The organism is Pseudomonas sp. TUM25319, assembly GCF_056388475.1.
This window is the reverse complement of sequence record NZ_CM150751.1, coordinates 2,247,954-2,304,273: the sequence shown is the minus strand read 5'-3', so window position 1 is coordinate 2,304,273 and position 56,320 is coordinate 2,247,954. Positions and strand designations below refer to the sequence as shown.

Below are 56,320 nucleotides of genomic sequence, written 5' to 3'. Positions count from 1 at the left end.
TTCCGCTGCCGGAATCCTTGACCAGGTAGCGCTCGGCGGGATCCATGCTGTCCTCCATCGTCATCAGCGCACGGGACCACTGACGCGCGCGCAGGCCCCAGATGTTCACCTGCCAATCCGGATTCATGGTCTTGAACAACAGCATGTTGTAGAGGTTGTCCTCGGGCAGATCGGCACCACTCCAGTAATAATGCGCCACCGCCGGAATGCCCTGGCCGCCGTTTCCGTCGCGCAGGCTGACCGGGTTGTTCGCCACCATGCCGTAGAGGTTCAGCCCGTCCACCTCGCCGAGCGGGTCGGGGTTCAGCCAACGCCCCAGCCAGGGCGCGTAGTAGCGCAGGCCAAAATAGTAGAGCCCGCAGGCATCCCGCTCCTTGCCGCTGAAGCGCCGGCTTTTGTAGCTCGCACTCAACTCGCTGTTGCCCGCCCACAGGGCAGTGCCGCCAAAGGGATAACAGGTTTCCTGGGTGAGCACGCCAGCCTGCTCGTCCACCTCCAGCGCCACCGATCCCAGGTGATCGGCAAACTGATAGCGGATCTGCCCCTCTGGGATGCCTTCGGGGCGCCCTGCCGCCCAATGCAACACCCTGGCGCCCTCGCCAGCGACAATGACCTGACGCTGCTCACCGGTGGCACTGTTGCTGTGCAACTCCAGTCCCGGCAGATAGCGCACTTCGCTCCGACGCGAGCGGCTGGCGCCCTCTGCGCTGGCCAGCTTGCGCACGCGGTTGCCTGCCGCATCGTAGGCATGCCACTCGTCATCGTCGGCACCGCTCTCGCGCCGGATCAGCACCACGCGCTGCAACTGGTTGCGCGGGTTCCACTGCAATGCGGCCACCCCCGGCAGCGCAATGAGATTGCCGCACCCATCGTAGGCCGCATTGATTTCCTGCTCGTCCGGCAGGCTCCCGTCCGGCCGCGAAGGCAATGCCCGATTGCTCGACGCGGCGATCGCCATGCGCAGGCCGGCAGCGCCACTGTGCTGGCGCTGCACCAGGTTGCGCGAAGCGTCGTAGCTGAATCGCTGCTGGTAATTGATGAGTCGCGAAGGGTCCGGGGGCAGATCCAGCAGTGGCGGCAGGCCCGGGCCGTGTTCTGGCCGGTCGACTTCGACGCCCCGGGCTTCGATCAGTTGGTAGAGCGAGTCGTAGACCATCTGCCGCAAGCCGGCCATGCGCTGGTTCCTGGACCAGGAGACCGCCAGGGTGCGGTCTTCGATCTCGAGCACATTGCCCGACGGGTCGTAGCGGTAGTTCAGGTCCTGCAAGGGCCCGCGCCCCGGCAACCGGCAAAGCAGCCGGGTCAGCCTGCCGTCCTGCGGACAGAACGTGCGCTCGGTCAGCACACCATTGCCTGCCCGTTCGCTGATGACCCGGTTCATCGCGTCATATCGAACGGCATCACGCAGCCACTGCGGTTCGTCGTCCGAGGGGCGTTGCAGGGCGAGTGCCCGTGGCGAGCCGGCAAGATCGAGGGCCGTGCACTGGCGATTGCCCCTTGCATCCACACGCAGGAGCACCTCGCCCGTTGCCGCGAACCGGACCTCGCTGACATAGCCCTCTCCCGGCTCCAGCAGCGCCTCGCGCAAGTCCTCGGCCTCGGGCCAGTCAGGCGTCTGCATCGAACTCGCGAAGCGCCGGGCTTGCCGAATCGGCTGCCCGTTCAGGGCATAGCCCTGAGTGAAGACGCTACCGCCGGGATCATCATGGCGCCGCAACCGCCCGCACAGGTTATCGGCGGCACAGGCGGCATCCATGCCGACATATTCCAGGCGCTCGACAGTCTGCGCGGGTTCGTCACCCGCTTGCTCGCAGACACTGACAGGGCGCTGCAACGGGTCATGGGTCGTCCAGCGCCGGTTGCCGCGGCTGTCCCACTGCCCACAGCAGCGCCCCGCCACCGACAGCAGTTGCAGGCGCCAGCCGGCATCATTGCTCTCGCTCAGAAGGGGTTGTCCCGACAGTGAAAAGCCAGTGCTGCGACCCGGTGCTGCGCCAGCGGCCCAGGCCCGCGGATCCCACGCACAGGTATCGCGCCCCAAGGCATCGAGCCCGTGACGGGTGACTCGCCGCTGCGCCGTCTGACCTGGCTCGCTTCGACAATAGGCGACCGAGCGCAGCGTCAATCCCCGAGGATCCACCACGGCGAGGGTTGGCGTGTGAGCATCCAGTGAAGCGGGGCCAGCCATAGCCATCTCCTGACAATACGCCGAGGACGAGCGTGCAGCGCTGCAACTTGCTGCGCAACTGACAAAAATGTCAGGTGCCGGCAATACTCGATCACAGATTGCGCACCACTCATTGCCAATGCCTTCATCAGTTGAAGCAATAGTTCGCGATACAGACTTCTCCTACAAACCAATAGACGACCGCAAACAGCAGCAGGAAAAACTTCCGAACACTATGTTTAAGTTTGCCCACAGAGCAACAGACTCAGGACTACAAAATTTAATAAACACGCCAGCGAAGAAATGCTGCACAGAAAGAATCATGCATTCCGGGACCATCAACACCGGCGTGGCATTCGCTTGAAAATCAGGTGCCTGCGCGGCCCCTGCCAGGCGCCGCCCCTCCCTCGAAACACCTTCTCGACGAGTGAAAGACAAGTCCCGAAAAACGTCGTTCAACTTCACTGCATGAAACGACAGTGAAAATTATTATCACTTAACACCAAACTTACGGCATCCAACAGTAACGCTGAAAACCCTATTCGGGCTTTTCATCTTTTCCAGACATGACATTTACATTTCTTTCTCTTTTCACTTGTTAATTTCCCGCGCCTCGCCAGAACCCGTCATGAAAAAGTTTCTGTTTCGGGTAATGGGCACTTCAAAAGGGAATCAACGATGCACACACCCCGATCGGCGCCGCTGCGCTATCTGCTCCTGCTCACCGCCACCTGGCTGGGGATATTCGTCCTCACCCGCGCCACCCTGCTGTTCACCCATCTGGACGAAGCCGGCCATGCCTACTTCCCGGTGTTCGCCGTCGGCCTGCTCAATGACCTGGTCTTTCTGATCTACGCCGCGCTGCCACTGAGCCTGTTCCTGCTGCTGTGCCCGCAACGCCTGTGGCAATCGCGCTTCAACCGCTGGTTTCTGCAAGGGGTGCTGGCGCTAAGCATCTACGCCATGCTCTTCACCGCCGTGGCCGAGTGGTTGTTCTGGGACGAATTCGGTGTGCGCTTCAACTTCATCGCCGTGGATTACCTGGTCTACTCCGACGAGGTGCTGAACAACATCCTCGAGTCCTATCCCATCGGCCTGCTGCTGAGCATGCTCGGCGTCGTGACGCTGGTGCTCTGCGTGCTGCTGCGCAAAGCCTTCCTGAGTGCCCTGCAGGCACCCTGGCCGACCTTCCGCCAGCGTGCCGCGCAAACGGCTGCAGTCGCCGTACTGGCCCTGCTGTGCGTCCAGTTCGCCGACCAGAACAGCCTGCGTAGCGAGGGCGGCAACACCTACCAGCGTGAATTGGCCAGCAACGGGCCTTACCAGTTCTTCGCCGCGTTCAGGAACAACGAGCTGGACTACCAGCAGTTCTACGGCACCCTGCCTGAAGCGGTGACCGCCGAACAGATCCATGCCGAACTGAGCGAGCCCGGTGTCACCTTCATCGGCAAGGAGCCGCTGGATATCCGCCGCACGGTGAGCAACCCCGGAACGCCGCGCACGCCGAACATCATCCTGGTGACCATCGAAAGCCTCAGCGGCAAATACCTGGGCAGCAACGGCGATGCGCGCAACCTGACGCCGAACCTCGATGCGCTGCGCCAGCAGAGTCTGTACTTCAACAATTTCTACGCCACCGGCACCCGCACCGATCGCGGGCTGGAGGCCATCACCCTGTCGATACCGCCAACCCCGGGCCGCTCGATCGTCAAGCGCATCGGTCGCGAAGGCGGCTTCGCCAGCCTCGGCCAGCAACTGGCCGACGTCGGCTACGACAGCGTGTTCGTCTACGGCGGTCGCGGCTATTTCGACAACATGAACGCCTTCTTCAGCGGCAATGGCTACCGCATCGTCGACCAGAGCAGCGTCGACGAACGCGACATCAGCTTCAAGAACGCCTGGGGCATGTCCGACGAAGACCTGTACCGCCAGGCCGTGAAGCTGGCCGACGCCGACCACGCCAACCAGGTGCCGTTCTTCCTGCAGCTGATGACCACCTCCAACCACCGGCCCTACACCTACCCCGACGGCCGGATCGATATCCCGTCAGGCAATGGCCGTGACGGCGCGGTGAAATACACCGACCATGCCATCGGCCAGTTCCTTGCCGAAGCGCGGAAAAAGCCCTGGTTCGACAACACCCTGTTCATCTTCGTCGCCGACCACACCGCCGGCAGCGCGGGCAAGGAAGACCTGCCGGTGCAGAACTACCAGATCCCGCTGTTCATCTACGCGCCCAAGCTGATCGAACCCCGCGAAGAGAGCAAGCTGGCCAGCCAGATCGACCTGGCCCCGACCCTGCTCGGCCTGCTCAACCTGAGCTACACCTCGACCTTCTTCGGTCGCAACCTGCTGCTGGACGATACACTGCCGCCCCGGGTTTTGATCGGCAACTACCAGCATCTGGGGCTGTTCGATGGCCAGGACCTGGCAATTCTCAGCCCGCGGGGCAGCCTGCGGGTGCACCAGCAGGCGCTGGGAGAGAGCCGGGAACTGCCGGGCGACAGCGACAACCCGCTGGTCAAGCGCGCCATCGCCTACTACGAAAGCGCCAGCTACGGCTTCAAGCAGCGCTTGCTCGACTGGGTACCGGAGAACCATGCGCCGGCCCGTGAGCAGACCGTCGCGGCACCTTGAGCCAAACCACGGCGACCACGTCGAGTGGTCGCCGCTTCAAGCCCGTACCGCGCGCCACACCTTGCCCACACCGCCGACCAGCGCCAGCACCACGGCACCGGCAACGACGCCGACCACGCCACTGAGCAAGGTCGAGGTCAGCGCCCCGCCGCGCCCTTCGCTGAACGCCAGGATCGCCTGATTGAGCGGCTCGACCCCATGCACCAGAATGCCGCCGCCAACCAGGAACATCGCTGCCGTGCCCACCACTGACAGCGTCTTCATCAACCATGGCGCCGAATGCAGGATGCCCTGGCCGATTTTCCGGCCCAGGCCCTTGCGGGTCTCGGTCAGCCACAGGCCCAGATCGTCGAGTTTGACGATGCCCGCCACCAGGCCGTAGACACCGATGGTCATCACCAGCGCAATGCCCGACAGCACGATGATCTGCTGGGTCAGCGGCGCATCGGCAACGGTGCCGAGGGTGATGGCGATGATCTCTGCGGAGAGGATGAAATCGGTGCGGACCGCGCCTTTGATCTTGTCCTTCTCGAAGGCCACCAGGTCTACCGCCGGGTTGGCCGCCGCCTCGCTCAGCGCCGCATGTGCGGCATTCTTGTCCTCGGCCCCGTGGAGAAACTTGTGGGCCAGCTTCTCGAAGCCCTCGAAGCACAGGTAGGCACCGCCAATCATCAGCAGCGGCGTGACCGCCCAGGGAATGAAAGCGCTGATCAGCAGTGCCGCCGGCACCAGGATCAGCTTGTTGACGAACGAGCCCTTGGCCACCGCCCAGACCACCGGCAGTTCCCGCTCCGCACGAACCCCCGTGACCTGCTGCGCATTGAGCGCCAGGTCGTCACCCAGTACACCGGCGGTTTTCTTCGCCGCCACCTTGGTCATCACGGAAACGTCATCGAGTACTGCGGCGATATCGTCGATCAGTAAAAGAAGGCTGCTTCCTGCCATTTGCGTGTATCTCGTGTAAAGGATGGTTACAGAAGGATAGACGGTTGCCTCTGCCGCGCACATCCCGATCCCTTGCCGGACGCTGCCTTGAGCGCCGCGCGAGGCCGGTGCTACCATGCGCCACCGCCTGCCCGGGCCTGCCGCCGGACGGGCCGAGACCAAGGAACAGCGCCAACCATGAGCAGCATTCGCGAGCGCAACAAAGAACTGATCCTGCGCGCGGCCAGTGAAGAATTCGCCGACAAGGGTTTTGCCGCCACCAAGACCAGCGACATCGCGGCCAAGGCCGGCCTGCCCAAGCCCAACGTCTATTACTATTTCAAGTCCAAGGAAAACCTCTACCGCGAGGTGCTCGAGAGCATCATCGAGCCAATCATGCAGGCCTCGACCCCGTTCAATGCCGAGGGTGATCCTGAAGAGGTGCTGAGCGCCTATATCCGCTCGAAAGTGCGTATCTCCCGCGATCTACCGTTTGCGTCGAAGGTATTCGCCAGCGAGATCATGCACGGTGCGCCGCACCTGAGTCCGCGCCAGGTGGAGCAACTGAACGTCCAGGCGCGCCACAACATCGCCTGCATCCAGCGCTGGATCGACAACCGGCAGATCGCCCCGGTCGACCCGCACCACCTGATGTTCAGCATCTGGGCCGCGACCCAGACCTACGCCGACTTCGACTGGCAGATCTCGGTGGTCACCGGCAAGGCCAGGCTGGATGACAGCGACTACGAGGCGGCGACGCAGACCATCATCCGCCTGGTTCTGAAAGGATGTGCGCCGGACAATTGATGTCCGGCTCAATGGCCTCATCGCCGGCAACGCCGGCTCCCACAAGGACTGCGTACACCGCCATACCTTGTGGCTAGCTTTGCCGGCGATGAGGCCAGCAATCACGACACCGCTGTCAGATCAGGCCGCAACCCCCGCATCCGCCCGCAACCCCGCCTCTTCGATCGCACTGATCGCACACTGCTCGTCGATATCCGACGTATCGCCACTGATGCCGATCGCCCCCAGCACCACGCCCGCCTCATCACGAATCAGCACGCCGCCTGGCGCCGGCACCACCGGGCTCTGACCCAGGCCGTTCAACGCCGCGAAGAACGCCGGCCGCTGCTGCGCATCCAGCGCCAGCAAGCGCGAGCCCTTGCCCAGGGCGATCGCGCCCCACGCCTTGCCCATCGCCACCTGAGGACGTAGCAGGCTGGCGCCGTCCTCACGCTGCAGGGTCAGCAGATGGCCACCGGCGTCCAGCACCACCACGGTCAGGGGGGCAGCGGAGATCTTGCGCCCCGCCGCCAGGGCGCCATTCACCAGGCTGACGGCGACTTTCAAGCTCAATGCGTTCATGAAACGGTCCTCTTTTTGTTAGAAGCCCAGGTGGGCAGGTGAAAAACTGATAGACCAAATAGAACACAATGGCGAATATTTTTGTATACAATAATTTGACCGGCGCGACCTTATGCCGCGCCAAGCCCGTTTCTACGGCATTTCTACGAAAGCACCGATCGCCGATGAAAATGGATTGACCAGAGTCGCATCCCGTGAATACACTCTGGCAAAAAGCAGTTTGTATACAATTACAACATCAAAGAGGCACAAAGCCATGAGCAAAATGAGAGCAATCGATGCAGCCGTTCTGGTGATGCGCCGCGAAGGTGTGGAAACCGCGTTTGGCATTCCGGGTGCAGCGATCAACCCGCTGTACTCGGCCCTGAAGAAAGTCGGCGGTATCGATCACGTCCTCGCTCGCCACGTTGAAGGCGCCTCGCACATGGCCGAGGGCTACACCCGCACCAAGGCCGGCAATATCGGCGTGTGCATCGGCACCTCCGGCCCTGCCGGCACCGACATGGTCACCGGCCTGTACAGTGCCTCCGCCGACTCCATCCCGATCCTCTGCATCACTGGCCAGGCCCCTCGCGCCCGCCTGCACAAGGAAGACTTCCAGGCCGTCGACATCACCAGCATCGTCAAGCCGGTGACCAAGTGGGCGACCACCGTTCTGGAACCGGGCCAGGTGCCTTACGCCTTCCAGAAAGCCTTCTATGAAATGCGCACCGGCCGTCCGGGCCCCGTGCTGATCGACCTGCCGTTCGACGTGCAGATGGCCGAGATCGAATTCGACATCGACGCCTACGAACCACTGCCGGTGACCAAGCCCGCTGCCACCCGCGTGCAGGCTGAAAAAGCCCTGGCCCTGCTCAATGACGCCGAGCGTCCGCTGCTGGTGGCCGGTGGCGGCATCATCAACGCCGATGCCAGCGACAAACTGGTCGAGTTCGCCGAACTGACCGGCGTACCGGTCATCCCGACCCTGATGGGCTGGGGCACCATCCCTGACGACCACGAACAGATGGTCGGCATGGTCGGCCTGCAGACCTCGCACCGCTACGGCAACGCCACCCTGCTGAAATCCGACCTGGTGTTCGGTATCGGCAACCGCTGGGCCAACCGTCACACCGGTTCGGTCGATGTCTACACCGAAGGCCGCAAGTTCGTTCACGTCGACATCGAGCCGACCCAGATCGGCCGCGTATTCACCCCTGACCTGGGCATCGTTTCCGACGCCGGCGCCGCCCTGGATGTGTTCCTGGAAGTGGCCCGCGAGTGGAAAGCCGCCGGCAAGCTGAAATGCCGCGGCGAGTGGCTCAAAGACTGCCAGGCGCGCAAATCGAGCCTGCAGCGCAAGACCAACTTCGACAACGTGCCGGTCAAGCCGCAGCGCGTTTACCAGGAAATGAACGAGGTGTTCGGCAAGGACACCACCTACGTGAGCACCATCGGTCTGTCGCAGATCGCCGGCGCGCAGTTCCTGCACGTATACAAGCCACGCCACTGGATCAACTGCGGCCAGGCCGGCCCGCTGGGCTGGACCATTCCGGCAGCACTGGGCGTGGTCAAGGCCGACCCGAGCCGCAAGGTCGTGGCCCTGTCGGGCGACTATGACTTCCAGTTCATGATCGAAGAGCTGGCGGTGGGCGCGCAGTTCAACCTGCCGTACGTCCACGTACTGGTGAACAACGCCTACCTCGGCCTGATCCGCCAGGCGCAGCGTGGCTTCGAGATGGATTACTGTGTTCAACTGGCGTTCGAGAACATCAACAACACCGAGCTGAACGGCTACGGCGTCGATCACGTTGCCGTGGTCGAGGGCCTGGGTTGCAAGGCCCTGCGCGTGTTCAAGCCGGAAGAGATCGCCCCTGCCCTGCTCAAGGCGCAGAAACTGGCCGAAGAACATCGCGTGCCGGTGGTGGTCGAGGTGATTCTCGAGCGCGTCACCAACATTTCCATGGGCACCGAAATCAACGCGGTCAACGAATTCGAAGACCTGGCACTGGTCGGCAACGACGCGCCAACCGCGATTTCGCTGCTCGACTGATCGTCTGTGCGGCCCCGCCCTTCGCGGTGCGGGGCCCAACCCAGCAAGGAGACCACCATGCCACGCTTTGCCGCCAACCTGTCCATGCTGTTCACCGAACAGGACTTCCTGGCCCGTTTCAAGGCCGCCGCCGACGCAGGCTTCAGCGGGGTCGAATACCTGTTCCCGTACGACTTCGAGGCTGCCCAGATCAAGCAGCAGCTCGACGCCCACGGCCTGACCCAGGTGCTGTTCAACCTGCCGGCCGGCGACTGGGCCAAGGGTGATCGTGGCATCACCTGCGACCCGGCCCGGGTCGAAGAATTCCGCGCCGGTGTCGACAAGGCCATCGCCTACGCCAAGGTCCTGGGCAACACCCAGGTCAACGCCCTGGCCGGCATCCGCCCGCAAGGCCCGGACTGCGCCACCGTGCGCAAGACCTTCGTCGAGAACCTGCGTTTCGCTGCCGAGAAGCTGAAGGCCGAGGGCATCAAGCTGGTCATGGAAATGATCAACACCCGCGACATCCCCGGCTTCTACCTGAACACCACCCAACAGGCCCTGGAAATCCAGGCCGAAGTGGGCAGCGACAACCTGTTCCTGCAGTACGACATCTACCACATGCAGATCATGGAAGGTGACCTGGCCCGTACCGTGGAAACCCACCTGGCCAAGATCAACCACATCCAGCTGGCCGACAACCCGGGCCGTCACGAGCCGGGCACTGGCGAGATCAACTACCGCTTCCTGTTCGAGCACCTGGACCGTATCGGCTACCAGGGCTGGGTCGGCGCGGAGTACAAGCCCAAGACCACCACCGAGGAAGGTCTGGGCTGGCTGAAAACCCATAACGCTATCTAAAAAGCACCGCCCTCCCTGTGGGAGCTGGCTTGCCAGCGATGAGGCCCGACCGGGCAACCTCATTGCTGCTGGCGGCCCTATCGCTGGCAAGCCAGCTCCCACGGGTACTGCGTTGCTCCTGACAAAAAAAGAGGCAAATTCTCATGGCTAAAATCGGTTTCATCGGCACCGGCATCATGGGCAAACCAATGGCCCAGAACCTGCAGAAAGCAGGTCACAGCCTGTTCGTCTCCACCCACCACGATGCCGCTCCGGCCGACCTGATCGCCGCGGGTGCCGTGGCCCTGGCCAATCCGAAGGAAGTGGCCCAGGAAGCCGAATTCATCATCGTCATGGTGCCTGACACCCCGCAGGTCGAAAGCGTGCTGTTCGGTGAAAACGGCGTCGCCGAAGGCGTCGGCCCGAACAAGGTGGTGATCGACATGAGCTCGATTTCCCCAACCGCCACCAAAGCCTTCGCCGAGAAGATCAAGGCCACCGGCGCTGCCTACCTCGACGCCCCGGTCTCCGGCGGCGAAGTCGGTGCCAAGGCCGCGACCCTGAGCATCATGGTCGGTGGTTGCCCGAACGCCTTCGAGCGCACCCTGCCGCTGTTCCAGGCCATGGGCAAGAACATCACCCGCGTCGGCGGCAACGGTGACGGCCAGACCGCCAAGGTCGCCAACCAGATCATCGTCGCCCTGAACATCCAGGCTGTCGCCGAAGCCCTGCTGTTCGCCGCCAAGAACGGCGCCGATCCGGCCAAGGTGCGCGAAGCGCTGATGGGCGGCTTCGCCTCGTCGAAGATCCTCGAAGTGCACGGCGAGCGCATGATCAAGGGCACCTTCGATCCAGGCTTCCGCATCAGCCTGCACCAGAAGGACCTGAACCTGGCCCTGCAAGGCGCCAAGGAACTGAACATCAACCTGCCCAACACCTCCAACGCCCAGCAAGTGTTCAGCACCTGCGCCGCGATTGGCGGTTCCAACTGGGACCATTCGGCGCTGATCAAAGGCCTGGAACACATGGCCAACTTCTCGATCCGCGACGAAAACTGAGCTTCAAGCTGCAAGCTTTAAGCTGCAAGACAAAGCAGTCCCGCTTTTTCTTGCGGCTTGTAGCTTAAAGCTTGCGGCTGTGAAGAGCGCCCCTGGGTCGGCCTGCACGGAGGCAGTCCCAGGGGCGTTTTCGATTCTGAAGAACAATAAGATTTGGGAGCCTGAGATGTCGGTCGATCCGCAACAATTCCTCCGCGACCTGTTCGCCACGGCCATCGACGCCGCACACCCGCGTCAGGTCCTTGAAGCCCACCTGCCCAGCGACCGCAGCGGTCGCGTCATCGTCATCGGCGCCGGCAAGGCCGCTGCGGCCATGGCCGAAGTGGTCGAGCGCGCCTGGCAAGGCGAAGTCCGCGGCCTGGTGGTGACCCGCTACGGTCACGGCGCCAGCTGCTCGAAGATCGAAGTGGTCGAAGCCGCCCACCCCGTCCCCGACGCCGCCGGCCTGGCGGTGGCCAAGCGCGTGCTGGAAATGGTCAGCGACCTCACCGAAGAGGACCGGGTGATCTTCCTGCTGTCCGGCGGTGGCTCTGCGCTGCTGGCCCTGCCTGCTGAGGGCCTGACCCTGGCGGACAAGCAACAGATCAACAAGGCACTGCTGAAATCCGGCGCCACCATCGGCGAGATGAACTGTGTGCGCAAGCACCTCTCGGCGATCAAGGGCGGCCGCCTGGCCAAGGCCTGCTGGCCGGCCACCGTCTACACCTATGCGATCTCCGATGTGCCGGGCGACCTCGCCACGGTCATCGCCTCCGGCCCCACCGTGGCCGACCCGAGCACCTCGGCCGAAGCGCTGGCGATCCTCAAGCGCTACAACATCGACGCGCCACAAGCGGTGATCGACTGGCTGAACAACCCTGCCTCGGAAACCGTCAAGGCCGACGACCCGGCCCTGGCCCGCAGCCACTTCCAGTTGATCGCCCGACCGCAGCAGTCCCTCGAAGCGGCAGCGGTGAAAGCCCGCCAGGCCGGTTTCAGCCCGCTGATCCTCGGCGACCTGGAAGGCGAATCGCGGGAAGTGGCCAAGGTACATGCCGGCATCGCCCGCCAGGTGGTGCTGCATGGCCAGCCGCTGCCGGCGCCCTGCGTGATCCTGTCCGGTGGCGAGACCACCGTGACCGTACGCGGCAACGGCCGTGGCGGACGCAACGCCGAGTTCCTACTGAGCCTCACCGAAAGCCTCAAGGGCCTGCCCGGCGTCTACGCCCTGGCCGGTGACACCGACGGCATCGACGGTTCCGAAGACAACGCCGGCGCCATCATGACCCCGGACAGCTACGCCCGCGCCCAGGCGCTGGGACTGTCGGCTTCGGACGAACTGGACAACAACAACGGCTACGGCTACTTCGCCGCGCTGGACTCGCTGATCGTCACCGAGCCGACCCGCACCAACGTCAACGACTTCCGCGCCATCCTCATTCTTGAGACCGCTCAACATGACGCCTGATAAAAAAGCCAAGATCCTCGCCACCCTCGGTCCCGCCACCCAAGGCATCGACGACATCCGCCAACTGGTCGAAGCCGGGGTCAACATCTTCCGCCTCAACTTCAGCCACGGCGAGCATGCCGACCACGCCATGCGCTACCAGTGGATCCGTGAAGTCGAGCAACAACTGAACTACCCGCTGGGCATCCTCATGGACCTGCAGGGGCCGAAGCTGCGGGTCGGCCGCCTGGCCGAAGGCAAGGTGCAACTGCAACGCGGCCAGGCGCTGCGCCTGGACCTGGACACGACGCCCGGCAACGCCGAGCGGGTCAACCTGCCGCACCCGGAAATCATCGCCGCACTGGAGCCGGGCATGGACCTGCTGGTGGACGACGGCCGCCTGCGCCTGCGAGTGACTGCCAAGCACGCCGACGCCATCGACACCACGGTGCTCAACGGCGGCGAGCTGTCCGACCGCAAGGGCGTCAACGTCCCGCAGGCGGTGCTGGACCTCAGCCCGCTGACCGCCAAGGACCGCCGCGACCTGGCGTTCGGCCTGGAGCTGGGTGTGGACTGGGTGGCGCTGTCGTTCGTCCAGCGTCCCGAGGACATCATCGAAGCGCGCCAGCTGATCGGTGACCGCGCCTTCCTGATGGCCAAGATCGAGAAGCCTTCGGCCGTCACCCAACTGCGCGAGATCGCCGAACTGAGCGACGCGATCATGGTGGCCCGTGGCGACCTGGGCGTGGAAGTGCCGGCCGAAAGCGTGCCGCAGATCCAGAAAAACATCATCGCCACCTGCCGCCAGCTGGGCCGGCCGGTTGTCGTCGCCACACAAATGCTGGAGTCCATGCGATTCTCCCCGGCACCGACCCGTGCCGAAGTGACCGACGTGGCCAACGCCGTGGGCGAAGGCGCCGACGCGGTGATGCTGTCGGCGGAAACCGCCTCCGGTGACTACCCGCTCGAAGCGGTGCAGATGATGAGCAAGATCATCCGCCAGGTCGAAGGCGGCCCGGACTACCAGGCCCAGCTCGACGTGGGCCGGCCGCAGGCCGAGGCCACGGTGTCGGACGCCATCAGCTGCGCCATCCGTCGTATCAGCGGCATCCTGCCGGTGGCCGTGCTGGTGAACTACAGCGAATCGGGCAACTCGACCCTGCGCACCTCCCGCGAGCGGCCACGGGCACCGATCCTCAACCTGACCCCGAACCTGGTGACGGCCCGTCGCCTGAGCGTGGTCTGGGGCGTGCATTCGGTGGTCAACGACCGTCTGCGCCAGGTCGACGAGGTGTGCTCCACTGCACTGGAAATCGCCCAGGCCCAGGGCATGGCCAACCGTGGCGACACCCTGCTGATCACCGCCGGTGTGCCTTTCGGCCAGCCGGGATCGACTAACTCGCTGCGTATCGAAACCCTGCTTTGACGTTTTCGCGGGGCAAGCCCGCGGTCATCGATTCATCCGCGTGAATCCGTGACCAGAAGCTTGCTCCGCGATCCAGGGCCATAAAAAAGAAACACCCTAACCCGTGGGAAAACATTCGCCCAAAGAGGCGCCCCACTTCACTCAGACCTACTGCCATGTACACCAAAAATCTAGTCAACCCGTGCCCCGACTGGGCAACCGCGCTACTCAACGGTTTCAGTCAGGTGCTGCTGCAGCGCAACCCGCTGTGCGGCCTGTGCTGCCTGCTGGCCATCCTTCTCACCGCCCCGCACCTGATCGGTGGCGCGCTGCTGGGCGCGCTCTCCGGGCTGTTGGTCGCGCAACGTCGCGGCTACGACCGCACCGACCGCCAGGCCGGGCTCTACAGCTACAACGGCGTGCTGATCGGCCTGCTGTTCAGTTACCTGCTGCCGTGGTCGCCACTGCTCCTGCCGCTGATCATCGCCGCCGCCGGGCTGAGCAGCATGCTGGTGCACCAGTGGCTCAAGCGGGGTGGCTCGGTGCTGTTGCCGGCCTACACCCTGCCGTTCGTCCTGGCCGGCTGGGCCCTGCTGCTGATCGCCGACCCGGCGGCCCAGGCCAATGGCCCGGTGCAGGCCAGCCCGCTGGATGCGCTGGCCCGTGGCCTGGGCCAGATCTTCCTGCTCGACCAGCCGCTGGCCGGCTTGCTGATTGCCCTCGGGTTGCTGTTGGCGGACCGCTATGCGGCGGCCTGGGCCTTCGTGGGTGCGGCGGTCGGCGCCAGCGTGGCGCTGATCGGCGGCGAAGCGACGGCGGCCTACATGGGCCTGTACGGCTTCAATGCCGCCCTCGCCGCCCTCGCCTTCAGCGGCACCCGCGCGCAACCATGGAAACCGCTGCTGGCGATCGTCCTGGCGATCGCGGTGCAGCCGCTGTTCAACCTGCTGCCGGTTCCGGGGCTGACGGCGCCGTTCATCGTCGCGTGCTGGATGGTGCGGCTGGGTGTGCAGGGCCGCTCTATCCAAGGCTGACGCATAACCCTGTGGGAGCGGCGATCTGGCGATCCCACAGGGTCCGCTGTCGGCTTTGCCGACTTGCACAACCGCCGGATCTGACCCTAGGCTTCCCAGCACTACCCGCCTGGAACCACACTCCCCATGGAAAACCCGCAGAGCCTGCGCGAAAGGCTCTATGTCATCGTCTTTCAAACCGATACCGTCGCCGGACGGCGTTTCGATAAAGTCCTGCTGCTGATCATCCTCGCCAGCCTGGTCACCGTGATCCTCGACAGCATCGACGAGGTGCACCAGAGCTACGCCGGCCTGCTCGCCGGAATAGAGTGGGGCTTCACCGCGATCTTCCTCGTCGAATACCTGCTGCGCCTGTACTGCTCGCCCAAGCCGCTGCGCTACGCCTTCAGTTTCTACGGCCTGGTGGACCTGCTGGCGATCGTGCCGGGGATCATCGCCCTGTACTACAGCGATGCCCAGTACCTGTTGATCATCCGGGTCATCCGCATGCTGCGGATCTTCCGCGTGCTCAAACTCAGCCCTTACCTCAAGCAGGCCCACTATCTGCTCGACGCCCTGCGCGGCAGCAAGCAGAAGATCATCGTCTTCCTGGTCAGCGTCTCGACCCTGGTGACGGTGTTCGGCACCCTGATGTACGTGGTCGAGGGCCCGGAACACGGTTTCACCAGCATCCCCAAGGGCATCTACTGGGCCATCGTCACCCTGACCACCGTGGGCTTCGGCGATATCGTGCCGAAGACCCCGCTGGGCCAGGTGATTTCCTCGCTGGTGATGATCACCGGCTACTCGATCATCGCCGTGCCCACGGGTATCTTTACCGCGGAACTGGCCAACGCCATGCGCGGCGAGCAACTGCGCCACGACTGCCCGGTCTGCCGCAAGCCTCACCACGAGTACGGTGCGGCCTTTTGCTCCCGCTGTGGCAATGCGTTGTTCAAGAAACTGGAATAAGTACAGAGCCTTTTAATCTTTTTGCGCCTAAGGCCCATTGGCTATAGTCGCTGGCACAATGCCTCCAACCAACTCCAACAAGGAATGCACAGTGAAAAAACTCTTTGGTGCCTCGCTGCTGGCCGCAAGCCTCGCCGTGGGCAGTTTCGCCCAGGCGGCCCCGGCTCCGCTGCTGAACGTCTCCTATGACGTGATGCGCGACTTCTACAAGGACTACAACGCCGCCTTCCAGAAGCACTGGGAAGCCGAGCACAAAGAGAAGATCACCGTGCAGATGTCGTTTGGCGGTTCGAGCAAGCAGGCGCGCTCGGTGATCGATGGCCTGCCGGCCGATGTGATCACCATGAACATGGCCACCGACATCAATGCCCTGGCCGACAACGGTGAGTTGGTGCCGAAAGACTGGGTCACCCGCCTGCCGAACAACAGCGCTCCCTTCACCTCGGCCACCGTGTTCATCGTCCGCAAGGGCAACCCGAAAGCCCTGAAAGACTGGCCTGACCTGCTCAAGGATGGCGTCCAGGTGATCGTGCCCAACCCCAAGACCTCGGGTAACGGCCGCTACACCTACCTTTCGGCCTGGGGCTACGTGCTGAAGACCGGCGGCGATGAAGCCAAGGCCAAGGACTTCGTCGGCAAGCTGTTCAAGCAGGCACCGGTGCTGGATACCGGTGGCCGCGCCGCCACCACCACCTTCATGACCAACCAGATCGGCGACGTGCTGGTGACCTTCGAGAACGAAGCCGAAATGATCGCCCGCGAGTTCGGTCGCGACCAGTTCGAAGTCATCTACCCGAGCGTGTCCGCCGAGGCCGAGCCGCCGGTGAGCGTGGTGGACAAGGTCGTCGACAAGAAAGGCAGCCGCGCCACCGCCGAGGAATACCTCAAGTACCTGTGGTCGCCAGAGGCCCAGGAAATCGCTGCGGCCAACTACCTGCGCCCGCGTGACGAAAAAGTCCTGGCCAAGTACACCGACCGCTTCCCGAAAGTCGACTTCCTCTCGGTCGAGAAGACCTTCGGTGACTGGCGCACCGTGCAGAAGACCCACTTCAACGACGGTGGCATCTTCGACCAGATCTATACCGGCAAGTAAGCATTAACCGGGGCCTGTCTCAGGGGCCCCATCGCCGGCAACGCCGGCTCTCATCAAACAAATCCCAACCCATTGATTTTTAATCATAAAAATCAAGCCGCGACCAGCTGCAATCCCAATTTCCGGGCTTTGCGTTGCAAAGCCCGGAGCTGGCGATCCTGGCTTCTGGCTTCGAATTCAGCCAGCCCTTGCTCCACATAGGCCTTCTTTTTGGTCAGCATCAAGTAGATCAGTCGTGCGAGCTGATGCGCCGTTGCCTTGATCGCACAGCTCGTATCCATGCGCGTCAGCCTTGCTCTGTGCGAAGCGCCGATAAACCCTTTGTCGTTTCGTGCGTTTGAAGCGGCTTGCTTCAAGGCTTGCCCCGCATGGTTGTGAATCTTGGGTCCAGCGCCGGATAAGGATTTTCCGCCCGATATGCGCGTAGGCGGAGCAAGGCCGAGCCAGGAACAAAAGTGCTGTGACGACGGGAAGCGGGAAAGATCAGCGCCGACTTCACTGGCAATGACTAGCGCAGTGTCGACACCAATGGTCGGAATGGCGGTCAGATCCACGCCCATCACCCGGCATAGTGCTTGATGCAATTGAGTTTGCTGTGCCGCTGTGCGATGCGGGCTACGCAAAGTCTTTTGGGGCTTGGGTGGGGAAACATCCAATACCGGCATCTGGTCTATCACCTCGACAATAGCTTCGTCGCATTCGGCGATCTGTTTTTCCAGAAAGTCGTAAAGCGCCAACTCCAGCTTCAATGCCGTCAGGTGCTCCTTGCGCCAATTGCCGAGCAAGCTACGCGCTATGGTTTCCTGGCTTGCCTTGATGCGTGGGTCGCTCAAGCTGGCGAGTACGTACGGATCGCGCTCACCCTTATTGATAGCACGCAGGATTTTCATCCCAGTGACGCCGGAAATGTCGCTGATGACATTGGCCAGTTGAATATTCATCTGGGCCAAGGCTTTCTGGATCCGGTTCAGGGTCTTCGCTTGATCACGAACCTTGTGACTTCGCTGCCTGAACAAGGATCGCGCGACACATGTCAGGTCATCGGGTCGGAAAGCACTGCGCAGGAGCCCATAAGACATCAACTGCAAGATCCATTGGCAATCCATCACGTCAGACTTACGGCCTGTAATCTGTCGGGTTGACCGTGCATTGACGAGACGAACATCAAAACCTCGCGCATCGAGGATTTCGTAAATGGGGATCCAGTAAACGCCTGTCGACTCCATGGCTACGACCTTGATATTCAAGCTCTCCAGCCAGTCGGCAAGCTTATGAAGGTCGTCAGTGAAGGTCGCGAACTTGCGGACGGGCTTGTCATGCCTGTCATCAACTGCAACGAAGTGCTCCCGGCTGCCGATATCAATCCCGGCACAGTCGGTGTGGACAAGGGTGAGGTGTTGCTTGGAGGGCTTGCGTGCCATGGTCAATCCTCGCAGGATAAGGGGCGCGCGGGGCACACGGTGGCGAAAGGGGTTCACTCTCTCATACGTGGTCACAGCTGATTTTTCAGCTGATGCCGACAGGGACTTCACGCCGATACCGTGGCGGACCACTCTCCCACTCGGGTGTGCTGACACACACCAGTGCTGGTTACGGTCTCTGTCCCGCGCGTACTGAACCTAACAAAGCAAAAGGCGGTTGGCCCTATCGGGCCAACCGCCTTTTGTCTTTAGATGTAAGCGGCACCGCGTAACTGGCGTCGTACGCTTCATGTTTGCTGCGCGACAGCGCGGCGCCGGGGCGGCGGGCGGACTCCCACAGGGTTTGCATACACCGATCCACCCTGTGGGAGCTGGCCTTGCCAGCGATTGGACCGCAACGCGGTCCCCTGCGCAAAATCCCTCGCAGCAATCTCCCACCGATCATTGTCTACCCTTTCCGTCACCCCACGGCCAAAGGAGTACCCCGTGATCCGATCCGTACTCGTGCTGCTGTTCTGCGCCCTGCTCGGTACTTCCGCGCTGGCCGCCGGGCCGCTGTCGACCCTCACCGAAGAAAAGCCCGCCGAACCGGAACCGGTGGTCCAGGGCGGTCTGCTCGGCACCCTGGCCAGTGGCCTCGACGACGTCTCCCAGGAACTCGATATCGACCATCACCTCCTGGAGAACTGGCGCCTGCGCACCGACCGCGCCGCCAGGGAGGCCAATCAACTGGTCGCCCGCCACGACGCCGGCGACCTGATGGAAATCACCTGCGACTTCCTGATCCTCACCGTCACCTGGGCCGCAACCTTCGCCCTGCTCTGCTACCTCGGCCGCCTCGCCGCCCGCGCCAGCCAGCGCACTCGCCTGCTGCGCGAACGGCTCCGCCCACAAAAACTGCTCGCCTACCTGCTGCCCTTCACCGTACCGGCACTGGCGAGCCTGCCCGCCGCGCTGTTCGTCGCCCGCCAGCTTGACCCGTCGGTGGGCCGCGCGCTGGGCATGAGCCTGGCCTACGCCACCACCAGCGGTATTTTCTCCACCACTATCATCCTGTGCCTGATCACCCTGTTCGATGTCGGCCACAAGCGCACCGCGGTACGCATCATCCGCGAAGCAGCGCCACGGCCCTTGTTCCTGATCGGTTTTCTCGCGGCCTGGAGCGATGCCCTGACCAGCCCGCAGATCTCGCGCCAGCTGGGCGGCAACCTGACCAGCAGTATCGCCGTGATCACCGGCCTGCTGGCGACCCTGGCCTTCGCCATCGTGGTGCTGCGCTCGCGCCGCCCGGTGGCGCACCTGATCCGCAACCGCAGCCTCAAGGACCGTCTGCAGCACCGCGCCGTGCAGGAAACCCTGCGGATCTTCTCGGCGATCTGGTACCTGCCGATTCTGATGATGATCCTGGTCTCGGGGATCAACCTGATCGGCGCCGGCGAGGAAAGCCAGCGCGCCCTGCAGAAGGCCCTGCTCACCACGGTCCTGCTGATCGGCACGGTGTTTCTCAGCATCACCCTGCAGCATTTCCTCAATCCGCCGCGCAAGCCGGAACAACGCCTGCGGCCCTACAAGGAGCTGCTCTACAGCCTCGCCCACGCCCTGTTGCGCATTGCCATGGCGGTGGCCTTCATCGAGCTGCTCGGGCGCATCTGGGGCTTCTCGGTACTCGACTTCGCCCTGCGCAACAGCTTCGGCCGGGCGATCAGCGATTCGCTGAGCAGCATCGGCCTGATCCTGCTGGTGACCTGGCTGTTGTGGGTGGTGATCGACACCGCGATCCAGGAAGCGCTCAAGCCGACGCCGGGACGGCGCAACACCCGCCAGCCGAGCACCCGCACGCGGACCATCCTGCCGATGCTGCGCAATGCCACCAAGGTGGTGCTGGTGGTGATCTGCACCATCACCACCATGGCCAACCTCGGGATCAACGTCGCCCCCTTCCTCGCCGGTGCCGGGGTGGTGGGCCTGGCGATCGGCTTCGGTTCGCAGCAACTGGTGCAGGACGTGATCACCGGGCTGTTCATCCTCATCGAAGACACCATCGCCATCGGCGACTGGGTGGTGCTCGACTCCGGGCATGCCGGCACGGTGGAGAGCCTGACCATCCGTACCCTGCGCCTGCGGGACGGCAAAGGCTTCGTGCATTCGGTACCGTTCGGCCAGATCAAGGCGGTCACCAACCAGTCGCGGCAGTTCGCCTATGCCTTCTTCTCGGTGCAGTTCAGCTACGAGACGGATGTAGATGCCGCGCTGAAACTGATCCGCGAGGTGGGTCAGTCCATCAGCGAAGACCCGATCCTGCGGCACAACCTGCAAGGCCCGTTGCAGGTGTTCGGGGTGGACAGCATGAACCTCAACGGCATGACCCTGACCGCGCAGTTCCGTACCACCTCGGGCGGGCAGTATGCGGTGAACCGGGCGTTCAACGAGCGCTTGAAGAAGCGGGTGGACCAGACGGATGACGTGAGTTTTGCGCAGTACAGTCCGGTGCCGGCCGCTCAGTGATTGTGGGTGGATTCGAGGGCCTCATCGCCGGCAAGACCGGCTCCCACAGTGTGGGATACGCGTGGGAGCCGGCGTTGCCGGCGATGAGGCCCTGAAGCTCAGCGGAAAACCAGCGCCTTCAACCCACCCTCGGCATCCACATCCGGAAACTCCGGAGCATTCTCCAGCCGCTCGACAAATGTCAGCCCCGGCGCCTGCTCCGCCATCCCCTCGATCAGGAACCCGGCGCCGATCCCCGGATCGTTGACGCACGCCAGCACCGTACCGCCCTCGGCCAGTAGCTCCGGCAGGCGCCGCAGGATCTTCGCGTAGTCCTGGGTCAGGGCGAAGCTGCCTTTCTGGAAACTGGGCGGGTCAATGATGATCAGGTCATAAGGCGCCGACTTGCGCACCTTGCCCCAGGACTTGAACAACTCATGCCCGAGAAACCCGACCCGGCTCAGGTCGTGCCCATTGAGCCGGTGGTTGTCGCGCCCGCGCGACAACGCCGCCTTCGACATGTCGAGGTTGATCACCTGCTGCGCACCACCGGCAATCGCCGCCACCGAAAAACCGCAGGTGTAGGCGAACAGGTTGAGCACTCGCTGGCCCGCCGCCTGCTCGCGGACCCAGCGGCGTCCGTAGCGCATGTCGAGGAACAGGCCGTTGTTCTGTTTCTGTCCCAGATCGAGCTGGTAACGCAGGCCGTCTTCGACGATCACCTTGTGCACGCACGGCTCGCCCAGCAGCCACTGGCCGGGGCTGTCCGGCAGGTAGCGGTGCTGGATGTGAATCGCTGCACCAGGCCAGGCCTCGCTCGCCGCCAGGCTGCGCAGCATCGCCTCCAGTTCCGCCAGCTGCCCTTCGGGCGGCTCGCGGAACAGCGCCACCAGTAGCACGTCCTGCAACCAGTCGACGGTGATCTGCTCAAGCCCGGGCCAGCAGCGCCCGCGGCCATGAAACAGCCGCCGGGTCTCGATCGGCGGCGGATTCAGGGCGGCGAGCAGGTGTTGATGAAGGGTTTCGATAGCAGCGGTCATGGCGAAAGTCGTCGAGCTAAAGCCGCGTATTCTACGCCCTCGCGCCGCGCCCGCGGGCGGCCGATTTGAACCACCAACCCTGCTGCATGCCGGCAGCGGCCAGCAGGATCGCCGCCACACCCAGCCACTGCAACGGCTGCAGGCGATGACCGAAGGCGAACCAGTCCACCAGGATCGCGGCAATCGGATAGATGAACGACAGTGCACCGGTCAACGCGGTCGGCAGTTTCTGGATCGCGCCGTACAACAGCACGTACATCAGGCCGGTGTGGACGATGCCCAGGGTCACCAGGCTGCCCAGTTCGACCGGCGCCACCGGCAGCGCGCCAGGGTGGGCGAACGGCACCAGCAACAGAGCGCCGGTACTGACCTGCACCAACGCGATCAGATGCGGTGGCGTACCGCTCAGGCGTTTGATGATCAAGGCAGCCACGGCGTAGAGAAAGGCCGCGCCAAGCGCCAGGGCAATGCCCTGCAAATAGTCTGCGCCGCTCTCGCCCTGGCTGCCGTGGGCACTGACGATGGCCAGCATCCCGGCAAACGACACGCCCAGCCAGAACAGCTTGGGCACGGTGATCTTCTCGCCGAGAAACAGCGCTGCCAGCCCCACCAGCATGAACGGTTGAACGTTGTAGACCGCCGTGCCGATGGCGATGGATGCCCGCGAGTATGAGGCGAACAGCAGCACCCAGTTGCCAACGATGGCCACGCCGCTGACCACCGCCAGGACGAAACTGGCCCGGGTCAGGATGCCGGGGCGCAGAAAGCCCATGGCAGCGCAGATCAACAGCAAGGTGACCGCGCCGAACACGCAGCGCCAGAACACCACATCCAGCACCGGCTGCCCCGACATCAGCACGAACCAGCCAATGGTGCCGGAAATCAGCATGGCCCCGACCATTTCCAGAGAACCGCGACGAATCGAATTGTCCATGACTCACCTCCGAGAACATGTGACAAAGTATGCCGAGGGTCGCCGAGGCCGTTCCAGCGGATAAATCAGGCGAAAGCCGCACGCTACCTTTTTTATCAAGGCCATTTTCCTCATCCACCTTACGAGGCTGATTTCATGACCGATGCCATCGACCAACTGCTGCTCAACGCCCTGATGGAAGACTCGCGCCGCTCGCTCAAGGCGCTGGCCAGCCTCACCGGCCTTTCGTCACCCAGCGTCAGCGAACGCCTGCGCCGCCTGGAAGAACGCGGCGTGCTCAAGGGTTACACCGTGGACGTGGATGCCCGCAGCTTCGGCTACCAGTTGCAGGCCATCGTGCGCATTCGCCCGCTACCGGGACAGTTGCAGGAGGTGGAACGGCAGATCATCGCCATTCCCGAGTTCACCGAATGCGACAAGGTCACCGGTGACGACTGCTTCATTGCCCGCCTGCATGTGCGCTCCATGGAGCAACTGGACACCCTGCTGGACAAGCTGAACATCCACGCCGAGACCAATACCGCGATCGTCAAGAAGACCCCGGTCAAACGTCGCCTGCCGCCGATGAACTGAGCCAAAGGGCCATGGGGCTGTGGGGCTGTGGTTGCATCCAATCCTGAACTAGGCTGAATAACCTCAAAAACCTAAAGTGCACACAATGATGTAACCGAAAACGCATTTTTTGTGTGCAATCAACTCAGGCAATGCCCCAAATCGTTACATCCCCGCGCACTAATAACTTGACCAGTTAATCAGATTCAAACTAACGAAAAAAATAAATCCTGTTTGATTGGTCAATTTATAAATTCCTGTTTTCAGTCACTTAGAAAAATAGTCAGCAAGTTCAAAAAGATACGAGCACTTCTCTCGTACTTTCGCTGGCATGGATCTGGCTTTAGTGCACTCGTGCTTTGTATACAGTTCTACAAAAACGAGAGCACACTCAAGATCCGCCCACCTGCCGTCGCCGGGTAGCGGAATGCCCCTAACCAATTGGTTCTCGTGGTTCATGACCAGGCTTCCCCACGCCACGAGTATCAGGAGCACGCCGGAATGAGCATGAGTCTTTACAACAAGACCGAACTGGACTTCTCCTCGTCCACCGCAATAGACCCACCGTCGACGCCAACAGACCTTCCTGTCACCCTCAGCCCCAGGCTGCACAACCACGACCTCGCCCCCACCAAGGCCGAAGGCCGCCGCTGGGGCCGCTACAGCATCTTCGCCCTGTGGACCAACGATGTGCACAACATCGCCAACTACTCCTTCGCCATGGGGCTGTACGCCATGGGCCTGGGCGGCTGGCAGATCCTGCTGTCACTGGGGATCGGTGCGGCGCTGGTGTATTTCTTCATGAACCTGTCCGGCTATATGGGACAGAAGACCGGCGTGCCCTTCCCGGTGATGAGCCGCATCGCCTTCGGCATCCACGGCGCGCAATTGCCGGCGCTGATCCGTGCGGTGATCGCCATCGCCTGGTTCGGTATCCAGACCTACCTGGCCTCGGTGGTGCTGCGGGTACTGCTCACCGCCATCGCGCCAAGCCTTGCCGCCTACGACCAGGATTCCATCCTCGGCCTGTCGAGCCTGGGCTGGGTGTGCTTCGTGGCGATCTGGCTGGTGCAACTGGTGATCCTCGCCTACGGCATGGAGATGGTGCGCCGCTATGAAGCTTTCGCCGGGCCCGTGATCCTGCTCACCGTCGCCTCGCTGGCGGCGTGGATGTACAGCCAGGCCGGCTTTGCCATCGCCTGGTCGGTGCGCGAGCCGCTGACCGGCGCCGCCATGTGGCACCACATCTTCGCCGGTGGCGCACTGTGGCTGGCGATCTACGGCACCCTGGTGCTGAACTTCTGTGACTTCGCCCGCTCCTCGCCGTGCCGCCGGACCATCCGCGTCGGCAACTTCTGGGGCCTGCCGGTGAACATCCTGGCCTTCGCCGCCATCACCGTGCTGCTGTGCGGTGCGCAGTTCAAGATCAACGGCCAGATCATCGACAGCCCGACCCAGATCATCGCCACCATCCCCAACACCTTCTTCCTGGTGCTCGGTTGCCTGGCGTTCCTGATCGTCACCGTGGCGGTGAACATCATGGCCAACTTCGTCGCCCCGGCGTTCGTCCTCAGCAACCTGGCCCCGCGCCTGCTGACCTTCCGCCGCGCCGGCCTGATCAGTGCCGCCATCGCTGTGCTGATCCTGCCGTGGAACCTCTACAACAGCCCGCTGGTGATCCAGTACTTCCTGTCCGGCCTTGGCGCCCTGCTCGGCCCGCTGTACGGGGTGATCATGGTCGATTACTGGCTGGTCCGCCGTGGTCGCATCAACGTGCCGGAGCTGTACAGCGAAGACCCGAGCGGGGCCTACCACTACCACCGCGGCGTCAACCCGCGAGCCATCGCCGCCTTCGCCCCTGCCGCGCTGCTGGCGATCATCCTCGCGCTGGTACCGAACTTCGAAACCCTCGCGCCCTTCTCGTGGATGATCGGCGCCGGTATCGCCGCCCTGCTCTACCGCCTGTTGGCGCCACGCCACCAGCGCTACCTCGACGTCAGCGGCGAAAGCATCGCCGTCGACAGCGTCAGCCACTGACGCCTGCCCGGCCCGGCGATGCCGGGCCGTCACCTGCCTCAGCGAGACCCTTTTCATGCGAATTCTGATCGTCAACGTCAACACCACCGAAGCCATTACCGAGGCCATTGCCCGTGAGGCCCAGGCCGTCGCCGCGCCGGGTACCGAGATCATCGGCCTGACGCCGTTCTTCGGCGCCGAATCGGTGGAAGGCAATTTCGAAAGCTACCTGGCGGCCATCGCCGTGATGGACCGCGTGCTGGCCTACGACGGCCCCTACGACGCCGTGATCCAGGCCGGCTATGGCGAACATGGCCGCGAGGGCCTGCAGGAACTGCTGGATGTACCGGTGGTGGACATCACCGATGCGGCTGCCAGCACCGCCATGTACCTGGGCCATGCCTACTCGGTGGTGACCACCCTGGACCGCACCGTGCCCCTGATCGAAGACCGCCTGAAACTCTCCGGGCTGTATGACCGCTGCGCCTCGGTACGGGCCAGCGGCATGGCCGTACTGGAATTGGAAGCCGAGCCGGAACGTGCCCTGGAGGCCATCGTCCAGCAGGCGGAAAAGGCGGTGAAGGACGACAAGGCCGAAGTCATCTGCCTCGGGTGTGGCGGCATGGCCGGGCTGGACGAAAAGATCCGCCAGCGCACCGGCGTGCCGGTGGTGGACGGGGTCAGTGCGGCGGTGAAGATGGCCGAGGCGCTGGTGCAACTGCGCCTGACCACCTCGAAGAGCCGCACCTACGCCAGGCCGCGGCCCAAGCGCGTCGTTGGCTGGCCGGCGCAGTTTGGCCGCTAGATTCCACGGTGATCTGCCGATAATCCAATACCGGCAGTAACATTTTGCGAGGCGCGCTCGAACCGTGCACAGCCCGTCGCTGCGGCGAACGGGCCATCTCCCTTGGGCACCCGCGCCTCGTTCTTTTTGAACTGACGATTGAAAATCAGAAGTCTCGCGTCATCGACCAGAGAACAAACGAAAGAAGCAAAATCAGCAGATAGGCTGCACAGACCACTCCTCCCAAAAACGCGAACGTTCTTTCTGTCACGGACAGCCTGCAGTTCCTTTTTCCTTGACGATCCCCCTCCAGAAAATTTATCGCACTCTGGATGGAGCCCGAGACTAACAGGACAACGCCAACCAGCGGCAACGGCAAGGCCATCGACATGAAAAAGATGCCCGCGTTAGTCTCTAAGTTTTTCCATCGACCAAGCCCCCTTAGGTCAGCAAATTGCAACTCACGAACAGAAATCCAAAGCTCCAAAAAACAGTAGAAACCTACCCCCATGGAGAAAACCACAAAAATAGGAGACCAAGCATAATATCGTCCGGACCTTCTTATTCCCTCATCCACTCTTCCCATTAATGAGTATATAAACAAGGGCGCGAACATAGAGCGTACTATGGGATTAACCTTAGCTTCACCTCTCACCCGACAGGCATGCCAGGCTCGGTAATTCCAATAGAATCCGTATAGACCGAACGTGCAGATATTCATTATGACAAGCTTTTTCAGTGATACCACAAAAAACTTCATTCTGACTTCTCACTAATACTGAGGTGTGTGTATGTGAGCAAGGTTGTCAGCGTCCTCCAACATTACTTAGGCAAGCCAGAAAACTAGCTATCGTAAATGCGAAAACCAACGCCATGAAGGAAGCGCATATCAGGAAGCAAGTAAGAAACGACCAAGATGGCTTGCCACTCGCAACTCGCCGAGCATTGACCAGTTGGCAACCAACCACAACGCCTGCACCAATCAACGTAAGCATCACAAACACTCCGCCAACGCCGGTGTATCTTAAAAGACCAAGACAAAATAAAGCCCTGATACCCAGATACATCACACCCACCAGAAAAATCATTTTAAGAATAAGAAGTTTCATAATACAATTTCTAATTATTGACCGACCCAATTGAAAGAAAAACGGTACCCGCCCTTATAAAAAACAAAGAAAAAACTCTCAAATCGCCTTACACGTAGAGTAGACGCTCCAAAAAACATAGAGACAATTACCACCACCGACTATATAGAGACTGATAATGGAATCACCTAAACGAGCACTAGTATGCAGTCCAATTCCCACATAAATGTAAGAAAAGTCCAAAGCAGATAAACGCACTGCGAAGGACCGCACAGCGGTCCCGAAGCCATCCAGCACGGGCCAGCTTCGTACACCGTTGCAAATTCAGCGCCGGGTGGATCGCGTTAATCCAGAAACTGAGTGTGACAGGTTCCATAAGCGCCTCCTCAGGCGCCAGATTTCGGACAACTCGGCTCCCCACCATCCAGTCCCTGCTTCACATTGCGGCTCAGCATCGTCGCCTTGCCATCACGCCAGGTCAGGGTGAGCACGTACAGCGAGTCGAAGTCGCTGTTCTCCCAGTCCTCGGTAATCACCCGGTCCTCCCCCAGCGCCTTGCCGGCCACGCTGTTGATCAGCTCGGGCAGGTAACCATGGGACCAGGCGGTGTACACCGTGGCATTGCGGTATTTGTTGCTGGTCAGCTCGCGGGCCAGCGCGCTGGTGTCGTTGGCGCCGTAGTCGATATTGACCGGCAGGCCGAGCTTGATGGCGCTGGGGCTGATGGTCATCAGCGGACGCAGGTAGCTGTAGCTGTCGTCGTTGGCGCCCTCTTCCACTTCGCGGGTGGGGTTGGCAGCGAACACGTAGTCGGCCTTGCCGAACTTCTCCGGCAGCAGCGTCGCGAGATCCAGGGCGCGATTGAGGCCCTGGCAGTTGAGCTGGCCGAGGCCTTCGCCGGGCTTTTCGGCGTGGCGCAGGAAGACCAGGGTCTGGGTGCCATCGACCGGCTTGGCGAAGCTGTCGAAGGTGGTGAATCCGAGGAGCGCCGCACCCGCCACGAGTACGGAGCAGATCAGCGCCTTGCGGCGGGAGGGAAGCGTCACGGGCAACTTCATGATGAACCCTTGGCGGAAAGAATCGGGGGTTGGCCCGTCAGTGCTGCCCCGCGGCCGAAGCCGCGGGGCATCCCTGTCTGTCGTTCCGTCCGTGGACACGGGCGTCCTTGAGAGTGCAGCAGGCCCGATTGGTTCTATCCCTGGGGTGCTTGTCCGTAAGCAGAAGTGACATTAACCCCCACGTGTTGCGCAATTATGACGACGGGCGCACCCCGATGAACCTGCGCCCATGCCTGTCGCTCCTTCAATCGTCCCGGGTCAGCACTTCCAGCAGCTCGATCTCGAACCGCAGGTCGGAACCCGGCGGAATGGCGCCCATGGTGCGCTCGCCGTAGCCCAGGTGCGCCGGCACGAACAGTGTGCGCTTGCCGCCGACTTTCATGCCCATCAGGCCCTGGTCCCAGCCCTTGATGACCCGGCCGGTGCCGATCACGCACTGGAACGGCTTGCCCCGCTGATGGGACGAATCGAACACGCTGCCGTCGACCAGCGTGCCGGTGTAATGCGTGGTGATCAGGGCGCCCTTGACCACTTCCTTGCCGTCGCCCACCTGGACGTCGGTGATTTGCAGTTCGCTGCTCATGGAAACCTCTTTCAGCGCGGTAAACGTAAGCGCAGCCTTTTCGCAGGATTGCCGGGGATTTGCAAGGATCGGACGGGATTGGCGATCGGCTGGCGACTGGCTAGCCTGTGTCGGGTAGCCACCGACGACAACGCAGGGAAACGACATGAGCAAGGAGCTGTGCAAGGAGCTGGGGATCACTGAAGAGATGCTGCTGGCCCGAAGCTTCGTCGCCTACCCGGAAGCCCGGGTACTGGCGATTGCCGAGGTCAATGACGACGATCGGCGCTTCGAACTGGAACCTGAGGCGGCAGCGGCATGGAAGGCCATGAAGGCCGACGCCGCAGGCGCTGGCGTCGAGTTGTGGCTGGTATCGGCTTACCGCAGCGTCACCTACCAGGCCAGGCTGATCCGCGCCAAGCTTGAGCGCGGTCAGTCACTGGAACAGATTCTTGCAGTAAACGCCCCACCCGGTTTCAGCGAGCACCACACCGGGCGCGCGGTGGACATCAACTCGCTGGAAACGGATTTCGAATACTCCCTCGCTTACCAGTGGCTGGTGAGCAATGCCGGACGCTTCGATTTCCATCTGTCCTACCCGCGCAACAACCGCCTGGGCTATCAGTTCGAACCGTGGCACTGGTGCCACGGCGACACGCTGCTGGCGGTCAACTGAACTGGGCGATGACCTCGGCGCCAGTCATGTTCCTGGTGGGGTTGGAGAAGCAGTAGAACGCCGGTTTTTCATCCACATAGACCTGCAGGTCGAAGTTCCAGGCACCGTCACCGTCCAGCACGCCCACGGGAACGGCATCGAAACCGCCGGCCTTGAGGCGGTAGAACAGATGTGTGCCGCAGCGCGGGCAAAAACCGCGCTGAGCCCAGTCGGAAGAGTCGTAGACCGCCGGCTGGGCTCCACTGAATTGCAGGGGCTGCACACTGTGGACCACCAGCAACGGACCACCGGTCCACTTGCGGCACATGCTGCAGTGGCACGCGCTGACACTGGTGTCTTCAAGTGTGACGGTAACGTGGATGGCGCCACAGAGGCAGCTACCGTGATGGTCCGACATGGTTGAGGCTCCTTGCGTTCATGAGGTAGCGGCAGAGTCTAGCAGCGATAACTACCTAGGCCGTGACAGGTGTCAGCACCGGCTCGCCGGCAAAGAATGCCTGCAGGTTCTTCAGCACCAGCGCCACGGTATCCCGCGCGGCCTCCGGCGACTGTCCCGCCACATGAGGCGTCAATACCACGTTCTCCAGTGCCTTGAGCGCGTCCGGCACATTCGGCTCGTCATCGAACACATCCAGCGCTGCGCCGGCAATCCGCCCCTCGCGCAAGGCCGCGACCAGGTCGGCCGTGGACACTACGCTGGCACGGGCGATATTCACCAGAAAGCCTTCCGCGCCCAGGGCATCGAGCACCGCGCTGTCCACCAGGGCGCGGGTATTGGCGCCGCCTGGCGTGGCGATGATCAGAAAGTCCGATTCCCGCGCCAGCGCCAGCGGACTGTCGCAGTAGCCGTAAGACACATCGTCGCGGCGGGAGCGGTTGTGGTAGCGAACGCTCATGTCAAACCCCAGGGCTGCACGCTTGGCGATCGCCAGGCCGACAGCGCCGAGTCCGAGAATGCCCAGGCGCTTGCCCGACACCGACGGGCTGATGACCCGGTTCCACTGGCCCTGGCGGGTGCTGGCGTCCGCCTGGGGAATGTTGCGCACCGCCGCCAGCAGCAAGGCCATGGCATGGTCGGCGACAGCCGAGGCATTGGCACCTGCGCCGTTGGTGACGGTGATGCCCCGCTCGGCGGCGGCCGCCAGGTCGACCTGTTCATAGCCGGCGCCGATGACGCAGATGATCTGCAGCTCCGGCAAGGCGGCGATTTCTTCGGCGGTGATGCCCAGCGGGCCACGGGTGAGGACGGCGTCGATCTCGCGGCCGTGACGGGCGATGGCCTCGGCACGCAAGGCCGGGGTCTGCGCCCGGATCAATCGGAATCCGTTGTTCTCCAGCAGCGGCAGATAGTCGTCGACCGTCTCCACCAGCACCAGTAGCGTCTTTGTCATCGCAGGCTCCCCGTCGTTTGGCGAGGAGGCATTATGCAGCGGTTACTGCGCGAAAGCGCGCCCCAGACCGCCTGGAACGCCACTGCTGTCGGTCTCCTGCCACGGCCCGTCCGGGCTGGTGGCCCAGCTCCAGCCGTTGTTGAAGCGGTAGTAGGTGCGCTGGCGATAGAAGGTGTTGGTCTTGCCTTCCAGTACGTAGACGCCCAGGCGCGGGTCCCAATGGCTGGCGCCGCCCGGTGGCGAGGCAAAGCTGGCGGAGGTGCGCGGCATGGGCTTCTGCGATGGCTTGACCGGTTTGGTCGGGGCGGGCTTGCCGGGCACCGGCTTGATCACCGGGCCCGGCGGGGGCGTGGTTTCGATCGGCGGCAGCGGCTCGCGATCGGGCTGGTGCACCGTACATGCGCTGAGCCCCAGGGCCAGTGTGATCAGGGTCAGGCGTACGGTGCTGTTCATGGGGTCGCTCTCTTACGGGTCCGGGCTGTCGATGGTCAGGTGTTGCGGCGCCTCGGTGCTGGTGGCCAGCGGAGAACCACTACCGATCCACTCGCCCTTGGTGGGCTGGCCGGAGCGAGAGATGCGCGCCATCAGTTGGACTTCAGGGAAGCTCGACAGTTTCATGTTGGGCATCATCGCGTCGCTGTCGCTCAGTTCCACCTCGATCGGCAACTGCGCCACGGTCACGCGCTTGGCCGCCAGCGGCATGGGCGGGCCGGAGGCGGCGCGGGCGAAGATGAACACGGTGTCGTCCGGCTTGACCTTGCCTTTCAGCGCCGGGGCCAGTTCCACCCGCACCGTCAGCTTCGCGCCCTGGGCGGCGCTGGCCGGCGTGGACGCCTTGCCTTCACCGGCGGCGATCTTTTCCTTGGCCTTGTTGATGCCACCCAGCAGCGCGGTCCGCGAAGTGTCGCCTTCGGGCAACTGCGCCAGCAGGCGATTCCAGTAGTCCACGGCGTCCTGGTAGCGCTCACCTTCGAAGGCGGCGATGCCCAGCAGGCCGAGGCTGGTGACTTCGTTCGGGTCGGCCTTCAGCGCTTCGTCGGTCAGCGCCTGGGTCTGCGCCGTCCATTGCTTGTCGTTGGCGAAATACACCGCCTGCGCCAGTTGGCCGAGCAGTTCCGGCTGTCGCCCGGCAACCGCAAGGGCGCGCTCGAAGGCCTTGGCCGCATCCGCCGGACGCTCCTGGGCCATGTAGGCGCGGCCGAGGAAGTACAGGCCTTCGGCGTTCTCCGGCTGGGCGGCGACGGCGCGCTCCAGGCGCGAGGTCATTTCATCCAGGGACTGCGGCGCCTCGGCGAATTCACGGGCCAGCTCGACCTTGTCGCTGGCGCCGAAATGCAGGTACAGCCCCACCGCCATGACCGGCACCAGGAACGCCGCCAGCAACGGCAGCGCCTTGCCCAGGCGGGCGCTGCGCGACGGTTCGGCGTTGTCGGTGTCGGCCAGCAGTTCGCGGGCCGCCTCGTCGCGGCCACGGGCCAGCTGCTCGGCGTCAAGCACACCGGCATCGCCCTGGGCCTGCAGTTCGGCGACACGCTCCTGATACAGGGCGACATTGAGGGCAGTACGGTCTTCTTCCTGCTGGGCACGACGGCCACGCAGCACCGGAATCAGCAAAAAGCTCAGGGCTACCAGCAACAGCAGGCCTGAAGCGAGCCAGAAATCAGTCATGGGTCTGTTCTTTGTCCAGCAGTTTGGCGAGGCGCTCACGCTCCTCGGGAGAAAGGTCGGCGGCGGCATTGCCCGCCGGGACACGGCGCTTGCGCACGATCACCGCCATGACGCCGACACCGCCCAGCAACAATGCCGCCGGACCGAACCAGAGCAGCCAGGTACGGGCACTCAGGGCCGGCTTGTAGCGGACGAAATCACCGTAGCGATCGACCATGAAATCGACGATCTGCTGGTTGCTCTTGCCTTCGCCGAGCATGCGGAAAATCTCGCGGCGCAGGTCGGCGGCGATGGGTGCGTTGGAATCAGCGATGTCCTGGTTCTGGCATTTGGGGCAGCGCAACTCCTTGGTCAGCTCGCGGTAGCGCTCGCGCTCAGCCTCGTCGGCGAACTGGTAGGTGTCGATGGCCGCCCTCGCCACGCCGCACAGGCTCAGGCCGAGGACGGCGGCCGCCAGCCAGCGCTTCATGGCCGGGCCTCATCGACCAGGCCCTGGTACAGCGGCGCCAGTTGCTCACGCCAGACGGTTTCGTCGACCACGCCGACGAACTTGTGGCGAATGACCCCTTCGGCATCGATCAGGAAGGTTTCCGGCGCGCCGTAGACACCCAGGTCCAGGCCCAGGGTGCCCGCTTCGTCACGGATATCCAGTTGATACGGGTTGTGGAACTCGGCCAGCCATTTCAGTGCAGCGGCGTTGTCGTCCTTGTAGTTGACGCCGTAGATCACCACGCCCTGCTCGGCCAGCTTGTTCAGCACCGGGTGCTCGACCCGGCAGGACACGCACCAGGTACCCCAGACGTTGACCAGCGCCGGCTTGCCGTGCAGATCGTTCTGGGTCAGGGTGCGGTCGCCCTGCACGTTGGGCAGGGAGAACGCCGGGAACGGCTTGCCAATCATCGCCGAGGGCAGCTCGGCCGGGTCCAGGTAGAGGCCACGGTAGAGAAACACCGCCACCAGCAGAAACACCGCCAGCGGCAGCACCATGATCCAACGCTTCATGCAGTCGCTCCTTCCAGCCCCAATACATCACGCACTTTGGTTTTCACCTTGACCCGGTAGCGCCGGTCCAGCGCCGCCAGCAGACCACCGAGGCCTGTCAGCAGGCCGCCTAGCCAGATCCAGCGGACGAACGGCTTGACGTGGACCCGCACCGCCCAGGCGCCGTTTTCCAGCGGCTCACCGAGGGCGACGTAGAGGTCGCGGGTGAAGCCGGCATCGATACCGGCCTCGGTCATCATCGACTGCTGCACGGTGTACAGGCGTTTCTCCGGATGCAGCACGCTGATCTCGCGGCCGTCCTCCAGCACCCGCACCGTACCTTTGTCGGAAGTGAAGTTGGGGCCTTCGTGGTGCTTGGCCCCTTCGAAGACGAAGTGATAACCCGCCAGCTCCACCGATTCGCCCGGCGCCATGCGCAGGTCGCGCTCGGCGCTGTTGTTGCTCGACAGCACCACGCCCAGGGCGCAGACCGCCAGGCCCAGGTGCGCCAGGTGCATACCCCAGTAGCTGCGGTTGAGGCCGCGGATACCCTTGAGCAGGCCCTTGTGGCGGGTCTTGTCGAGGATGTCGCGGGCACCGCCCAGAACGATCCACGCGGCCAGGGCGAAGGTGGTCAGCACCGGCCAGTCGAAGTCGTCCACCAGCAGGCCGCAGATCGGCGCCAGCACGGCGCTGCCGATCAGCACCGGCGTCAGCATGCCGGCCAGCCAGCGGCCGGGGGTGTCTTTCCAGCGCACCAGCACGCCCACGGCCAGCACCACCATGAGCAGCGCCATCAGCGGAATGAACAGCGCATCGAAGTACGGCGGCCCTACCGACAGCTTGGCGCCGGTCAGGGCATCGAGCACCAGCGGGTACAGGGTGCCGAGCAGGATCATCGAAGCCGCCACCACCAGCACCAGGTTATTGGCCAGCAGCAGGGTCTCGCGGGACCACAGGGCAAAGCCGACCTGGCTCTTGACCACCGGTGCGCGCAGGGCGAACAGGGTCAGCGAGCCGCCGACCACACAAAGCAGGAAGAACAGGATGAAAATGCCGCGCTCCGGGTCCGAGGCGAAGGCATGCACCGAGGTCAGCACGCCGGAACGGACCAGGAAGGTGCCGAGCAGGCTGAGGGAAAACGCAGCGATGGCCAACAGCACGGTCCAGCTCTTGAACACGCCACGCTTCTCGGTGACGGCCAGCGAGTGGATCAGCGCAGTGCCCACCAGCCATGGCATGAACGAGGCGTTTTCCACCGGGTCCCAGAACCACCAACCGCCCCAGCCCAGTTCGTAGTAGGCCCACCAGGAGCCGAGGGTGATACCGATGCCGAGGAAGGCCCAGGCGACGATGGTCCAGGGCCGCGACCAGCGCGCCCAGGCGGCGTCGAGGCGGCCGCCCAGCAGCGCAGCGATGGCGAAGGCGAAGGCCACCGAGAAACCGACATAGCCCATGTAGAGCATCGGCGGGTGGACGATCAGGCCGATGTCCTGCAGCAGCGGGTTGAGGTCGCGACCATCCCCCGGCACCTGCGGCAGCAGGCGCACGAAGGGGTTGGAGGTGATGATCAGGAACGACAGGAAGCCGACACTGATCATGCCCATCACCGCCAGTACGCGCGCCAGCATCACCTGCGGCAGTTGCCGGGAGAAGATCGACACGGCGAAGGTCCAGCCGCCGAGGATCAGTGCCCACAACAGCAACGAGCCCTCGTGTGCGCCCCACACCGCGCTGAACTTGTAGTACCAGGGCAAGGCGCTGTTGGAGTTGCTGGCGACGTAGGCGACCGAGAAGTTGTCGGTCATGAAGGCGTGGGTCAGGCAAGCGAAGGCGAACGCCAGGAACGCGAACTGCCCCCAGGCCGCCGGGCGCGCCAGGCTCATCCACAGGCTGTCGCCGCGCCAGGCGCCGAGCAGCGGCACGCTGGCCTGCACGCAGGCAAAGCAGATGGTCAGGATCATCGACAACTGGCCCAGTTCGGGAATGATCAGCGAGGCGTTCATTGCGCAGGTTCTCCCGAAGCCGTCTGCCCGCTTTCCTTGAGGGCCTTGGTGACTTCCGGCGGCATGTATTTCTCGTCGTGCTTGGCCAGCACTTCATCGGCCACCACCACGCCTTCGGCATTCAGCTTGCCGAGGGCGACGATGCCCTGACCTTCGCGGAACAGGTCGGGAAGGATGCCGCGGTAGGTGATCGGCACCGACTTGTTGAAGTCAGTGACCACGAAGCGCACGTCCAGGGAATCGCTGGAACGTTGTACCGAGCCCTTCTCGACCATGCCACCGGCGCGAATGCGGGTATCCAGCGGCGCCTCGCCGTTGGCGATCTGGGTCGGGGTGTAGAACAGGTTGATGTTTTCCTGCAGCGCGCTCAGGGCCAGGCCGACGGCGACCCCGAGGCCGGCCACCAGGCCGAGGATGATGAACAGGCGCTTCTTGCGTTGCGGATTCACTTGGCGTTCTCCCGGCGCAGACGGCGCGCCTCGGCTTGCAGGTAACGGCGCCGGGCCAGCAGTGGCGAAGCGACATTGACGGCCAGCACCAGCAGGCAGATGCCGTAGGCCGACCAGACATAGGGGCCGTGATGGCCCATGGCGAGAAACTCGCCGAAGGTTGCGAAGCTCATCGTGCGTTCCCCAGGCTGTTCAGCACTTCTTCCCGGACCCAGCTGGCACGCGCCTCGCGCTTGAGCACTTCGAGGCGCATGCGCATCAGCAGCACGGCGCCGAAGAAACAGTAGAAGCCAAGCACGGTCAGCAACAGCGGCAACCACATCTCCACCGGCATCGCCGGTTTTTCGGTGATGGTGAAGGTGGCGCCCTGGTGCAGGGTGTTCCACCACTCCACCGAGTACTTGATGATCGGGATGTTGATCACCCCGACGATGGCCAGCACCGCGCAGGCCTTGGCCGAGCTCTCACGATTGCTGATCGCGTGGCCGAGGGCAATGAGACCGAAGTACAGGAAAAGGAGGATGAGCATGGACGTCAGGCGGGCATCCCAGACCCAGTAGCTGCCCCAGGTGGGCTTGCCCCAGATGGCTCCGGTGACCAGCGCCACCGCGGTCATCCAGGCGCCGATGGGGGCGGCGCTCTGCAGCGCGACATCGGCGATCTTCATCTTCCATACCAGCCCGACCACGCCGGCTACCGCCAGCATCACGTAGCAGGACTGCGCCAGCATGGCCGCCGGCACGTGGATGTAGATGATCCGGAAGCTATTGCCCTGCTGGTAGTCCTGCGGCGCGAAGGCCAGGCCCCAGACCACGCCGGTGCCGATCAGCAACGCTGCGGCGATGGCCAGCCAGGGCAGCAGGCGACCGCTGATGCCGTAGAACCATTTGGGGGAACCGAGCTTGTGAAACCATGTCCAGCTTATTGCGCTGCTTTTCATCACGGTACATCCAGGGTCTTTGCTGGGACGGGCCCAGACCTCGTTATTCTCCGACGCTGATCTTCAGGCCGGCGGCTATTGCAAAAGGTGCAAGGGTGACTGCCAGGGCGGCGAGACTGCCGAGCCAGAGCAGGTATCCGGTTGCGGGCATAGCTTGCACTGCTGCTTGTAAGGCGCCACTGCCCAGGATCAACACCGGGATATATAGCGGCAGAATCAGTAGCGCCAGAAGCAGACCACCTCGTTTCAACCCGACTGTCAGCGCCGCACCCACCGCACCGAGCAGGCTCAGTACCGGCGTACCGAGCAAGAGCGATGCCAGCAGCACGGGCAGGCATTCCACAGGCAAACCGAGCATCAATGCCAGCAGCGGCGACAACAATACCAGCGCCAGACCGGAAAAAATCCAGTGTGCCAGTACCTTGGCCAGTACCAGTAGTGGCAGCGGGTGCGGCGAAAGGACCCACTGTTCGAGGGATCCGTCCTCGAAATCACTGCGAAACAGCCCGTCCAGCGAGAGCAGGACGGCCAGAAGCGCGGCCACCCAGACTAACCCTGGAGACAAGATTTGCAACAATTGTGTCTCAGGACCGACCGCAAGTGGGAACAATGCGATGACGATCGCGAAAAAAACCAGCGGATTGGCCAGCTCTGCCGGACGGCGGCACAACAGACGCGCCTCGCGACGCAACAACAGTACGAATACGCTCATGCCGCCCACTGCCCCAGGTTGATGTCACGGTAGCCGGACGGCGTGTGCTCCAGCGTGTGGTGCGTGGTCAGGACCACCATCCCGCCCTGCTCGCAGTGCCGCGCCAGGTGCGCTTCAAGCTGGGCCACGCCCTGCTTGTCGAGGGCGGTGAAGGGTTCGTCGAGGATCCACAGCGGCGGGCTGTCGAGATACAGCCGGGCCAGGGCCACACGGCGCTGCTGGCCGGCGGACAGGGTGTGACAGGGCACATCTTCGAAACCGCGCAGCCCCACCGCTTCCAGCGCCTGCCAGATGGCATCGCGGCTGGCGGGACGGTGCAGCGCACAGAGCCAGGTGAGGTTTTCCTCGGGGGTGAGCAGGTCCTTGATGCCGGCGGCGTGGCCGATCCATACCAGATTGCGCGCCAGTTCACTGCCCTGCTCCGCCAGCGGCTTGCCGTTGAGCAGGATCTCGCCGAGGGTCGGCTGCATCAGCCCGGCCAGCAGGCGCAGCAGGCTGGTCTTGCCGCTGCCGTTGGGACCGCTGATCTGCAGCATGTCGCCGGCCGCCACCTGGAGTTCGAGGTGCTCGAAGAGCATCCGCCAGTCGCGCTCGCAGGCCAGGCCCACGGCTTGGAGTTGAGGAGTCACAGGTTCGCCTTATGGTTTCGCAGACTGTCTCAAGTCGGTACAGCCCTGGCCGTTATAGTGACAACGAAAACCTGGCCGACCGGTCTGATCGCGAGCGCCGCTCAATCCTGCGCTCGCGGAGGAAATCGGGCGGCATTATACATGCCATGTCCTACTGAAAAGAGGGCTATTTGAACAGGTCGCAGTACGAATGACAGGCGAAATCAACAGCCTTGGCCCGCAGGTTGCCGCCAACGCGCAAGTGCGTGCCGCGGCGATGACCGGTGAACTGGTGAAACTGGTGGAAGCGCAGCCCGACCTGATTCCGTCTGGCGAAACAGCCAAGGGCGAAGTGCTCTCGCTGCGCCAGGTCGGCCAGGAGTTCCAGCTGCTGTTGCGCCTGCTCCAGGCCAATGGCCAGCAGCTGACGGTGCAGACCACGGCCAGCCAGCCACTGGCCCAGGGTAGCCAGGTGCTGGTCAGCCAGACCGCAGCGAATCAGCTCAGCCTGACCGTGCAGCAGGCCATCGCCAGCAACGTCGCCACCCTCACCCGCCTCGACAGCCGCCAGTTCCCCGAAGGTACCCTGGTGCAGGGCAAGGTGCTGACCACCCAGTTGCAGGCGCAAAGTGGCAACCTGCCGCCGGTGTACCGCTCGCTGGTCAGCCTGCTCAATTCCGCCCAGGCCGGCGCCACCCTGGCGATCGACTCGCCTCGCCCGCTGCCGCTGGGCAGCCTGCTCAGCGCACGGGTCCAGGGCGACCAGTCACTGACCTTCGTGCCCCTCAGCGGCCGCCAGGACCAGATGGCCATCGCCCAGAACCTCAGCGCCCAGCAGAACCGCCAGGCGTCGTTGCAGGGGCTGCTGGCGGCGATGCAAAGAATCAGCGCCGATGACGGCCAGCCGCAGCAGGTGCGCACCGTGGTGAACACGTTGCTCGCAAGCCTGCCTGACGTGCGTCAGTTCGGCGATTCTCGCCAGGTGGCGCAAGCGCTCAGCAACAGCGGAGCCTTCCTCGAGGCCCGACTGTTCAATGGTGCCACCGGCCAGCTAGCCCCTGATATCAAGGCGCAGATGGTCAGGCTGGTGGCGCAGTTGCTGCCCAACGTCCCGGGCGGCACGCTGTTCAGCCCGACCACCGCCAGCACCATGGCCCAGGCGCTGCCCGGCCTGATGCGCAGTGCCCTTGGCGCCCTCGGCCAGGTCGCCCCAAAACCACATCCCGGCGTGTTCCCGCTGCCGACCCGGCTGCTGCAGAACGCCGAGGAAGAAGGCGACCTGCAACATCTGCTGCGTCTTGCCGCCGCCGCCATTTCGCGCTTGCAGAGCCATCAGTTGGCGAGCCTGGACCAGACCGGCACCACCCCCGACGGCAATCTGCAGACCACCTGGCAGCTTGAGATCCCCCTGCGAACCGGGCCGGAGTTCATGCCCGTACAGGTCAAGGTGCAGCGTGAGGAAACCCGGGAACAACAGGCCGATCCCGAGCGCGAACGTCGCGACCCACTGGAAATGCTCTGGCGTGTGGACCTGGCCTTCGATCTGCACCCACTGGGCCCCCTGCAGGTTCAGGCGCAGATCAGCCAGGGCAAGCTTTCCAGCCAGCTGTGGGCAGAACTCCCGGCAACGGCGCAATTGGTAGAAAGCCAGCTTGGCGACCTGCGCGCGAGACTGGCGGCGCGCGGGGTGAATGTCGGCGACCTGCAATGCCATCACGGCGTCCCGCCCCAAGGGCCGCGCACGCATCTGGAACAACGCTGGGTGGATGAAAACGCATGAGCAAAAAGACACCCCGCCAGGCCATCGCCCTCAGCTACGACGGCGCCAAGGCTCCGACCCTGACCGCCAAGGGCGATGACGAACTGGCCGAGGCGATCCTCGCGATCGCCCGCGAACACGAAGTCCCGATCTACGAAAACGCCGAGCTGGTGCGCCTGTTGGCGCGGATGGAGCTGGGGGACAGTATTCCCGAAGCGCTGTACCTGACCATCGCCGAAATCATTGCCTTTGCCTGGCAATTGCGGGGCAAGGTGCCGGTGGGGTTCAACGACGAGGGGCCGGTGGAGAGGGACATCACGCCGGATCTGAAGGGATTGCCTGGACCTCGTTAATACCGGGCACGATCACCTGTGGGAGCGGCTTCAGCCGCGATTGGGCGCGAAGCGGCCATGAAATCTGAGCCCGCGATACGTCTGGCAGACCCGGTACTCAGGGTTTACGACAGCTTCGCCGCCGATCGCGGCGGTCCGGCGTTCCGGTGAATCCGCCCCCACAGGCGCAGGCGAACGAAGGCCTCAGCTCTTGTGCAGCTTGCTCATCAACTCCGCCTCGGCCTGGGTCAGGCCGCAGGTCTGGGTCAGTTCGTCGACGCTGGCGCCCATCCCCACCAACCGCGCCGCCTGAGCAAACGACAGGTTGTTGGGGTCGCGCTGCTCGATCTGCAGCAGTTTCTCCGGCAACGGCGCTACCGTGGCACGCAATTCGTGCAGGGCGTCGCCCATGGCCACCGAGCTGTTCTGGTAATCGTCCAGGCGCTTGGCCAGGTCCTTGATGCGCTGGTCACGCAGCGCATCGCCCTGGGCCTGTTGCGCGGCGATCTCGCGCTGGCGCTTGCTGTAGCCGATGAACAGCCAGGCACTCAGCGCCCACAGCAGCGCCAGGAATACAACCGCAACCTCCAGGATCAACTCAGATGTTCTCCAGCTCGGACCACTCTTCCTCGGTCATCATCTTGTCCAGCTCGACCAGGATCAGCAGCTCGCCGTTCTTGTTGCAAACGCCCTGGATGAACTTGGCCGATTCCTCGTTACCGACGTTCGGCGCCGTCTCGACTTCCGACTGACGCAGGTAGACCACTTCGGCCACGCTATCGACCAGGATGCCCACCACTTGCTTGTCCGCCTCGATGATGACGATACGGGTGTTATCGGTCACATCGCTCGGCACCAGGCCAAAACGCTGACGGGTGTCGATCACGGTAACCACGTTGCCGCGCAGGTTGATGATGCCCAGCACGTAGCTTGGCGCACCCGGCACCGGCGCGATCTCGGTGTAACGCAGCACTTCCTGGACCTGCATCACGTTGATGCCGTAGGACTCGTTGTCCAGGCGGAAGGTTACCCACTGCAGGATCGGATCTTCGGAACCTTGTGCAGACGTCTTTTTCATTCCCCTAACCCTCAAAAACCGCCGTCGGCGGAGTGCTCAGTACGATCGCGCCGTTGCGCGACCGATCATTTGTGTTTCAGTTGCATCTGCTTGACCGCGCCGCTGGCGATCAACTCCGCCAGCTCGGCCACATCCAGCAGCGCGCACATGTGTTCGATCACGGTACCGGCCAGCCATGGCCGCTGGCCGCGCTGGCTGCGCCATTTGATCTCGCTCGGGTCCAGGCGCAGGGAGCGGCTGACGTTGTGCACCGCCAGCCCCCACTCGTAGCCCTGGACCGAAATCACGTACTGCAGGCCGTCACGGAAATCGTCACGGTAGCGCTCGGGCATGACCCAGCGCGCGGTGTCCAGCACCTTCAGGTTGCCGGCCTGGCTTGGCAGGATACCGAGGAACCATTCCGGTTGGCCGAACAGTGGCGTCAGTTCCTGCCCGGCCAGCGTATAAATCGAGCCGAGACAGACCAGCGGCACCGCCAGGGTCAATCCGGCCACATCGAACAGCAGGCATTCGAACGGTTCGGCAGCCCAGGCCGGACGGCCGTCGATGGCCTTCGGCGGCTGCGGCTGGTCCGGCGCAGGCGCCAGGTGGACCTCCACCAGTGGCTCGACCCACACAGGCGCTTCGACTACCGGCTCGACGACCTTCGCCACCACCGGCTCGACCACCGGGGCAACCTTGAGTGCAGGTGCAGCCACCGGCACGCGCACCGGCGGCGGCTCGGCAAAGGTAGTCGGCGCCGGGCGGCTGGCCTGGGATTCGCGGCGGGCGTCGCGGGCCTGCTCTTCCAGCACCGCGGCCTGGAAATCATCCAGCACCTCGCTGGAAACCGGCGCAACGGGTGGTTCGGCCACGACGGTGACAACCGCGGGTGGCACCGGAGCGACCACCGGCTCGGCGACGGTCAACTCGTCGGTCGCTTCCTGCAGCAGCCCATCCAGGTACGACTGCAAGGCCATCTGTGGCCGTGTGGCAATGCTCTGGGGTCGATTCATCAGGCCACCTGCGCCACTTTCTGCGTCAGCAGATGTTTGAGCAAGGTGCGATAGGCCACCACGCCACGACTCTTGGCGTCGTACTGCGACGGCGTGACGCCTGCCCGGCTGGCATCGCGCAACCGCGTATCGACCGGGATGTAACCATGCCAGATGTTTTCCGGATACGCGTCGCGCAGCACCTTGAGGGTGCCCATGGACGCCTGGGTACGGCGGTCGAACAGGGTTGGCACGATGTGGTACGGCAGCGCCTGGCGCCGCGAGCGATTGACCATCGCCAGGGTGCTGACCATGCGCTCCAGGCCTTTCACCGCGAGGTATTCGGTCTGCACCGGAATGACCAGTTGCTGGCTGGCAGCGAGGGCGTTGACCATCAGCACGCCGAGCAATGGCGGGCTGTCGATCAGGGCATAGTCGAAATCCTGCCAGAGCTGCGCCAGACTCTTGGCGATCACCAGGCCCAGGCCGTTCTGCCCCGGCGACTGGCGCTCCAGTACCGCCAGCGCGGTACTGGAAGGCAACAGCGAGATTTTTTCATGGCTGGTCGGCAACAGCAGTTGTCCGGGCAAGCCTTCGGGCACTGTGCCCTTGTGCTGGAACAGGTCGAAGGTGCTGTGCTCCAGCGTGTCGGGGTTATGCCCGAAATAACTGGTCATGGACCCATGGGGGTCGAGGTCGACCACGACCACGCGCCGCCCGGCATCGGCCAGCAGGCCTGCCAGGGCGATTGAGGTGGTGGTCTTGCCGACGCCACCTTTTTGATTGGCTACTGCCCAGACTCTCATGCGCTGTTTCCTCCCGGTCAGACGGTTGCCAGCCGGGATCGATTAAAAGGTCGACGACGGAGATTTGACGGGATTGCTCCCGGCCGTCGGTGATACCACGGGCGGTGCAGGTTGTGTGCCAGCGCGCTTGAGTGCCGCATCCGGGCTGGCATTGGCGGTTCCGGTGCCGGTCAGGCTGCGGCGCACATCCAGGTTGCGGGAGATCACCAGCACCACACGGCGGTTCTGCGCACGCCCCTGGGGCGTGGTATTGCTGGCGATCGGCTGGAACTCGCCATAGCCGACGGAGGCCATGCGCGCAGGATTCACACCCTCCATCGCCAACAGCCGCACGATGCTCGCCGCCCGCGCCGAAGACAGCTCCCAGTTGGTGGGGTACTGCGCCGTGCGGATCGGCTGGTCATCGGTGAATCCCTCGACGTGCACCGGGTTGGCGAAGGGCTTGATGATGTTTGCCACCTTCTCGATGATGTTGAACGCGATGTCGCTGGGCATCGCATCACCGCTGCCGAACAGCAGCGCCGAATTCAGCTCGATCTCGATCCACAGCTCGTTGCCGCGCACCGTCATCTGATCGGTCTTGATGAGGTCGCCGAAGGCCTGCATCACCTCATCGGTGATGGTTTTCAGCGGGTCGGCGCTGGTCTGGGCCAGGCCGGCGTCGGTCTGTTCACTGTCCTTGATCAGGGGTTGCGCCGGGCGAACGCTCAGGGGGCGCTCCTCGCCGATGGGAATCGGCTTGGTACTGCGCTCGGCGTCATTGAACACACCGAGCAACGCCTGGGACATGATCTTGTACTTGCCCTCGTTGATCGAGGAAATCGAATACATGACCACGAAAAACGCGAACAGCAAGGTGATGAAGTCCGCGTAGGACACCAGCCAGCGTTCGTGATTCTCGTGTTCCTCGACTTTGCGGCGACGGGCCATGGTTACTCCATGAAGCCCTGGAGCTTCAGTTCGATCGAGCGCGGGTTTTCGCCTTCGGCGATCGACAGCAGGCCTTCCAGCAGCATTTCGCGGTAGCGCGACTGGCGCATGACCTGCGCCTTGAGCTTGTTGGCCACCGGCAGCAGGATCAGGTTGGCGCTGGCCACGCCGTAAATGGTGGCGACGAAGGCCACGGCGATGCCGTTGCCCAGTTGCGAAGGATCGGCCAGGTTACCCATGACGTGGATCAGGCCCATGACCGCACCGATGATGCCGATGGTCGGCGCGTAGCCGCCCATGCTCTCGAACACCTTGGCGGCCTGGATGTCACGGCTTTCCTGGGTCAGGAAATCCACTTCGAGGATGCTGCGGATGGCTTCCGGCTCGGCACCGTCCACCAGCAGTTGCAGGCCCTTGCGCGCGTAGGGATCAGGCTCTGCATCGGCCACGCCCTCCAGGCCCAGCAGGCCTTCCTTGCGCGCGGTGAGGCTCCAGTTGACCACCCGGTCAATGCCGCCGGCCAGATCGACCCGCGGCGGGAAGAGAATCCAGCCGACGATCTGCAGCGCCCGCTTGAATGCGCTCAGCGGTGACTGCAACAACGCCGCCGCCAGGGTCCCGCCCAGTACGATCAGCGCCGCCGGGCCATTGACCAGCGCACCGACGTGACCGCCTTCGAGCAGGTTGCCGCCAACGATTGCGACGAAGGCGAGGATGATACCGAGAAGGCTGAGAACATCCATCAGACGCAAGCCTCGACCAGGTGACGGCCAATATCGTCAAGCCCGTACACCGCATCGGCGAGGTTGGCCTTGACGATGGCCATGGGCATGCCATAGATCACGCAACTGGCCTCGTCCTGGGCCCAGACCTGGCTGCCGCCCTGCTTGAGCAGGCGTGCGCCTTCACGGCCATCGGCGCCCATGCCGGTGAGCACCACCGCCAGCACCTTGTCGCCGTACGACTTCGCCGCAGAACCGAAGGTGATGTCCACACAGGGCTTGTAGTTGAGGCGTTCGTCACCCGGCAGGATCTTCACCATGCCGCGACCGTCCACCATCATCTGCTTGCCACCGGGGGCCAGCAACGCCAGGCCGGGGCGCAGCATGTCGCCATCCTCGGCTTCCTTGACGCTGATCTTGCACAGTTTGTCGAGGCGCTCGGCAAAGGCTTTGGTAAAGGCCGCCGGCATGTGCTGGATCAGCACGATGGGCGCCGGGAAGTTGGCCGGCAACTGGGTCAGCACCCGCTGCAGGGCAACCGGGCCACCGGTGGAAGTACCGATAGCCAGCAATTTGTAGGCCTTGCGCTTGGGCGCAGGCGAATGGGCCGCCGGCGCCGGCGCAGGACTCGCCTGGCGACTGGGCAGCGGCGAGGGTGCGCGGCTCGAACCGAGGGACGACACCGGGCTGGAGGACGGGGTGCCGACCGCTGGCAACGGGCTGGCATAGCTGCTGAAACGACGGTTGCTGCGGGAGATGGTGTGGACCTTCTCGCACAGCAGTTGCTTGACCTTGTCCGGGTTGCGCGAGATGTCCTCGAAGTTCTTCGGCAGATAGTCCACCGCGCCGGCATCCAGCGCATCGAGGGTAACCCGGGCACCTTCGTGGGTGAGCGAGGAGAACATCAGCACCGGGGTCGGGCAGCGTTGCATGATGTGGCGGACTGCGGTGATGCCATCCATGGTGGGCATCTCGTAGTCCATGGTGATGACATCCGGCTTGAGCGACAGTGCCTGGTCGATCGCTTCCTTGCCATTGGTGGCGGTGCCGACAACCTGGATGGTCGGGTCCGCCGAGAGAATTTCCGAGACACGGCGGCGGAAGAAACCGGAATCATCCACCACCAGGACCTTGACTGCCATAAACACTCCATTAGGTGGCGCGACCGCGAGGCCGCGCCACCGGGATCAAATTCGCCGCGCGGCGTAACGCTTGAGCATGCTCGGAACGTCGAGGATCAGCGCAATGCGCCCGTCACCGGTGATGGTGGCGCCCGACATGCCCGGCGTGCCCTGGAGCATCTTGCCCAGCGGCTTGATGACCACTTCTTCCTGGCCGACCAGTTGATCGACGACAAAGCCGATGCGCTGGGTGCCCACCGAAAGGATCACCACATGGCCTTCGTGCTGCTCTTCATGAGCGGCGGAACTGACCAGCCAGCGCTTGAGGTAGAACAGCGGCAATGCCTTGTCGCGGACGATCACCACCTCCTGGCCGTCGACCACGTTGGTGCGCGACAGGTCGAGGTGGAAGATCTCGTTGACGTTGACCAGCGGGAAGGCGAAGGCCTGGTTGCCCAGCATCACCATCAGGGTCGGCATGATCGCCAGGGTCAGCGGCACCTTGATGACGATCTTCGAACCCTGGCCCTTGGCCGAGTAGATGTTGATCGAGCCGTTGAGCTGGGAAATCTTGGTCTTGACCACGTCCATGCCGACACCACGGCCGGACACGTCGGAAATCTCGGTCTTGGTCGAGAAGCCCGGGGCGAAGATCAGGTTGTAGCAGTCCGATTCGCTCAGGCGGTCGGCCGCGTCCTTGTCCATCAGGCCCTTTTCCACGGCCTTGGCACGCAGCACCGCGGGGTCCATGCCCTTGCCGTCGTCGGAAATGGACAGGAGGATATGGTCGCCCTCCTGCTCCGCCGCCAGCACCACCTTGCCGCCGCGGGACTTGCCCGAGGCTTCGCGCTCTTCCGGGGTCTCGACGCCATGGTCGACGGCGTTGCGCACCAAGTGGACCAAGGGGTCGGCCAGGGCCTCGACGAGGTTCTTGTCGAGGTCGGTCTCTTCGCCCACCAGCTCCAGGTTGATCTCTTTCTTGAGCTGCCGGGCGAGGTCGCGAACCAGGCGCGGGAAACGCCCGAAGACCTTCTTGATCGGCTGCATGCGGGTCTTCATGACCGCGGTCTGCAGGTCGGCGGTGACCACGTCGAGGTTCGACACGGCCTTGGACATGGCCTCGTCGCCGCTGTTCAGGCCCAGGCGCACCAGGCGGTTACGCACCAGCACCAGCTCGCCGACCATGTTCATGATTTCGTCCAGGCGCGCGGTATCGACCCGCACGGTGGTCTCGGTCTCGCTGGCCGGATGCTTGTCGGCGGCTGCCGGAGCAGCGGCCTGGCGAGCCGGTGCCGGCGCGGCGGGCTTGGCCGCCGGGGCAGGCGCGGCAGCTGGCCTGGCCACGGGTTTGGCAACGACGGCGGCAGGCGCAACCGGCTCCGGTGCGACACTGTCCGGAACGAACTTGCCCTTGCCGTGCAACTGATCGAGCAGCGCTTCGAATTCCTGCTCGGTGATGTGGTCGCCGGCCTCGCCCGCAGCCACTTCCGGCTCGCTGACCAGCGACGCGGCAGCGGCAGTCGCTGCCGGCAGCGCGTCCACGGCGAAGGAGCCCTTGCCATGCAACTGGTCCAGCAGCGCCTCGAACTCGTCGTCGGTAATTTCGTCGCTCGCCGAGGCAGCGGCATCTGCAACAGGTGCAGACGCGGTAGCGCCCGGCAGGCCGTCGGCAGCGAACTGCCCCTTGCCGTGCAACTGGTCGAGCAGCGACTCGAATTCGGCGTCAGTGATCTCGTCACTGGCCGACGCAGCGGACTCGGCCTCCTCCTTCACTGCACCCAGCGAATCGAGCAGTTGTTCGAACTCACTGTCGGTGATGTCGCCAGACACCGCCGCCACATCGGCTGCTGCCACAGGCGCAGGCTCGACGGCGGCGGGGGCAACCGGAGCCGCCGGCTCGGCACCGGCCGGCTCGGCCAGACGCGCCAGGGCGCCCAGCAACTCGGGGGTGGCCGGAGTGATGTCGGTGCGTTCGCGTACCTGGCCGAACATGCTGTTGACGGTGTCCAGGGCTTCAAGGACCACGTCCATCAGTTCGGCATCGACCCGGCGCTCTCCCTTGCGCAGGATGTCGAAAACGTTCTCGGCGATGTGGCAGCACTCCACCAGCTCGTTGAGCTGGAGGAAGCCGGCGCCCCCTTTTACAGTGTGAAAACCGCGAAAAATCGCATTGAGCAGGTCCGCATCGTCCGGACGGCTTTCTAGCTCGACCAGTTGCTCGGACAGTTGCTCAAGAATTTCGCCGGCCTCTACCAGGAAATCCTGAAGGATTTCTTCATCGGCGCCGAAGCTCATCAAACGTGCTCCCTAAAAACCCAGGCTGGACAGCAGATCATCGACATCGTCCTGACCGGACACGACATCTTCACGTTTATCGGCATGAATCTGCGGTCCTTCACCCCGAGTCGGATGTTTACTTTGGTCGCTCTCGGCCTTGAGCTGATTGCGGTCATGCTCGATACCGGCGAAGCGGTCGACCTGACTGGCCATCAACACGAGCTTGAGCAGATTCTTCTCGACTTCGGTGACCAGTGAGGTCACCCGCTTGATCACCTGGCCGGTCAGGTCCTGATAGTCCTGGGCCAGGAGAATATCGTTGAGGTAGCCACTGACTTTGTGGCTGTCCTCGGCGCTGCGCGCCAGAAACCTGTCGACACGCTGGACCAGTTCGCGAAACTCCGGCGCTGCCACTTCCCTGCGCATGAAGCGCTGCCAATCGGCGTGCAGTTCGCGGGCCTCGTCACCCAGCTCGTGGAGCACGGGCGTCCCTTGTTCGACCAGATCCATGGTGCGGTTCGCCGCCGCCTCGGTGAGCTTGACCACATAGGCCAGGCGCTCGGTGGCGTCGGTGATCTGGGAAATTTCCTCGGCCTGCGGCATATGCGTGTCGATCTGGAAACTGACGATCGCACTGTGCAGCTCTCGCGTGAGCTTGCCGACTTCCTGGTACAGGCCACGGTCACGGGTCTGGTTCAGCTGATGGATCAGTTGCACCGCGTCGCCGAACTGTCCTCGTTCGAGGCTCTCGACCAGCTCCTGGGCATGTTTCTTAAGGGTCGACTCGAAGTCGCCCAAAGATGATTCTTTATGGTCCATAAGCGCCCCCGTGCACGCCTCAGCTATTGACGCGTTCGAAGATCTTTTCGATTTTCTCTTTCAGCACCTGGGCGGTGAAAGGCTTGACCACATAGCCGTTAACACCGGCCTGGGCAGCTTCGATGATCTGCTCGCGCTTGGCTTCGGCGGTCACCATCAGCACAGGCATGGCTTTCAACCGATCGTCCTTGCGCACTTCACGCAGCAGATCGATGCCGGACATGCCAGGCATGTTCCAGTCGGTCACCAGGAAGTCGAAATTGCCGGCATGCAGCATGGGCAACGCGGTAGTGCCGTCGTCGGCCTCATGTGTATTGGTGAAGCCCAGATCGCGCAACAGGTTCTTGATGATCCGCCGCATCGTCGAAAAATCGTCAACGATGAGGATTTTCATTTCTTTGTTCAATTAGACCTCCAAGCAGTCTTTAACGCGCCCAGCGCTGAGCGCGCGTTCAATCAATTCCGGCTACCACGTGGTTACGACTGCATCGAAGCTGCGCTCAACGCGCCCGCCATTCCCCCAGCCGGCTGCGCAGACGGGCCGCGCATTGACTGTGCAACTGACTGACACGCGACTCGCTGACCCCCAGGACCTCACCGATTTCCTTGAGGTTCAGCTCTTCGTCGTAGTACAGCGCCAGCACCAGTCGCTCGCGTTCGGGCAGGTTGGCGATGGCATCGGCCAGGGCTGCCTGAAAACGCTCGTCTTCCAGATCGCGCGAAGGCTCGAGCTGGGCACTGGCGCCATCCTCGTGCAGGCCTTCATGCTCGCCGTCCTGCAACAGGTCGTCGAAACTGAACAGGCGGCTGCCCAAGGTATCGTTCAAAATCCCGTAGTAATCATCGAGACTCAATTGAAGTTCGGCAGCAACCTCGTGATCTTTAGCGTCACGGCCGGTTTTTGCCTCAATTGCACGAATCGCGTCGCTGACCATGCGGGTATTGCGGTGTACCGAGCGCGGCGCCCAGTCGCCTTTGCGCACCTCATCGAGCATCGCGCCACGGATGCGAATGCCGGCGTAGGTCTCGAAACTGGCGCCCTTGCTCGAATCGTATTTGTTGGAAACCTCGAGCAGGCCGATCATCCCGGCCTGGATCAGGTCTTCCACTTGCACACTGGCCGGCAATCGCGCCAGCAAGTGGTAGGCGATGCGCTTGACCAGCGGTGCATAACGCTCGATCAGTTCGTACTGGGCGTCACGGGAGGCCTTGCTGTACATCCGATAGCCGCTCGCGCTCATAGCACAGGTCCCGCACTGGTTGGTTGCACCAGACGCTCGACGAAAAACTCCAGGTGACCGCGCGGGTTGGCCGGCAGCGGCCAGCTATCGACCTTCTGGGCGATCGCCTTGAACGCCAGCGCGCACTTGGAACGCGGAAAGGCTTCATAGACCGCTCGCTGCTTCTGCACAGCCTTGCGCACGCACTCGTCGTAGGGCACTGCACCGACGTATTGTAGGGCGACATCCAGGAAGCGATCCGTGACCTTGGTCAACTTGGCGAACAGATTGCGACCCTCCTGCGGGCTCTGGGCCATGTTCGCCAGCACCCGGAAACGATTCATGCCGTAATCGCGGTTGAGCAGCTTGATCAGGGCGTAGGCGTCGGTGATGGACGTCGGCTCGTCGCAGACCACCAGCAGGACTTCCTGCGCAGCACGAACGAAGCTGACTACCGAGTCACCAATACCCGCGGCGGTGTCGATCACCAGCACGTCGAGGTTGTCGCCGATCTCGCTGAAGGCCTGGATCAGGCCGGCATGCTGGGCCGGCGCCAGGTGCACCATGCTCTGGGTGCCGGAGGCGGCAGGCACGATGCGTACCCCGCCAGGCCCCTGCAGGAGCACGTCGCGCAGCTCGCAGCGGCCTTCGATGACATCAGCCAGGGTCCGTTTGGGGGTGAGCCCGAGCAGTACGTCGACATTGGCCAGGCCAAGGTCGGCGTCCAGCAGCATGACGCGACGGCCAAGCTCGGCCAGCGCCAGCGAAAGATTCACTGACACGTTGGTCTTGCCGACGCCACCTTTGCCGCCGGTCACGGCGATCACCTGTACGGGATGCATGCTACCCATATTTGTTCTTTACCTTGTCTTGCTTAGACCGAGGCCACATGACTGGCAGCCCGTGCAACAACTGGGAAATGCCGGGCAGACCATGTGATGTAGGTACTTTGCAACTGAAACATATCCACCTCAGCCGACACGCTTGCCGTCACTGTGGTACAGGTCGGCGAACATATCGGCCATGGCCTCCTCGCTCGGATCGTCCTGCATCTGCACGCTGACCGCACGACTCACCAACTGGTGGCGCCTCGGCAGGTGCAGGTCGTCAGGAATGCGCGGCCCATCGGTGAGATAGGCAACCGGCAGTTCATGACTGATGGCCAGGCTCAGGACTTCGCCCAGGCTGGCGGTTTCATCGAGTTTGGTCAGGATGCAGCCGGCCAGGCCACAGCGCTTGTAGCTGTGATAGGCGGCGGTCAGCACCTGCTTCTGGCTGGTAGTGGCCAGCACCAGATAATTCTTCGCGTGGATACCGCGTCCGGCCAGGGTTTCCAGCTGCATCCGCAGCGCCGGATCGCTGGCCTGCAGGCCGGCGGTATCGATCAGCACCACGCGCTTGCGCAGCAGTGGCTCCAGCGCCTGGGCCAGGGACTGGCCGGGGTCGACGTGGGTCACGGAAACGTTGAGGATGCGGCCGAGCGTCTTGAGCTGCTCCTGGGCGCCGATACGGAAGCTGTCCATGCTGACCAGCGCCAGGTTCTGCGCGCCGTACTTGAGCACATAGCGCGCCGCCAGCTTGGCCAGGGTGGTGGTCTTGCCCATGCCGGCCGGGCCGACCATGGCGATCACACCGCCCTCCTCGATGGGCTCGACGTCCGGCACGCGGATCATCCGCGCCAGGTGCGCCAGCAACATGCGCCAGCCGTGACGCGGGTCTTCGATCTCGACGGTGAGGTCCAGCAGATCGCGTGCCAGCGGACCGGACAGGCCGATGCGCTGCAGGCGGCGCCAGAGGTTGGCCTGGTGCGGCTTGCTGCCCTGCAGCTGGGTCCAGGCCAGGGAGCCCAACTGGACTTCCAGCAGCTCGCGCAGACCGGAGAGCTCGGAGCGCATGGAGTCGAACAGGCGCTGGTCGATCGGTGCTGCGGCCGGCGCCACCGGAGCCGGGGCAGGCTCTTCGATGCGCGGCTCGACCAGGGGCTCGGACGCCGTCAGCGGCAGGCCGGCGAACAGTTGCCGGTTGCCAGTATCGGTGTCGTTGCGGCTGGTCAGTTCGGCCTGGGCCGTGGCAATGCGCGACTGGGTCTTGCGCAGCTCGTCTTCCAGTTCCACGTTGGGCACGCGCGGGGCAAGGGCGGACAGCTTGTAGTCCAGCGCCGCCGTCAGCTCGACACCGCCAGCAATCCGTCGGTTGCCGATGATGGCGGCATCAGCCCCCAGCTCATCACGAACCAGCTTCATGGCTTGACGCATATCGGCGGCGAAAAAACGCTTAACTTGCATAACCCACTACCTCAGCCGTTGGGGCCCACTGTGGCAACGATGGTGACTTGCTTGTTGTCAGGTATTTCCTGATACGCCAAAACATGCAAATTCGGTACGGCCAGGCGACCGAAACGCGAAAGCATCTGCCGGATCGGTCCTGCTACCAGCAGGATGGCCGGCTGACCTTGCATCTCCTGACGCTGGGCAGCCTCGATCAGCGAACGCTGAAGCTTTTCAGCCATGCTTGGCTCAAGAAGAACACCGTCTTCCTGACCTTGCCCGGCCCTTTGCAGACTATTGAGCAAGATCTGTTCCAACCTTGGCTCAAGGGTGATGACGGGAAGCTCGGACTCAGTGCCGACAATGCTTTGAACGATAGCGCGACACAATCCGACGCGGACTGCGGCAACCAATGCGGCGGTATCTTGACTCTTGCTGGCATTGTTGGCGATCGCTTCGGCGATGCTCCGGATATCCCTGACGGGAACCTGCTCCGCGAGCAGCGCTTGCAAGACCTTCAACAACCCCGAGAGCGACAGCACGCCCGGCACGATTTCCTCGGCCAGCTTCGGCGACCCTTTGGCCAGGACAGCCAGCAACTGCTGGACTTCTTCGTGACCGATCAGTTCGTGGCAGTGCTTGTAGAGAATCTGGTTGAGGTGAGTGGCCACCACGGTACTGGCGTCCACCACGGTATAGCCGAGGGACTGCGCCTGGGCCCGCTGATTGACGTCGATCCACACCGCCTCGAGGCCGAAGGCCGGGTCGCGGGCGGCAATACCGCTGAGGGTACCGAACACCTGCCCCGGGTTGATCGCCATTTCCCGCTCCGGGTAGATCTCGGCCTCGGCGAGGATCACCCCCATCAGCGTCAGGCGATACGTACTCGGCGCCAGGTCGAGGTTGTCGCGGATGTGCACGGTGGGCATGAGGAAGCCCAGGTCCTGGGACAGCTTCTTGCGCACGCCCTTGATCCGTGCCAGCAATTGCCCACCCTGGTTGCGGTCCACCAGCGGAATCAGGCGATAGCCCACTTCAAGACCGATCATGTCGATCGGGGTGACGTCATCCCAGCCCAGCTCCTTGGTTTCCGCCGCGCGCTGTGGCGACGGCAGCAGATCCTGCTGGCGCTGCACCTCCTGGGCGGCCTTGACCTTGGCCTGGTTCTGCTTCTTCCACACCAGGTAGGCGCCGCCAGCAGCCAGCAGGCCGAGGCTGAGGAAGGCGATGTGCGGCATGCCCGGGACCAGGCCCATGACGATCATCAGGGCGGCAGACACCGCCAGCGCCTTGGGCGAATCGAACATCTGCCGGTTGATCTGCTTGCCCATGTCTTCCGAACCGGAAGCACGGGTCACCATGATCGCCGCAGCGGTGGACAGCAGCAGCGAGGGCAGCTGTGCCACCAGGCCGTCACCGATGGTCAGCAGGGCATAGACCTTGCCGGCATCGCCGAAGGTCATGCCGTGCTGGATCATGCCGATGGCCATGCCGCCGATCAGGTTGATGAACAGGATCAGCAGGCCGGCGATGGCATCACCACGAACGAACTTGCTGGCACCGTCCATGGAACCGTAGAACTCGGCCTCCTGGGCCACTTCGGCGCGACGGGCCTTGGCCTGGGCCTGGTCGATCAGACCGGCGTTGAGGTCGGCGTCGATGGCCATCTGCTTGCCGGGCATCGCGTCGAGGGTGAAACGCGCGCTGACCTCGGAAATCCGCCCGGCGCCCTTGGTCACCACGACGAAGTTGATGATCATCAGGATCGCGAATACCACGATACCGACCACGTAATTGCCGCCGATGACCACGTCGCCGAACGCCTGGATCACCTTGCCCGCGGCCTCGTGACCATCATGACCGTGAAGCAGTACCACGCGGGTCGAGGCGACGTTCAGCGCCAGCCGCAGCAGCGTCGCCACCAGCAGGATCGTGGGAAACGCGGCGAAGTCCAGCGGGCGCAAGGCGTAGACGCAGACCAGCAGAACGACGATGGACAGCGCAATGTTGAAGGTGAAGAACACGTCGAGCAGGAACGGCGGGATCGGCAACATCATCATTGCCAGCATGATCAGCAGCAGCACCGGCACCCCGAGGTTGCCCTTGCCCAGGCCGCTGAGATTGCTCCGCGCGCTGTTGATTAACTGAGTGCGATCCACCGGTTGTCCTCTTCAAGCAAAACTTTGACGCCAGGGGGGCGCCTGGCGCTGCTCTTTGCAAGAAGCTTTCCAACTTCGAAGAGATCAGGAATCGCGCCGCAGATCCGGTGGGATCGGCAAGTCCTTGAGCGGCTCGGGCGGCTTGCCCTTGCCGGCCTGGTGCTGGCGGATCTGGTAGACATAGGCCAGCACCTGGGCGACCGCAAGATACAGCCCCGCCGGGATCTCTTCTTCGAGCTCGGTGGAGTAGTAGATCGACCGCGCCAGCGCCGGCGACTCGAGCAACTGGATGTTGTGCTGCACCGCGATTTCGCGAATCTTCAGGGCAATGAAGTCCGTCCCCTTGGCCAGCAGCAACGGCGCCGATCCCTTTTCCGGATCGTATTTCAGCGCTACGGCGTAGTGCGTGGGGTTGGTGATGATCACATCGGCCTCGGGGACCGCCGCCATCATCCGCCGCTGCGAAATCTCGCGCTGGACCTGACGGATACGCTGCTTGACCTCCGGCTTGCCTTCGGTGTCCTTGTATTCGTCGCGCACTTCCTGCTTGGTCATCATCAGCTTCTGCTTGGCCTGCCAGAGCTGGATCGGGACGTCCACCGCAGCGATCAGCAACAGGCCGCACGCCATCCACATGGCACTCCAGCCGACCACCTGGACGCTGTGGATGATCGCCTGGTCGATAGGCTCGTTGGCAATTGCCAGCAGGTCGTCGCGGTCGGACGACAGCACCGCCAGCGCCACCAGCAGCACCACGAAGAACTTGGCCAGCGCCTTGAGCAACTCGGCCAGCGAGTGCATGGAGAACATCCGCTTGATCCCGGCCAGCGGGTTCATCCGGCTGAATTTCGGCGCCATGGTCCCCGCCGCGAACAGCCAGCCACCCAGGGCGATCGGCCCCAGAAGCGCCGCCAGCAGCAGCACCAGCAGCACCGGCTGGGTGGCGAGGATCGCCAGCTTGCCGGCCGCCAGCAGGAAGATGCCCATGTAGCGCTCGTCCATCAGCACTTCCCGGGGCAGACTGAAGTTGCCGCGCATGATCTCCATCAGGGCACCGGCCAGGTAGCCGCCGAACGCCAGCAGCGCCCCGGCCCCGGCCAGGGTGACGGCCACGGTATTGAGTTCCTTGGAACGCGCGATCTCACCCTTCTCCCGGGCGTCCGTCTTGCGCTTCTCCGTGGGGTCTTCTGTCTTGTCCTGACCGCTTTCGCTCTCGGCCATGCTCAGCGCGCCCGTGCCAGTTCACGCAGCCATTGCAGCGCTTCGGACGCCAATGACTGGTAATGGGAAAGAATGTCGGCCAGGCCGATCCAGAAAATCCCCATGCCCAGTACCAGGGTCATGGGAAAACCGATGGAAAAGATGTTCAACTGCGGCGCCGCGCGGGTCATCACGCCAAAGGCGATGTTGATCACCAGCAGTGCGGTGATGGCCGGCAGCACCAGCAGCAGGGCCGAGCCCATTACCCAGCCGAGACGCCCGGCCAGGTCCCAGAAATGATTGACCATGAGCCCGCTGCCCACCGGCAGCGTGGTGAAGCTCTCGGTCAACACCTCGAATACCACCAGATGG

Annotated in this window: 55 protein-coding genes (2 of these 55 only partly in view); 17 read left to right on the top strand and 38 right to left on the bottom strand. The window is 63.4% G+C overall.

The window, feature by feature from the left end; translation table 11 throughout:
• Window positions 1-2,188, bottom strand: partial view of an RHS repeat-associated core domain-containing protein gene (locus tag AC05QJ_RS10905; protein ID WP_476746867.1) — the 5' portion only. It extends 668 nt beyond the left edge of the window; the window shows 2,188 of its 2,856 coding nt (coding positions 1-2,188); the start codon lies at window positions 2,186-2,188; the stop codon falls past the left edge of the window.
• Window positions 2,189-2,845: 657 nt separating this feature from the next.
• On the opposite strand from AC05QJ_RS10905, the gene AC05QJ_RS10900 reads away from it, so the two are divergent.
• Window positions 2,846-4,804 (top strand): LTA synthase family protein, encoded by a 1,959-nt coding sequence (locus tag AC05QJ_RS10900; protein ID WP_476746866.1) that lies wholly within the window; start codon window positions 2,846-2,848, stop codon window positions 4,802-4,804.
• 36 nt (window positions 4,805-4,840) lie between these two features.
• Here AC05QJ_RS10900 and AC05QJ_RS10895 read toward each other — a convergent pair whose 3' ends face one another.
• Window positions 4,841-5,749, bottom strand: coding sequence for a DUF808 domain-containing protein (locus tag AC05QJ_RS10895; RefSeq protein WP_476746865.1), 909 nt, complete (start codon window positions 5,747-5,749; stop codon window positions 4,841-4,843).
• A 177-nt stretch (window positions 5,750-5,926) separates the two neighbouring features.
• Between AC05QJ_RS10895 and AC05QJ_RS10890 the strand changes: the two genes are divergently transcribed.
• A complete protein-coding gene (locus tag AC05QJ_RS10890; protein WP_476746864.1) occupies window positions 5,927-6,535 on the top strand; it encodes a TetR/AcrR family transcriptional regulator in 609 nt (202 codons plus the stop codon).
• Window positions 6,536-6,655: 120 nt separating this feature from the next.
• Here AC05QJ_RS10890 and AC05QJ_RS10885 read toward each other — a convergent pair whose 3' ends face one another.
• Window positions 6,656-7,096: a GlcG/HbpS family heme-binding protein gene (locus AC05QJ_RS10885; protein ID WP_476746863.1), complete on the bottom strand. Its 441-nt coding sequence runs from the start codon at window positions 7,094-7,096 to the stop codon at window positions 6,656-6,658.
• Window positions 7,097-7,352: 256 nt separating this feature from the next.
• Here AC05QJ_RS10885 and gcl point away from each other — a divergent pair, with 256 nt between their 5' ends.
• The 8 genes from gcl (at window position 7,353) to AC05QJ_RS10845 (ending at window position 16,914) form a co-directional block, all read left to right on the top strand.
• Entirely contained in the window at window positions 7,353-9,128 is a 1,776-nt protein-coding gene (gcl, locus tag AC05QJ_RS10880) for a glyoxylate carboligase (protein WP_476746862.1), read from the top strand.
• Window positions 9,129-9,185: 57 nt separating this feature from the next.
• Window positions 9,186-9,968: a hydroxypyruvate isomerase gene (gene hyi, locus AC05QJ_RS10875; protein ID WP_476746861.1), complete on the top strand. Its 783-nt coding sequence runs from the start codon at window positions 9,186-9,188 to the stop codon at window positions 9,966-9,968.
• A 143-nt stretch (window positions 9,969-10,111) separates the two neighbouring features.
• Window positions 10,112-11,005 (top strand): 2-hydroxy-3-oxopropionate reductase, encoded by an 894-nt coding sequence (locus AC05QJ_RS10870; RefSeq protein ID WP_476746860.1) that lies wholly within the window; start codon window positions 10,112-10,114, stop codon window positions 11,003-11,005.
• 166 nt (window positions 11,006-11,171) lie between these two features.
• The gene (locus AC05QJ_RS10865; protein ID WP_476746859.1) at window positions 11,172-12,452 is read left to right on the top strand and encodes a glycerate kinase type-2 family protein; all 1,281 of its coding nucleotides are present in this window, start codon (window positions 11,172-11,174) and stop codon (window positions 12,450-12,452) included.
• Complete coding sequence (gene pyk / locus AC05QJ_RS10860) at window positions 12,442-13,857, top strand: pyruvate kinase (protein ID WP_476746858.1); 1,416 nt, start codon at window positions 12,442-12,444, stop codon at window positions 13,855-13,857. Before AC05QJ_RS10865 ends, pyk begins: the two co-directional genes overlap by 11 nt.
• A gap of 155 nt (window positions 13,858-14,012) precedes the next feature.
• Complete coding sequence (locus AC05QJ_RS10855; RefSeq protein ID WP_476746857.1) at window positions 14,013-14,870, top strand: urea transporter; 858 nt, start codon at window positions 14,013-14,015, stop codon at window positions 14,868-14,870.
• Between the two features lie 126 nt (window positions 14,871-14,996).
• The gene (locus tag AC05QJ_RS10850; RefSeq protein ID WP_476746856.1) at window positions 14,997-15,821 is read left to right on the top strand and encodes an ion transporter; all 825 of its coding nucleotides are present in this window, start codon (window positions 14,997-14,999) and stop codon (window positions 15,819-15,821) included.
• A gap of 91 nt (window positions 15,822-15,912) precedes the next feature.
• Entirely contained in the window at window positions 15,913-16,914 is a 1,002-nt protein-coding gene (locus AC05QJ_RS10845) for a sulfate ABC transporter substrate-binding protein (protein ID WP_476746855.1), read from the top strand.
• Window positions 16,915-17,006: 92 nt separating this feature from the next.
• Here AC05QJ_RS10845 and AC05QJ_RS10840 read toward each other — a convergent pair whose 3' ends face one another.
• Window positions 17,007-18,335 carry an IS110 family RNA-guided transposase gene (locus AC05QJ_RS10840; RefSeq protein WP_476745423.1) on the bottom strand — a complete coding sequence of 443 codons (1,329 nt, stop codon included), beginning with the start codon at window positions 18,333-18,335 and terminating at the stop codon, window positions 17,007-17,009.
• A 486-nt stretch (window positions 18,336-18,821) separates the two neighbouring features.
• On the opposite strand from AC05QJ_RS10840, the gene AC05QJ_RS10835 reads away from it, so the two are divergent.
• Window positions 18,822-20,840 (top strand): mechanosensitive ion channel family protein, encoded by a 2,019-nt coding sequence (locus AC05QJ_RS10835; protein WP_476746854.1) that lies wholly within the window; start codon window positions 18,822-18,824, stop codon window positions 20,838-20,840.
• A 98-nt stretch (window positions 20,841-20,938) separates the two neighbouring features.
• On the opposite strand, the gene AC05QJ_RS10830 is transcribed toward AC05QJ_RS10835, so the two are convergent.
• Both AC05QJ_RS10830 and AC05QJ_RS10825 read right to left on the bottom strand, forming a co-directional pair.
• Window positions 20,939-21,859: a class I SAM-dependent methyltransferase gene (locus AC05QJ_RS10830; RefSeq protein ID WP_476746853.1), complete on the bottom strand. Its 921-nt coding sequence runs from the start codon at window positions 21,857-21,859 to the stop codon at window positions 20,939-20,941.
• Between the two features lie 31 nt (window positions 21,860-21,890).
• Window positions 21,891-22,793 (bottom strand): DMT family transporter, encoded by a 903-nt coding sequence (locus tag AC05QJ_RS10825; RefSeq protein ID WP_476746852.1) that lies wholly within the window; start codon window positions 22,791-22,793, stop codon window positions 21,891-21,893.
• A 135-nt stretch (window positions 22,794-22,928) separates the two neighbouring features.
• Here AC05QJ_RS10825 and AC05QJ_RS10820 point away from each other — a divergent pair, with 135 nt between their 5' ends.
• The 3 genes from AC05QJ_RS10820 to AC05QJ_RS10810 all read left to right on the top strand — a co-directional run bounded on the left by AC05QJ_RS10820 (window position 22,929) and on the right by AC05QJ_RS10810 (window position 26,166).
• Window positions 22,929-23,366 (top strand): Lrp/AsnC family transcriptional regulator, encoded by a 438-nt coding sequence (locus AC05QJ_RS10820; RefSeq protein WP_476746851.1) that lies wholly within the window; start codon window positions 22,929-22,931, stop codon window positions 23,364-23,366.
• 480 nt (window positions 23,367-23,846) lie between these two features.
• Window positions 23,847-25,382: an NCS1 family nucleobase:cation symporter-1 gene (locus AC05QJ_RS10815; protein ID WP_476746850.1), complete on the top strand. Its 1,536-nt coding sequence runs from the start codon at window positions 23,847-23,849 to the stop codon at window positions 25,380-25,382.
• Window positions 25,383-25,437: 55 nt separating this feature from the next.
• On the top strand, window positions 25,438-26,166 hold the full coding sequence (locus AC05QJ_RS10810; RefSeq protein ID WP_476746849.1) for an aspartate/glutamate racemase family protein: 729 nt from the start codon (window positions 25,438-25,440) through the stop codon (window positions 26,164-26,166).
• Between the two features lie 145 nt (window positions 26,167-26,311).
• Here the strand turns inward: AC05QJ_RS10810 and AC05QJ_RS10805 are convergent, their stop codons facing one another.
• The 4 genes from AC05QJ_RS10805 to AC05QJ_RS10790 form a co-directional block, all read right to left on the bottom strand.
• Complete coding sequence (locus tag AC05QJ_RS10805; protein ID WP_476746848.1) at window positions 26,312-26,656, bottom strand: hypothetical protein; 345 nt, start codon at window positions 26,654-26,656, stop codon at window positions 26,312-26,314.
• A 295-nt stretch (window positions 26,657-26,951) separates the two neighbouring features.
• Window positions 26,952-27,254, bottom strand: a complete 303-nt coding sequence (locus tag AC05QJ_RS10800) for a hypothetical protein (RefSeq protein ID WP_476746847.1) — start codon at window positions 27,252-27,254, stop codon at window positions 26,952-26,954.
• 365 nt (window positions 27,255-27,619) lie between these two features.
• The gene (locus AC05QJ_RS10795; RefSeq protein ID WP_476746846.1) at window positions 27,620-28,291 is read right to left on the bottom strand and encodes a histidine phosphatase family protein; all 672 of its coding nucleotides are present in this window, start codon (window positions 28,289-28,291) and stop codon (window positions 27,620-27,622) included.
• A 244-nt stretch (window positions 28,292-28,535) separates the two neighbouring features.
• The gene (locus AC05QJ_RS10790; protein ID WP_476746845.1) at window positions 28,536-28,874 is read right to left on the bottom strand and encodes an FKBP-type peptidyl-prolyl cis-trans isomerase; all 339 of its coding nucleotides are present in this window, start codon (window positions 28,872-28,874) and stop codon (window positions 28,536-28,538) included.
• Window positions 28,875-29,019: 145 nt separating this feature from the next.
• Between AC05QJ_RS10790 and AC05QJ_RS10785 the strand changes: the two genes are divergently transcribed.
• On the top strand, window positions 29,020-29,529 hold the full coding sequence (locus AC05QJ_RS10785; protein ID WP_476746844.1) for a M15 family metallopeptidase: 510 nt from the start codon (window positions 29,020-29,022) through the stop codon (window positions 29,527-29,529).
• On the opposite strand, the gene AC05QJ_RS10780 is transcribed toward AC05QJ_RS10785, so the two are convergent.
• Genes AC05QJ_RS10780 through ccmA form a run of 12 tightly spaced genes read right to left on the bottom strand, consistent with a single transcriptional unit; the run spans window position 29,522 to window position 38,305 of the window.
• Window positions 29,522-29,926 carry a GFA family protein gene (locus AC05QJ_RS10780; RefSeq protein WP_476746843.1) on the bottom strand — a complete coding sequence of 135 codons (405 nt, stop codon included), beginning with the start codon at window positions 29,924-29,926 and terminating at the stop codon, window positions 29,522-29,524. The two genes, AC05QJ_RS10785 and AC05QJ_RS10780, sit on opposite strands and share 8 nt — an antisense overlap.
• A 55-nt stretch (window positions 29,927-29,981) precedes the next feature.
• Complete coding sequence (locus AC05QJ_RS10775) at window positions 29,982-30,920, bottom strand: 2-hydroxyacid dehydrogenase (protein WP_476746842.1); 939 nt, start codon at window positions 30,918-30,920, stop codon at window positions 29,982-29,984.
• A 42-nt stretch (window positions 30,921-30,962) separates the two neighbouring features.
• Window positions 30,963-31,373, bottom strand: coding sequence for a hypothetical protein (locus tag AC05QJ_RS10770; RefSeq protein ID WP_476746841.1), 411 nt, complete (start codon window positions 31,371-31,373; stop codon window positions 30,963-30,965).
• Between the two features lie 12 nt (window positions 31,374-31,385).
• Window positions 31,386-32,588 carry a c-type cytochrome biogenesis protein CcmI gene (gene ccmI / locus AC05QJ_RS10765; RefSeq protein ID WP_476746840.1) on the bottom strand — a complete coding sequence of 401 codons (1,203 nt, stop codon included), beginning with the start codon at window positions 32,586-32,588 and terminating at the stop codon, window positions 31,386-31,388.
• On the bottom strand, window positions 32,581-33,057 hold the full coding sequence (locus tag AC05QJ_RS10760; protein ID WP_476746839.1) for a cytochrome c-type biogenesis protein: 477 nt from the start codon (window positions 33,055-33,057) through the stop codon (window positions 32,581-32,583). The genes ccmI and AC05QJ_RS10760 overlap by 8 nt, the downstream gene beginning before the upstream one ends.
• Complete coding sequence (locus AC05QJ_RS10755; protein ID WP_476746838.1) at window positions 33,054-33,590, bottom strand: DsbE family thiol:disulfide interchange protein; 537 nt, start codon at window positions 33,588-33,590, stop codon at window positions 33,054-33,056. Before AC05QJ_RS10755 ends, AC05QJ_RS10760 begins: the two co-directional genes overlap by 4 nt.
• Window positions 33,587-35,560, bottom strand: coding sequence for a heme lyase CcmF/NrfE family subunit (locus tag AC05QJ_RS10750; RefSeq protein WP_476747910.1), 1,974 nt, complete (start codon window positions 35,558-35,560; stop codon window positions 33,587-33,589). The genes AC05QJ_RS10755 and AC05QJ_RS10750 overlap by 4 nt, the downstream gene beginning before the upstream one ends.
• Window positions 35,561-35,571: 11 nt before the next feature.
• The gene (gene ccmE / locus AC05QJ_RS10745; RefSeq protein ID WP_476746837.1) at window positions 35,572-36,024 is read right to left on the bottom strand and encodes a cytochrome c maturation protein CcmE; all 453 of its coding nucleotides are present in this window, start codon (window positions 36,022-36,024) and stop codon (window positions 35,572-35,574) included.
• On the bottom strand, window positions 36,021-36,197 hold the full coding sequence (ccmD, locus tag AC05QJ_RS10740) for a heme exporter protein CcmD (RefSeq protein WP_476746836.1): 177 nt from the start codon (window positions 36,195-36,197) through the stop codon (window positions 36,021-36,023). Before ccmD ends, ccmE begins: the two co-directional genes overlap by 4 nt.
• Complete coding sequence (locus tag AC05QJ_RS10735; protein WP_476746835.1) at window positions 36,194-36,964, bottom strand: heme ABC transporter permease; 771 nt, start codon at window positions 36,962-36,964, stop codon at window positions 36,194-36,196. The genes ccmD and AC05QJ_RS10735 overlap by 4 nt, the downstream gene beginning before the upstream one ends.
• Window positions 36,965-37,007: 43 nt before the next feature.
• Entirely contained in the window at window positions 37,008-37,676 is a 669-nt protein-coding gene (gene ccmB / locus AC05QJ_RS10730; protein ID WP_476746834.1) for a heme exporter protein CcmB, read from the bottom strand.
• Window positions 37,673-38,305, bottom strand: a complete 633-nt coding sequence (gene ccmA / locus AC05QJ_RS10725; RefSeq protein ID WP_476746833.1) for a cytochrome c biogenesis heme-transporting ATPase CcmA — start codon at window positions 38,303-38,305, stop codon at window positions 37,673-37,675. The genes ccmB and ccmA overlap by 4 nt, the downstream gene beginning before the upstream one ends.
• A gap of 190 nt (window positions 38,306-38,495) precedes the next feature.
• Between ccmA and fliK the strand changes: the two genes are divergently transcribed.
• Both fliK and AC05QJ_RS10715 read left to right on the top strand, forming a co-directional pair.
• A complete protein-coding gene (gene fliK, locus AC05QJ_RS10720; RefSeq protein ID WP_476746832.1) occupies window positions 38,496-40,064 on the top strand; it encodes a flagellar hook-length control protein FliK in 1,569 nt (522 codons plus the stop codon).
• Window positions 40,061-40,396: an EscU/YscU/HrcU family type III secretion system export apparatus switch protein gene (locus AC05QJ_RS10715; protein WP_476746831.1), complete on the top strand. Its 336-nt coding sequence runs from the start codon at window positions 40,061-40,063 to the stop codon at window positions 40,394-40,396. The genes fliK and AC05QJ_RS10715 overlap by 4 nt, the downstream gene beginning before the upstream one ends.
• Before the next feature lie 183 nt (window positions 40,397-40,579).
• On the opposite strand, the gene AC05QJ_RS10710 is transcribed toward AC05QJ_RS10715, so the two are convergent.
• From AC05QJ_RS10710 to fliR, 16 genes are all read right to left on the bottom strand, one after another.
• On the bottom strand, window positions 40,580-40,972 hold the full coding sequence (locus AC05QJ_RS10710; protein WP_476746830.1) for a DUF2802 domain-containing protein: 393 nt from the start codon (window positions 40,970-40,972) through the stop codon (window positions 40,580-40,582).
• Between the two features lies 1 nt (window position 40,973).
• Window positions 40,974-41,453 (bottom strand): chemotaxis protein CheW, encoded by a 480-nt coding sequence (locus tag AC05QJ_RS10705; protein WP_476746829.1) that lies wholly within the window; start codon window positions 41,451-41,453, stop codon window positions 40,974-40,976.
• 65 nt (window positions 41,454-41,518) lie between these two features.
• Entirely contained in the window at window positions 41,519-42,448 is a 930-nt protein-coding gene (locus tag AC05QJ_RS10700; RefSeq protein ID WP_476746828.1) for a CheW domain-containing protein, read from the bottom strand.
• Complete coding sequence (locus AC05QJ_RS10695; RefSeq protein WP_476746827.1) at window positions 42,448-43,233, bottom strand: ParA family protein; 786 nt, start codon at window positions 43,231-43,233, stop codon at window positions 42,448-42,450. Before AC05QJ_RS10695 ends, AC05QJ_RS10700 begins: the two co-directional genes overlap by 1 nt.
• Before the next feature lie 42 nt (window positions 43,234-43,275).
• Window positions 43,276-44,163, bottom strand: a complete 888-nt coding sequence (motD, locus tag AC05QJ_RS10690) for a flagellar motor protein MotD (RefSeq protein WP_476746826.1) — start codon at window positions 44,161-44,163, stop codon at window positions 43,276-43,278.
• A 2-nt stretch (window positions 44,164-44,165) separates the two neighbouring features.
• Complete coding sequence (locus AC05QJ_RS10685) at window positions 44,166-44,906, bottom strand: flagellar motor protein (protein ID WP_476746825.1); 741 nt, start codon at window positions 44,904-44,906, stop codon at window positions 44,166-44,168.
• Window positions 44,906-46,027 (bottom strand): protein-glutamate methylesterase/protein-glutamine glutaminase, encoded by a 1,122-nt coding sequence (locus AC05QJ_RS10680; protein WP_476746824.1) that lies wholly within the window; start codon window positions 46,025-46,027, stop codon window positions 44,906-44,908. Before AC05QJ_RS10680 ends, AC05QJ_RS10685 begins: the two co-directional genes overlap by 1 nt.
• A 45-nt stretch (window positions 46,028-46,072) precedes the next feature.
• Window positions 46,073-48,301 carry a chemotaxis protein CheA gene (locus AC05QJ_RS10675; protein ID WP_476746823.1) on the bottom strand — a complete coding sequence of 743 codons (2,229 nt, stop codon included), beginning with the start codon at window positions 48,299-48,301 and terminating at the stop codon, window positions 46,073-46,075.
• Window positions 48,302-48,313: 12 nt separating this feature from the next.
• Window positions 48,314-49,102 carry a protein phosphatase CheZ gene (locus tag AC05QJ_RS10670; protein ID WP_476746822.1) on the bottom strand — a complete coding sequence of 263 codons (789 nt, stop codon included), beginning with the start codon at window positions 49,100-49,102 and terminating at the stop codon, window positions 48,314-48,316.
• Window positions 49,103-49,121: 19 nt separating this feature from the next.
• Window positions 49,122-49,496: a chemotaxis response regulator CheY gene (locus tag AC05QJ_RS10665; protein WP_476746821.1), complete on the bottom strand. Its 375-nt coding sequence runs from the start codon at window positions 49,494-49,496 to the stop codon at window positions 49,122-49,124.
• A 106-nt stretch (window positions 49,497-49,602) separates the two neighbouring features.
• Complete coding sequence (gene fliA, locus AC05QJ_RS10660; RefSeq protein WP_095156978.1) at window positions 49,603-50,343, bottom strand: RNA polymerase sigma factor FliA; 741 nt, start codon at window positions 50,341-50,343, stop codon at window positions 49,603-49,605.
• Window positions 50,340-51,173, bottom strand: a complete 834-nt coding sequence (gene fleN / locus AC05QJ_RS10655) for a flagellar synthesis regulator FleN (protein WP_016393812.1) — start codon at window positions 51,171-51,173, stop codon at window positions 50,340-50,342. Before fleN ends, fliA begins: the two co-directional genes overlap by 4 nt.
• A gap of 120 nt (window positions 51,174-51,293) precedes the next feature.
• Complete coding sequence (gene flhF, locus AC05QJ_RS10650; protein ID WP_476746820.1) at window positions 51,294-52,607, bottom strand: flagellar biosynthesis protein FlhF; 1,314 nt, start codon at window positions 52,605-52,607, stop codon at window positions 51,294-51,296.
• A gap of 11 nt (window positions 52,608-52,618) precedes the next feature.
• Window positions 52,619-54,748, bottom strand: a complete 2,130-nt coding sequence (flhA, locus tag AC05QJ_RS10645) for a flagellar biosynthesis protein FlhA (protein ID WP_476746819.1) — start codon at window positions 54,746-54,748, stop codon at window positions 52,619-52,621.
• Between the two features lie 84 nt (window positions 54,749-54,832).
• The gene (flhB, locus tag AC05QJ_RS10640; protein WP_476746818.1) at window positions 54,833-55,969 is read right to left on the bottom strand and encodes a flagellar biosynthesis protein FlhB; all 1,137 of its coding nucleotides are present in this window, start codon (window positions 55,967-55,969) and stop codon (window positions 54,833-54,835) included.
• A 2-nt stretch (window positions 55,970-55,971) separates the two neighbouring features.
• Window positions 55,972-56,320: the 3' end of a flagellar biosynthetic protein FliR gene (gene fliR, locus AC05QJ_RS10635; RefSeq protein ID WP_476746817.1), read on the bottom strand. It continues 428 nt past the right edge of the window; 349 of the gene's 777 nt are visible here — the last part of the coding sequence; its start codon lies beyond the right edge, outside the window; its stop codon occupies window positions 55,972-55,974.

Bases quoted from the DNA above. Each gene is read 5' to 3' on its own strand.
- AC05QJ_RS10900 (WP_476746866.1), top strand. From the start codon at position 2,846: ATGCACACACCCCGATCGGCGCCGCTGCGCTATCTGCTCCTGCTCACC.
- AC05QJ_RS10895 (WP_476746865.1), bottom strand. From the start codon at position 5,749: ATGGCAGGAAGCAGCCTTCTTTTACTGATCGACGATATCGCCGCAGTA.
- AC05QJ_RS10890 (WP_476746864.1), top strand. From the start codon at position 5,927: ATGAGCAGCATTCGCGAGCGCAACAAAGAACTGATCCTGCGCGCGGCC.
- AC05QJ_RS10885 (WP_476746863.1), bottom strand. From the start codon at position 7,096: ATGAACGCATTGAGCTTGAAAGTCGCCGTCAGCCTGGTGAATGGCGCC.
- gcl (WP_476746862.1), top strand. From the start codon at position 7,353: ATGAGCAAAATGAGAGCAATCGATGCAGCCGTTCTGGTGATGCGCCGC.
- hyi (WP_476746861.1), top strand. From the start codon at position 9,186: ATGCCACGCTTTGCCGCCAACCTGTCCATGCTGTTCACCGAACAGGAC.
- AC05QJ_RS10870 (WP_476746860.1), top strand. From the start codon at position 10,112: ATGGCTAAAATCGGTTTCATCGGCACCGGCATCATGGGCAAACCAATG.
- AC05QJ_RS10865 (WP_476746859.1), top strand. From the start codon at position 11,172: ATGTCGGTCGATCCGCAACAATTCCTCCGCGACCTGTTCGCCACGGCC.
- pyk (WP_476746858.1), top strand. From the start codon at position 12,442: ATGACGCCTGATAAAAAAGCCAAGATCCTCGCCACCCTCGGTCCCGCC.
- AC05QJ_RS10855 (WP_476746857.1), top strand. From the start codon at position 14,013: ATGTACACCAAAAATCTAGTCAACCCGTGCCCCGACTGGGCAACCGCG.
- AC05QJ_RS10850 (WP_476746856.1), top strand. From the start codon at position 14,997: ATGGAAAACCCGCAGAGCCTGCGCGAAAGGCTCTATGTCATCGTCTTT.
- AC05QJ_RS10840 (WP_476745423.1), bottom strand. From the start codon at position 18,335: ATGGCACGCAAGCCCTCCAAGCAACACCTCACCCTTGTCCACACCGAC.
- AC05QJ_RS10830 (WP_476746853.1), bottom strand. From the start codon at position 21,859: ATGACCGCTGCTATCGAAACCCTTCATCAACACCTGCTCGCCGCCCTG.
- AC05QJ_RS10825 (WP_476746852.1), bottom strand. From the start codon at position 22,793: ATGGACAATTCGATTCGTCGCGGTTCTCTGGAAATGGTCGGGGCCATG.
- AC05QJ_RS10820 (WP_476746851.1), top strand. From the start codon at position 22,929: ATGACCGATGCCATCGACCAACTGCTGCTCAACGCCCTGATGGAAGAC.
- AC05QJ_RS10815 (WP_476746850.1), top strand. From the start codon at position 23,847: ATGAGCATGAGTCTTTACAACAAGACCGAACTGGACTTCTCCTCGTCC.
- AC05QJ_RS10810 (WP_476746849.1), top strand. From the start codon at position 25,438: ATGCGAATTCTGATCGTCAACGTCAACACCACCGAAGCCATTACCGAG.
- AC05QJ_RS10805 (WP_476746848.1), bottom strand. From the start codon at position 26,656: ATGGGGGTAGGTTTCTACTGTTTTTTGGAGCTTTGGATTTCTGTTCGT.
- AC05QJ_RS10800 (WP_476746847.1), bottom strand. From the start codon at position 27,254: ATGAAACTTCTTATTCTTAAAATGATTTTTCTGGTGGGTGTGATGTAT.
- AC05QJ_RS10795 (WP_476746846.1), bottom strand. From the start codon at position 28,291: ATGAAGTTGCCCGTGACGCTTCCCTCCCGCCGCAAGGCGCTGATCTGC.
- AC05QJ_RS10790 (WP_476746845.1), bottom strand. From the start codon at position 28,874: ATGAGCAGCGAACTGCAAATCACCGACGTCCAGGTGGGCGACGGCAAG.
- AC05QJ_RS10785 (WP_476746844.1), top strand. From the start codon at position 29,020: ATGAGCAAGGAGCTGTGCAAGGAGCTGGGGATCACTGAAGAGATGCTG.
- AC05QJ_RS10780 (WP_476746843.1), bottom strand. From the start codon at position 29,926: ATGTCGGACCATCACGGTAGCTGCCTCTGTGGCGCCATCCACGTTACC.
- AC05QJ_RS10775 (WP_476746842.1), bottom strand. From the start codon at position 30,920: ATGACAAAGACGCTACTGGTGCTGGTGGAGACGGTCGACGACTATCTG.
- AC05QJ_RS10770 (WP_476746841.1), bottom strand. From the start codon at position 31,373: ATGAACAGCACCGTACGCCTGACCCTGATCACACTGGCCCTGGGGCTC.
- ccmI (WP_476746840.1), bottom strand. From the start codon at position 32,588: ATGACTGATTTCTGGCTCGCTTCAGGCCTGCTGTTGCTGGTAGCCCTG.
- AC05QJ_RS10760 (WP_476746839.1), bottom strand. From the start codon at position 33,057: ATGAAGCGCTGGCTGGCGGCCGCCGTCCTCGGCCTGAGCCTGTGCGGC.
- AC05QJ_RS10755 (WP_476746838.1), bottom strand. From the start codon at position 33,590: ATGAAGCGTTGGATCATGGTGCTGCCGCTGGCGGTGTTTCTGCTGGTG.
- ccmD (WP_476746836.1), bottom strand. From the start codon at position 36,197: ATGAGCTTCGCAACCTTCGGCGAGTTTCTCGCCATGGGCCATCACGGC.
- AC05QJ_RS10735 (WP_476746835.1), bottom strand. From the start codon at position 36,964: ATGAAAAGCAGCGCAATAAGCTGGACATGGTTTCACAAGCTCGGTTCC.
- ccmB (WP_476746834.1), bottom strand. From the start codon at position 37,676: ATGAGCGTATTCGTACTGTTGTTGCGTCGCGAGGCGCGTCTGTTGTGC.
- fliK (WP_476746832.1), top strand. From the start codon at position 38,496: ATGACAGGCGAAATCAACAGCCTTGGCCCGCAGGTTGCCGCCAACGCG.
- AC05QJ_RS10715 (WP_476746831.1), top strand. From the start codon at position 40,061: ATGAGCAAAAAGACACCCCGCCAGGCCATCGCCCTCAGCTACGACGGC.
- AC05QJ_RS10705 (WP_476746829.1), bottom strand. From the start codon at position 41,453: ATGAAAAAGACGTCTGCACAAGGTTCCGAAGATCCGATCCTGCAGTGG.
- AC05QJ_RS10700 (WP_476746828.1), bottom strand. From the start codon at position 42,448: ATGAATCGACCCCAGAGCATTGCCACACGGCCACAGATGGCCTTGCAG.
- AC05QJ_RS10695 (WP_476746827.1), bottom strand. From the start codon at position 43,233: ATGAGAGTCTGGGCAGTAGCCAATCAAAAAGGTGGCGTCGGCAAGACC.
- motD (WP_476746826.1), bottom strand. From the start codon at position 44,163: ATGGCCCGTCGCCGCAAAGTCGAGGAACACGAGAATCACGAACGCTGG.
- AC05QJ_RS10685 (WP_476746825.1), bottom strand. From the start codon at position 44,906: ATGGATGTTCTCAGCCTTCTCGGTATCATCCTCGCCTTCGTCGCAATC.
- AC05QJ_RS10680 (WP_476746824.1), bottom strand. From the start codon at position 46,027: ATGGCAGTCAAGGTCCTGGTGGTGGATGATTCCGGTTTCTTCCGCCGC.
- AC05QJ_RS10675 (WP_476746823.1), bottom strand. From the start codon at position 48,301: ATGAGCTTCGGCGCCGATGAAGAAATCCTTCAGGATTTCCTGGTAGAG.
- AC05QJ_RS10670 (WP_476746822.1), bottom strand. From the start codon at position 49,102: ATGGACCATAAAGAATCATCTTTGGGCGACTTCGAGTCGACCCTTAAG.
- AC05QJ_RS10665 (WP_476746821.1), bottom strand. From the start codon at position 49,496: ATGAAAATCCTCATCGTTGACGATTTTTCGACGATGCGGCGGATCATC.
- fliA (WP_095156978.1), bottom strand. From the start codon at position 50,343: ATGAGCGCGAGCGGCTATCGGATGTACAGCAAGGCCTCCCGTGACGCC.
- fleN (WP_016393812.1), bottom strand. From the start codon at position 51,173: ATGGGTAGCATGCATCCCGTACAGGTGATCGCCGTGACCGGCGGCAAA.
- flhF (WP_476746820.1), bottom strand. From the start codon at position 52,607: ATGCAAGTTAAGCGTTTTTTCGCCGCCGATATGCGTCAAGCCATGAAG.
- flhB (WP_476746818.1), bottom strand. From the start codon at position 55,969: ATGGCCGAGAGCGAAAGCGGTCAGGACAAGACAGAAGACCCCACGGAG.